Consider the following 57,671-nt stretch of genomic DNA (forward strand, 5'->3'; position numbering starts at 1 on the left):
AAGTAATAATGTCAACCCCTAATTTATCGGCTTGATAGATATTGAACACTTCTCTAGGACTAGCCCAGAGCAATTCTACAGCTTCTTTTGTTTGGCAGATAGCCTTGGCAGAAGCCATTAGTGGCTCTGGATCAACACCTGTATCTGCAACACGTCCTGCAAAAACTGAAACAATGGACGGTGTCTTATCACTTAGAACCTCAACAACTCTCTCAACTTGACTAGTGGTGAAAATGGCAGTAACGTTAACCTTAATGCCCTCAGCTGATAAGTCTTTAATAATTGGAATCGTACTGTCACCTTTTGAATTGGTAATTGGAATTTTGACATAGACATTGTCCCCGAAACTAGCTATTTTTTTAGCTTCACGTTTCATCGTTTCTAAATCATCAGCAAAAACTTCAAAAGAAACTGGGTACTGCGTAATGGCCTCTAAAACATCTTTAGCAAATGTCAGATAATCTGTAACCCCCGCTTTTTTCATCAAACTAGGGTTTGTTGTGAAACCAGTAACGAGACCAGAATTTAAATCGGCAACCATGTCTTCCAAAACAGCGCCATCAGAATAAATTTTAACAGAAAAATCAGTTTTCATTTTTTTCACCTCACTCATGGTTATTAATCGCTTCTTGAGAGCTACTCATTAACGATGGAATAATTAAAACAGCCAGTAAAACACCTACTATTATATAAACGCCAATAGATTGTGCAAATTCGCCCAAACGACCAAGCAAAATGCCTAAAACAGCAAAGTCAAAATCACCAAATGTTGTATTGCTAAACCCTAGATTTCCCAAGACTGGTAGTAACATAGCTGGTAAAAATGCCAAGAACAGACCATTGACAAATGATCCTAAAATGGCACCCTTACGACCCCCAGTAGCATTGCCAAAAATACCGGCTGTCGCACCACAAAAGAAGTGTGGAACCATACCAGGGATGATTAAGACACCACCAATTGCGCCTAAAATAAACATGCCGATAAGACCACCTAAAAAGCTAAAAGCAAAGCCTATAATAACAGCAGTCGGTGCGTATGGGAAAAAGACAGCACAGTCAACAGCTGGCACAGCATTTGGAATAAGTTTAGTACTAACCCCTTCAAACGCTGGAATTAAATCAGCTAAAATCATACGAACCCCGGCATAAACGATAGCAACGCCAACCGCAAACTGAAGACCAGACAAGACGGCAAAAATGAATGGGCTTTTACCACCAGAAATACTTGATACAAAATCACCACCTGCAGCAATGGCAGAGATAAGATAGAAAACAATCATAATAAGGGCTGTAGAGATGGTTGTATTTCTCAAAAAGTTCCACTTTTCAGATACTTGGATATCTTCTGTGCTTTGACTATTCTTACCAACCAAATCACCAATCCATGCCGCTAAATAGTAGCCCAAGCTACCAAAGTGGCCCATGGCAATTTCATCACCATCTGTAACCTTTAAAGTGTAACGTTGCCCAATTGCTGGAGAAATAGCTGACCACGCGCCTAAAATAAAGCCTCCGATAAGAATTAATAAAATGCCTTTAAAATCCAGAGCGCCTAAAACAGCTGATAACAGACAAGCCATAAAGAAACTGTGATGACCTGTCAAGAAAATATATTTAAAGCGTGTTAGACGTGCAATAATTAAATTAAATAATAAGCCAACCACTAAAATAGACATGGTTTCAACACCCAAGATTTGTTGGGCAACTGAAGTGACGGCTTCATTATTTGGCACCACCCCAGTAATATGAAAACCTTTTTCAATCATTTGTGCTAAGGGGTCTAAATTAGCAACAATAACACCCGCTCCAGCAGATAACATGAGATAACCTAAAATTGGACCAAGTGTCCCAGTCATTACCTTATGAGCTGGCGATTTTAAAGCCAAAAGTCCCGCACAGGCAATCAATCCCATCAAAAAAGCAGGCTCACTTAAGATATCTTTTAAAAAATCTAATATTACCATTTCTTATCCTCCCTATTTAGATAACATCTCTTCTAGTACAGGTAATAAGTCCTCTTCTATCCTCTTTTTATTGGTATAACTTCTTACAATACAAACCTTGGCATCTTCAGGAAAAATGTCCTTGAATTCTTTGACGGTGACAAATAAATCCGCATCTCTGCCAACCGCAGCATTTGAGTCACAAGACTCAGCCTCTATATCATAACCGTGCTCTTTAGCAATTTTATCCACTTTCATTTTGAGTAGCAAACTACTACCAATACCATTGCCACAAACTGTAATTATTTTCATCATTCCACCTCTTCATTTAATGAACTCCATTTTAGCAATCGATAAATGTCTTCCTTCGTTTCAGCTGCTATTAATTTTTGAAGTTTTTCCTCATCATCTAAAATCATTACTAATTCTTGCAAGGCTTTTAGATGCGCAGAAGAATCAATTGCGGCCAAAACAAAAATCAGTTGCACCTCCCTTTCATCATCAAAATCATTTTTATCCAAGTTAAAGGAAACAGGCTCTTTCAAATGCAATAAACTCATCCCCAATCGTTTGACCCCTTTTTCTGGGGTTGCATGAGGTACAGCAACATGTGGCGCCAAAACAATGTAAGCCCCTATTGTTTTAACAGACTCTATCATGGCAGTGATATAACTAGCTTCAATGTAGCCTTGTTTTAATAGTGGATCTGCCGCTAGAGTGATGGCTTCCTGCCAATCTTTAACGTTTTCTTTCGTTTGAATCAGGTCAATTGTTAACAAATCAGTCAATGATACTCCCTCCCAACTACTTGTGTCGTGATGACCCAGTGATAAAAAATAAGTGGCTAAATCTTCTCTTAAGGTTTGTTCATCTTCAATGAGACAAGACTTTTTGATCAGCTTAAGTAGTTCTTCACTTTTCGGATAAAAAGATGGTGTTATCGAAAATTCATTGTAAACTGTTTTCTTCAATATTGTTTTTTCAACGGGATTCATAAAAGGTTGAACCACAAAGAGTGGTTTGTCGGTTTCAAAGAAAACTGTTGAAAAAATCACATCATAATCTTGTAACTGCAACGCATTAAGATGAGCTAGTTGGTGAACATCTTTAAACATAAACTCTGGGAACATCATCTGTAATTCTGATCCTAGAATTAAAGAAGAACTTATCCCATTTGGGCAAACCGCTAAAGCGACAATCTTTCGTTGATCATTATTTAATGGATGAATGGTCAAATAACCACCAAAATGCATGGTGAAATAAGCAACTTCATCATCACTAATCGTTTTTCCCAGAGCCTCACTCAGTGGAAAGAGACTCTTTTTGATTAAATAAAACAAGCTCTCATATTCTGACAAAATATGTTCTTTTAAAGGATTGACAATGTGATTATCAAACAACAATCGATAATAGGCTGGGGCAAGATGACAGTATAAATTTTGTCTAAATTGCGCGTCATTAGTAAATACAATTCCAGTTTTCGCTGACACCATGTCGATAATAGCTTCCATGATAACCAGTATCTCAGGCTGAGGAGATTTGACAATATCTCCTTGAGTACATCCCATTAGTCTTGTCGCAATAAAATAACACTCCCTTTTCAAATTAGGAAATTCTGCGACAAATTGTTTAGCCAACTCAAAAACAACAATCTCACTAATTAGTTGTCTTTCTTGTTCAGAATACACCACCTTTCCTTCTAAACGCCCCCAAATAAGGCATAAAATGACATAAGACGTCGCCTCTATCCGCTCATTAATAAACAATAATTGACTTTGATTAGTATAAGTAAGAAAAACTTGCGCTATATGATCAAACTCAAATGGTTTTTGGCAAGCATGAAACAGATAGCGAATAATCCATTTCCCACTGCTGAATTGGAGAAGTTCATTAATCGCCCACTCCAAAACAAAACGCAAGTCTTTTGGACAACCAACTAGAAAGTAGCCGCTTTTTCGCTCATACTCTATGGTGACTTGTTTTTGTCTCAGACTCTTTTTTAATTCTTTTAAATCATTTAATACCGTATTCTTACTGATTCTTAGAACATCTTGAAGATGAAAATTAGAGATATAATCTTCCTTTAGTAACAGATAAAGAACAATCATATAGGGCCGTTCTTCCTGAAAAAGATAGTCTTTAAGATCAGGTGATAGCCTTACAAACAAATCAGTCACAGAAATCTGTGGGCAATTAATCCTATCGTTGACCAGAGAGATGACAGGGGTGTCTAATATCTCTAAAGTGGCATTGATTTTAGCCATATCTGATAAAATACTTTTTCTAGAAACACCCAAGACACCTTCTAAATCTGATAATGGATAGCCATGATACTTGGAAAAAAGAGGTAACTTTTTAACAATGTCATTGGTTAACATGATTAATCTCCTAATTCAATTATAATATAAAGCGCTTTCATTTTTGAGAGAATTGAGTCCAATTTACTGACCCAAAAAGAAAATACCATTGTGCTATAACTTGTTATTATATTGATATGATAAAAATGGAAGGGACACTCAGTCCCTTCCATTTTTATTTCGTCAATTGTTTGATAATACTGTCATGTTCTGGATAATGTGTTATCAGTTCTTGATAACTGAATAGTTCAAAATCCTCAAATTCAAATCCTGGTGAAACCATGCAGGAAACGAGGGAAAAGCCCTCCTCAACAGTTGATCCGAAAATGGTCCCCTTAGAAACACGATACTGTAAGACTTGTCCTTTGGCTACATCAAGCCCTAAAGTAGCTGTTTTATAGTTGCCATCTGGCGTAATCATATGAACTGTTAATGGCTGACCGTCATGATAATACCAGATTTCATCCGCGGTTAAACGATGAAAATGTGATGGGTTTTCTTTTTCCAAGAGAAAGTAGATACTTGTGAAAAGAGAACGTTCCTTCCCCTTGATTTGTATCTTATCTTGTGATTTTTCGACTTCACGAAAATACCCACCTTCAGGATGAGCTGTCATCTCTAGCAGTTTTACCCATTCTACCGCTGATTTTATCATAATATTCTCCTACTATGCTCTTTTTATCATTTTAACATATCAAAAAAATATTGGTCAATCGATAACAGTTGCTAATCTTTTCAAGCAATAAAGGGTTACCAATTTGTGTTGACACAAACTGTTATAACAGATTTTTGTTTTTTTAACTCACTAATTATAGTTGAGTTGTCTTAATTGCTTGTAAAATAAAAGCTTTTCCTTGTGGACGCATAAACAGAGCATCCCCTTCAATAATGAGTTCCTTAGTCACGGTTTTCAAACCAAGTGATTCCAGTTCTTTTGCTAGAAGGTCTAAATCAAAGCCACTATAATTGGCCTCTAGGTCTTGGTAAAAATCAATCATGATGAATTGACCATTGTCGTTCAATGTGACAAATAATTCTTCTAGCAAGTCTTTATAGTCTGGCACATGATGTAGAACCAATGAAATAAGAAGTAAATCATAGGCATCCTTGATGGACTTGTTGGTTTCATCAACCAATTGTGTAGTGATATGGGTATGACCTGCTGCCTCAATTTTTTGTTTTGCCTGATCTAGCATGGCTTGACTGATATCAGTAAGGATTATTTTTTCTGCCAAATCAGCTAACCCAAGTGCAAGATTGCCAGTGCCACCACCATAATCTACTATCGTATCAATCTGATAACCGTCTAACAAGGAGCGAATCACTTTTGTAAAATGTTCTGCCAAAGCGAGTTGCTCTGGGGAATCATAGTGTTTTGCTTTTTCATCAAATTTATTAGCCATTATTTTTCCTTTCAGAGATTGTTAACTAGTTAATCATATCAAAAAGTAAAAAAGAATGCTAGAATTTGATACAGATAATGACTAGTAGAAGGAACACTACTTTTATAGTCTTTCTTTTTTCAAATCAAAACAAAAAGAGAATCTTTCGATTCTCTTTTCTAGTCTTATCGTATTTTTTTAGTTTTAAAGGTAAGCTTCAATAGCTGAGCGATCTGTCTTGCCATCATTTTGGATGACAACTTCTTTAGCACCATCACCATTTGCAATAAGTTTTCCTGATAATAGCAACTTGTCAACCTTACCGCCGTTGATATGGTAAGAAACAACATTTGCCCCATGTGTTTCAATGTTACCTTTAACTTCAAGTGTTTTAATGCTACCACCAGCTAAGACACTAAGCGCATCAGCTGCAAGTGTCATAATTTCACCTTTTACTAAGGTTTGACCTACAGATCCTGATGTTGAGATGTCGCTACCAATAGTGATGTCACCCACTGGCTTACTAAATTGCATCCCAATAGATCCGTCTCCTTTGGTGACAATTTTTTCGAAGTAAGCTTTTTCAATCGTACCATCATATTGGTTGAACCCTCTAGCGCCTGAACCATTAGTAGTAATTGTTTTTTCAGCCCTGAAGTCTTTGACATCACCAAAGTTAACAAAACCGATACCACTTGTTCCGTAGCTAATGACTTCTTCTTTGACAACCCAACGATCAACACTGCCCCAGACGTCAAGAACCATGTCGTTAGTACCATAAGTCACAACAACACCATTTGAAACAACATCCTTAGCATGAGCACCATAAACGATGAAAATACCACCGGTGATAAGATTTGGTTGCCCAGTTGGAATCATACCATTTGAATAAACATCATTAGTTGTTAATTGATCAATCACAACTTTTCCTGAATCATCATTAAAGCCAGAGATGAAAATACCACTACCAAGAGCTGGCGCATTTTTTCTACCAACAGAAACATTAGTCGCTGTTACTTTGATTTCACTACCTTCTTCAGGATTGAAGTTGTAAATGGTTAAAGCCCCTTGATAAACGTTAACACCGTATTTCATTGGTCTTTCTGGGTAAGATCTAGCGTCAGCAGAAACAATATCTAGGTCATCAATCACTACAGAAAGGTTTTTGTTGTACCCACGAGTGATTAACTGAACCATCCCAGTAACGACAAGATTGGTTAATTTAATTTCTCCCAAATCCATTCTTGAAGAATCAATAAAGATTGCTCTTTTTGAGGGTGATGTTTGAATAGCAAGTCCAGAGATAGAGTTATTTTGCGTCAAGGCAATCCCATCACCATTAATGAAACTTAATAAGATATTATCAGAACCAGCTATTAAGCTTTGTCCTGGGTTCAGTTTAATACTGTTAGAGATGCTCATTGAATTCATCAATTTAATCTCTTTTTCATTAGCTGCAATAGCCTGTTTTAGTTCGATTACATTTTTTACTTTCATAGGTTTACCCTCCTGGCTATCATTATAGCACTTATACGCTTAGTGAGTGAGTGATATGCTTACTAGACACTCTACACAAAAAGAGAGGACCTTGCCTCTCTTTTATTGGTTTTTAATTTATTCGGTATCAAAAACAACCGATTTCAAGCGTGACATTGCTTCAATAGAGTAGCGGACACCTTGTGTTCCTGAACCAGAACTTTTTACACCCATGAATGGGAAATTATCTGTTCCACGTTGTGTTTTGTTATTAATGTGAACAGTTCCTACCTCTAATTGCTCTGCAATTGCAAAGGCTTTAGGATAGTTCTTGGTGAAGATTGATGCTTGTAAACCATATTCAGAAGCATTTGATAATTTAATCGCTTCTTCCACAGATTTCACGCGGATAAATGGCATTACAGGTCCAAAAGGTTCCTCCCAAGCAAGTCTCATATCAGTTGTGACATTATCAAAAACGACCGGTGAAATAAGATTGTTTTCACGTTTAATGTCATTTAATGGTTTTGCACCTTTTTCAGTCGCATCATTAATAAGGCCTTCAACATAGTCTGCTGCTTTAGTATCAATAAGTGCTGTAATATCAGCATCTTCTTCTGGTTGACCAACCTTCAAAGCATTGACTTTATCGCGAACGATAGCTGCTAATTCATCAGCAATACTGTCCATTACAAAGACACGCTTAACAGCTGTACAACGTTGACCAGAGTAGCTGTAACCACCAGCAACAATTTGTTTAGCTGCAAGTTCTAAATCAGCATCCTCTAAGACGATAGCTGAATCTTTACCTCCCATTTCCAAAAGAACTGGTCTTAATCCAGCTAATTTGGCAATGTTTTTACCAACTGGTGTTGAACCTGTAAAGCTGATAAAGTCAACAGCCTTATGTTCAACAATATAGTCCCCAATTTCTGATCCTCGACCTGTAATTGTATTAAAGACGCCTGCAGGTAAACCAGCTTCAACAAAAGCTTTTGCTAAAAGCAAACCAGAAATAGAACCTTGTGTTGGTGGTTTGAAGGCAACAACATTTCCTGCAATCAAAGCCGGAGCAATCTTAGAGGCTGCCAAGTTAATTGGGTAGTTAAATGGTGAAATAGCTAGAACTAATCCTTGAGGTTCACGTCTAACAACAGCCAATTTTTTCTTACTGGCTGCTTCAAAACTACCACCTTCTAAAACTTCTCCAGTCAAACGTAAACCTTCTTCGGCAGCAAAATCAATAATTTCTGCCGTACGAACCACTTCACCGATAGATGATTTAAGTCCTTTAGCAATTTCTTTTGATAAGATCTCACCAATTTCTTCTTTATCTCTCATCAAAATGTCTGCCGCTTTGTGAAGATAGGCTGCACGTTCAACATATGAAAGAGCACGCCATTTTGGAAAGGCCTCTTTGGCAGAAGCCATAGCGTAGTCCACTTCTTCTTGGCTCATAGCAGGAACTGTTCCTAGTTCCTTACCTGTTGCCGGTTCAAAAATCTTAATTTCTTTTTCTGATGATTTCCACTCACCATTAACATAATTTTGATATTGTGTCATATTTTCTCCTATAGGTATCATCATTTATTTTAAAAATGTGTTCTTTTTTATTTCCTATTTTAACATACCTTTTTAAAAATTAAAAAGGTCATTTAAATTTTCAGCCATTGTTGGATGAGTAAAAATTTGTTTTTGGAAGTAGGTGTAAGGGATCTGATTATCCATTGCTATGGTAATCAAATTAATAATTTCATGTGCCTCAGCACCATAGATTGTTGCCCCTAGAATTTCCTTTGTCTCTTCATGAACAACAACCTTAAAGACTCCTCTTAAATCGTTATTGACATGAGCTCTTGGCATTTGAGCAACTTTCAGACTATTAACCTTATAAGGTAAGCCTTGTTCTTTTGCCATTTTTTCATCCAGACCAACACGCGCTAATGGGGGATTGGTAAAGGTTGTATTGGGAACATTTGAACGATGAGTAAGCGAGTAGCTTTTATCACCCATCAAATAATCATAAACAATACGAAAATCATCTAAGGAAACATAAGTAAATTGCGGTCCACCATTGACATCACCAACTGCAAAAACATCAGAAACTGTTGTTTGTCGATACTCATCAACGACAATAGCGCCATTAGCTGTCGTTTTAATATCAGTATTTTCAAGCCCCAAGTCTTTTGTATTGGGTATTCTTCCCGTTGCATACATGACAACATCAAAGGCAAAATCTCCCTTGTCTGTCACAATCACTGTCTTATCGTTATCATTTTTTACTCTTGTGATTGTTGAAGATAATTGAAAGGAAATGCCATCTTCTTCCATGTATTCTTGAGCCATCTGAGAAATAAGCTCTTCTTCACGGCTAAAAATACGATCTTGAGGATCAAAAATAGTGACTTTTGTCCCCAGTTGAGTATATAAATTAGCAAACTCCAAACCAATATTACCACCACCAATAATGCCTAAGGTTTTGGGTTGTGTGGTGAGCGTTTGCATTTGGGTTGAATCATAAACATTTTTGCTTTCTAATAAACCTGGTATCGGTAAAACATTTGAGACAACCCCTGTGTTAATCACAATGTTCTTAGCTGTTAGCTGTTTGGTATCCCCCTGACTACTAATTTCAACCACTTTATTGGAGATAAAACGAGCCTTAGCTGTATAAACATCTACCGTTTGCGCTTTTGCTAGCATGTCATAATTCTTTTGACGTAGTCGCTTAGTAACCGCCTCTTTTTCTGACATAACAGCTTTAAAGTCATGTCCCGTTTCTACGCTATGTAACATTGTTTTGGTTGGGATACAGCCAATATTAATACAAGTCCCTCCGTACATCAAAGGGTCTTGTTCGACCATGGCAACGGACTTGCCTTTTGCAGCCATTTTAGCAGCAAGTGTTTTCCCGCCTTTCCCAAAGCCTATGACTAGTAGATCATATTCTTTCATATCACCCTCCTTTTCACAATAAAACAGTTAACTGTTTTATAAAAAAAGTTATCTCTTTTACGCCATATAATATACCAAAAAAGATAACAATTTGCACAGATAAAAATCAGTTGCTTTTTTTAAAATTAGAAGTGATTATCACTAGAAACTATTTTAAAAGTATCTTTATTTTTTTCTGTGCCTCTATTGTATACCCTTTTTCTTAAAATAGGGTTAATAATGCTTACGCCTATTAAAAAGAGGCTAGAATCAACCTTTCTAGCCTCTCTTAAGAAATTTTATCTGCCTGTAAATCCTTGAGTGAATAATGATGTCTGGCCAAATCAGTTTTTCACAGTTCTACTCTATTAAGTAAGAAGAACAACATAACAATCGATTATCTCCATTTTTTCATTAGTCATTAAAGATAGAAGTTCTAAAATCATCTGTTAAGTCATTGTAAGCTTTCATGATGGCAGCTTTTAATTTTTCTCTAGCAAAACCATATTGTCCTACTTTTAGTTTAGCTAAATCTTCATCAATCGCTTTTGTCATTAAGGCTTTCAATGTGTCATAAGAGTTGATGGTATAAGATTGATTGTCAACCATGATTGTAATTGGCTTAATCTTGTCTTTCTTAGCCATTCGTTGCATAAACATCTGAATTCTAAAATCTTCATAGTTTTCATACTGACCATTAAAGATTTTCTTGAAGATAAAGCTATCTGACAATGGTTGTTGCTGTGCTTCGGCTTCTTGTTTTAGTTGATTACTTGCATAAGGAATGAAGCCTTCATCCCAACCCAAAGCTGCTAATAGTTCAAAAGCAGTTCTTCTAAACATCAAGCCACCACTAGTTCCAGAATCATTTTCATAAGCTGCATAAATAGGATAGTAAAGTGGTATGAAATAATAATTATTATGATTATCACGAAGGTAGTCTTTTTTCAACAAAGTACCACTCTGACTAACGAGTTTTTGACGAACCAAATCAGAAATTGAAATCAAGGTCATTTGTTCCCATTCTTGTGTGGTAATCTCTCTAATCACATCTTTACCATGAGTTGCACCAGCTTTAGTATCCGTATCTTTTACTAATTCTATCTTATTAAAGAAGAATTTTTGATCGGCCTTATCTTTTTTAAGAATAATATCTGCCTCAATACCATCTAAGAGGTACGTCACATCAAAAACGCCACTAAGGTAGTCTTTAAAATCGTTTTTCGTTTGGAAACGAGAGATACGATCATTGTGGGCACCATGTTCCAAATCATACATGAAGTTAAAGCCATAGTAATAACTATTTGGACTGGTTACCGATTCAAATAAGCCAAGAGCATAGGACTCTGCTTCTTGTCCATCACGGTAACCATAACCATTTAACACACCATCTTCATCATAAGCATGTGTCATCTCATGACTATAAGTTGACCCACCTTCATGTCCTAAGATATCAACACCATCAAAGTAAATGCGATTTAAGGATTTATTGGCATAGCCAGAATCCTTGTTAGGTGATTGTGGGTAATACCTACCGATTGGACCAAAGAAATCGTCAATGGATGTATCAATGTCACCATAAGGTTCTGCCCAGCGTCGTTTCTCATTGAACAGAGGCGCTATTTTGCCATTAACTGGATCTTTAATATAGTACCCGGCAAATAATTCTGTCAATTTATCCGCATAAACCTTTTGACTGGTTGGTGAAACCACCCTCATAAATAAATCAACAAAGTCTTGCCATCTTCTTGCCTTATCATTAATCAACTGATGCACACGTTCTAGCTCTTCTTGATAACGTGCTTTATCAGTTTCTTTAATACTCATATCAATGTCACGACCATAACCACCCAAAATTAATGAAGATAAGGTCGTCACCGCATAAACATTGTCTTCTTTTAATGCTAACAGAGGAAGGATATAGCTTCTATAGGATTCTTTTATTTGAAGTCGGTCATAAATAGCCACACTTTTCTCAGGTAAAACTCGCGAAGCTTCTTCATGAATATAAGCTTTTGTCGCCGATTTAAACCAGTCATTTGCTGTCATTTCAGGAGCAAAAATCATTCTATTATGGTCTAAGAATGATAAAAGAGATGGTTTATCAATCACTTGCAAGGTGTTTTCATAAAAGGCTTCATTTTTATATAGCAAGAGATTATCATAGCCCATAGAACCAATGGTGACTAACCAATCTAAAGTTTCAATTGGTTTTCCGTAAAAGGATGGTTTGTATAACACTATATCTTTAATGTTATACTCACCAAACTGAATATTATAAAGTCTATTTAAATAAGCTAAACCAAGAAGTAATTTCTCTTTATTGTCTGAGACATATTGCACCAAATACTCTTTTGTTCCCGAATAATCTGCTTCCATCAAACTGGTTGACAGAAGTTTTGCAACAATTTCAGGTAACTCAGCTTTAATTTGGGCAAAAGAATCAGCAAGATACAAGGCTTTAACCTCTTGATTATCCGATAATCCTAGTACCTTTCTAACATTACTATCTGTCAGATTAACCGATGATAATAGCGTTACTAACTGATCACGAAGGCTATTATCGGTTGCCATGAAATGATCTGGTGTATAAAGTAGGTTGTTTAATAAGCTAAATTCAGTTACTTTTGTATCAGCAAATTCGCCTAGAGAAGTTAGCGTAAAGACGTCTTTACTATTGTCTTCATAAAGAACAAATAATTGATTGACAGAGGCAAGGTTTTGAAGGTTAGTAGCAAACTGATTATCCGTCATCGGTGTTACAGACACAATTCGTTTACTGTATAAATGGCTATTCGTATCAATTAAATTACCATATTTAATAATCGTGTGTCTATCGTATAAAGGAAGTAATTTTTTCGTGTTATAGTAGGCGATTTCTCTATCTGCTTGGTAGTGTTTTAATTGGCTATCTTGATAATCATTTGAGGATAGTGTTTGTTCTGAATCAAGAGCACCTATCTCTTTTAACCTGTCGTTAAATTGTTCTTGAGTAATAGTGCCATTTTGCCCATCACCCACGCGTTTATTATTTGAACCGGTAATACCACTTCCTAACATCTCTAAAGACATATTGCTAGTATTATTATCAATTTGAGTCACGCCAAAGTTGAAAGCAAGTAGAGCTGCTTTTTTAGACTGATTACCTGTTTTAATCTCACCAGCAACAACGTTATTAGTGAGACGAGAAGTAGCAAAATATGAATTTGCTCTTGCCACCAGGCCAGCAAGATTGTTATTAGCACGATCTCTTGCTGTAATCGACAAATTAACATAGGAAGAATCAACCGTAGAGCCAGCAAGTGTTGCGACCAAGCCACCTATCTGATGGGTGTTAGAGTTGTTTGGGTCATAAGTCAATTGCCCATCAACAAAAACATGGTTAATATTAGCATTGTTTGCCCACAAGGCTAAACTAGCCGTGTCTGCCTGTGAAGTGATATTAACTTCTTTTAATGAAAGGTTTTCAACTCTAGCACCTTCCAAGCGATTAAATAGTGGTTTTTCCAAACGGTAGATACCATAGTGTTTCCCATCCACGCTTGATAAACTTCCTGTGAAATTACCAGTAACATAGGTTGCTTTATCTGTTGGTGTAGCATATAAATCACTACCAATTCTAAACTGACCTGATGGTTGACTTTCCATAGCTTTTATCAATTGATTAAAATCAGTGTAAATACCATTCCCTGTTGTTATCTTATCTATTTTAATTCGATAACCTTCGGCAACACTGGTATTATCTGGCGCAAAAGTCACCAAATGAGAATGGTTGAGCTCTGCTTCAATCTGATCACCAACTTCTCTGAAGGTTGCTACAGGTAGCAAAGCAGTATCATGGTCAGTCGTCAATTTAACCAAGTAAGACTCAGGAGATAGAGGAACGTCTTCTAATCCTGTCACGCGTTTGAGATGATGATTTTCATCCAGTTGGTATAATTCTGTCTTGGTTACAGAACGATATTCAATTTTCTTAGGAATAAACTCAACGTCTTGTTTTTTCTCTAATACTTCCTCAACATCCCCATCACCGATATCGTAGATTACTGTTGTTTCTATCTGATAAGTGATATAAGGACTTAAATCAGACAATTGAAGCGTTAGATTTGTTAAATCAGATGTTATTTCTTTAATCACTTGACCATCTTTCATAATAGCCAGCTTGATTTGCTTAAATGTTTGATCTGAATCTTGTTTACTATAGGTAATAGCAACGGTTTGGTCATTATCATTAGCAACCACCTGAGCAACAGTAACAATTGGTTTTTCTTTCGTCGGTTGTTCAATTGTTTTTCTTGCAATCTCTTCTCTTTGAGGAGTGATTTCTCCCGTTTCTTCATTAACAAGATAGCTCGTACGATAAGTCACTTGGTATTGGACTTTATTATCAACAATCGTCTCTGTTTCTTCTACTGGTTTAGTGCCCAGTTGAATCACTTGATTGACAGGAGGATTTGTTTGAGTCTGTTGACTCAAGACAGCGCCTTTTTCACCATTTTCTTCAACATAAGTCGTCGTTATTGTCGTAGAACCCGCAACACCTCGTGTTAAAATCTCTGATTGGCCATACTCTAAAGCAGGATTCCCAACATAGCGTGTGACAAAAGGTAGCGCTTCATTAGTTACTTCAACAAGAGTCTTAGCCTCTTCCAAACTAACTTTTGGAGCATCCTTGGGGACCTCAAAAGTTATCGCAGGATCTTCAACTACTGGAGCTGTATCTGGATGTGATTCTTCGATAACTCCCTCTTCTAGACTAACTGTTGGAGCATCATTGGGTATCTCAAAAGTGATTACAGGATCCTCTACAACTGGAGCTGTATCTGGATGTGATTCTTCGATAACTCCCTCTTCTAGACTAACTGTTGGAGCATCCTTGGGTATCTCAAAAGTGATTACAGGATCCTCTACAACTGGAGCTGTATCTGGATGTGATTCTTCGATACTTACCTCTTCCAAACTAACTGTCGGAGCATCTTTGGGGACCTCAAAAGTTATCGCAGGATCTTCGACAACTGGAGCTGTATCTGGATGAGAAACATCTCTTTTTTGATCATTTTCTTTTGACGATTCTTTTGTTACCTCTTGATTTACCTCGGGCTTAGGAGCATCATTTTTTAATTCAATGAAGCCAATATAATGATGATTGGGAATATCAAGCACAATATCTGCTGTTTCAAAGACTTGGCCGGCTTGTATTTCTTGATGATAATGGTTTAAAGCATTAACCTCTATTGAAGAAACTAAATCTGATGCAGACAGACCAAATACTCCTGTTATCAAAATCAGATAAGGAAGACTGGCCTTGCTCAGCTTTTTATTTTTCTTTATAGTTATTCCAACAAGAACAAGAGAGACACCTCCTAAAACCCCTAAAGTAAGGGCAGAATTGTCGTTAGTTTTAGGCAGGGTCGCTTCTTTATCAGGTGAATAAACCAAGTAAATAGTCGTTTCCTCAGCAATATTATCCCTTGGATTCCCTTTTTGAATCAGGGAAAGCTCATCAGGTGATAATTCCGAGTCTAAAACATAGTCATAAGTCACTTTGGCTTGTTGTTGCTCAGCCAACACCGGTGTCGCACCCAAAAAAGAGGCACCAATAACGACAGAGCCTATACCAACACTTAATTTTCTAATCGCATAATTAAAAACCTTTTGATACAAGGCGTTTGTTTTTTTCATTATGAATTTTCCAATCTAAAATATCTTATCATTATTGTCTGGCTTTATCCCTTAAAGCCAATACCAAATACTTATATTTTACAAAAAATTACCCTAAAATAAAAGAATATTTTACCTAAAAAACCAAAAAATATTAGTCATCATTCTTAGCTCTACTGGCTGATGAGATAGCAGATAGTTGTTATTTCTTTTTGATGGTGATATGATGAAGAAAAAAACAGGAAAGGACAAAATAAATGAAACATTATGATTTTCTCATTATCGGCTTTGGTCAAGCAGGTAGACCTCTAGCCAGTCAAATGGTCGCCAAAGGCAAAACTGCTGCTATTGTCGAACAAGACCCAATGATGTATGGAGGAACCTGTATCAACATTGGCTGTGTGCCCACTAAAACCATGATTGCCGACGCTCACAAAAAGCTTGATTTCAAAGATGTCATGGATAGGAGAAATAAAGTCACTGCTATCCTTCGTAACGGTAGTGCCAACAGTGTTAAAAATTCTGGGATGGATTTATACCTTGCTAAAGCACACTTCGTTTCCAATAAAGTGGTGGAACTGGTTTCTGATCAAGAAACCCTTCAAGTGACTGCCGACGTGATTGTGATCAATACCGGTGCCAAATCCAGAGTCCTTGACATTCCAGGACTGCTAGACACCAAAAATGTGGTGGATAGTACTGGTCTACAAGAACTAAAAGAGCAACCTAAAACCTTAGGAATTATCGGTGGAGGAAATATCGGTCTTGAAATGACTCATCTCTTTACTCAGATGGGAACTAAGGTAACCATTTTTGAACATGGTCCTAAAATTTTAGGACGAATGGATGACGAATTTTCACAACTGGCCCAAACTTATATGGAAGAAGATGGTGTGACCTTTAAGTTTAATGCCGGTGTTGAAGCTGTCAAAAACCAAGGCGACCAAGTCATCTTAACAGCAGACGGCAAGGACTACCTTTTTGATGTAGTCATGTATGCTGCAGGGCGCGTGCCAAATACCGATGGTCTTGGACTTGAAAACACTGATATTAAATTGACTGAACGCGGCGGCATTAAGGTTGATGACTATTGTCAAACGACCGTTCCTAATGTTTATGCTCTTGGAGATGTTCGCGGGGACTTCCAGTTCACCTATATTTCTTATGACGATTACCGCATCGTTTATAGTCATCTCATGGGGGACAATCAATTTAGCCTCTCTAAACGTCAAAACATTCCAACAGCCACCTTTATCAACCCAACCTTAGCAAGTATCGGATTGACTGAAACAATGGCAAAAGAACAGGGCTTACCTTATAAAGCCAACAGTCTCAAGGTTGAAAATACCTTAAGGGCCTATATTACGAATGACTTTAGAGGATTAATGAAAGTGGTTGTAAACAAAGAAACAGACACCATTCTTGGTGCCACTATTTTTAGTGAAGCAGCGCACGAAATCATCAATCTGCTCAAAATGGCAATGGACCATAATATTCCTTACACTTATATTAAAGACCAAATCTTTACACATCCAACCATGGCTGAAAATCTTAATAATGTCTTTAATTTCTAATCAAAAAGAGGCTGGTACTTCTGTGTACCATGCCTCTCTTTTATTAGTTACTAAGATGCAATTCTTGCCACTCATTCTATGTGGTAGTGGTGAAAATTGTAATGATTTTTTCTCTCTTTTTTAGGCAAAGCTTTCAGTCCTTGCCAGAAGTTCCAGTTTTTGCTCAATAGCATGCTGGCATGCTAAAAGACTATTTTTTTCAAAAATAACAGCTGGTAACGGAAGCTTTTCACCAGAATTAGTTTCAAAGGTTAAAATCATCTGAAAAGAACTAACCACTGTTAATAAACCAACTAAAACCAACAAAATGCCTAGGAATAATTGATGGAAAAGGAGGATTTGAGCCAAGCCAACCCCCATTAATAACAATCCCCAAATCAAAGATTCAAAGTCTGTTTTTGATGAGGAGTCAATCCGCTCAATATCTTTTAGAAGAACCAATGCTTTTTTGGAACCTATTGGAATCATACGATAGATTAAATCGGGATAAGACATTCTAATTTCATCTCCCTCCAAAAAAAGCGAGGATTTCAGATAAAAAGTCAGGTATGAGGTGATAAAGAAATGGTTCATGTCAATTCTCCTTACTTCCACGGTGATTTATACAACATCTTTTAGTCTACAAATTAATAGTGACATGCTTTGAGGCAAAGCCTTTCAAAAATAGTCTCATACCTACAAAGCTACAATTTAGCAAAATGCTGGTTACATTATAACATTTATTACTGCTGTCTTCTACACTATTCACAAAAAAGTAAACATATTTTAAAAAACCAACCAAAAATTTGGTTGGTTTTATTAAAAATAACAACAAAATGAAACAATTAAAGTGATTTTGCTAGTTCTTTTTTCATCATCCAGTCTTTTCCATCAACAATTCTAGCAATCATCATGGCAAGACCGGTATCTCCAGTCACGTTTAAAGCAGTTGCTGGAGCATCCGTCACTGTTCCTAGCAAGACCATGATTGGAATGGCCTGTGCTGGGAAACCAAAGGCAGAAATGATGAAAATTTCAGCCACATAACCACCGCCAGGAATCCCACCAACAACAAGTGATGCAATCACTGATATTAAAACTGCCATAAAAATGTTTTGCGGTGTGAAAAAGTCAATCTTAAACAGTGATGATAGAACCACAATTTTTACAATCTGAATCAAACACGCGCCATCCTTATGAAGCGTCGCTCCAAGAGGAATCACAAGATCAGCAATCTCATCAGAAATCCCCAATTTTTTAGCGTGATCTAAATTAACAGGTATTGAGGCCGCAGAAGAACTTGTTCCGAGGGCTGTTAGTAGTACAGGGATACAAGTGCTCCACCATTTTTTCACACCTGAAAAACCTGCCGACAGATAGGCTGCCAAGGTTTGTGAAACGATAAAATAAATAACGAGAACAACCAAGTATAAGCCCACTGCTTTTGAGAGCGAACCAACCACTTCACTACCGTTATTTCCAATCAAGATAGCAAAATAAGCCCCCAATCCTAACGGTGCTAGCTTCATAATGATGCCAATCACCTTAACAATCACCTCAGTCAATGTCTCCATTAACGTCACAACGGGCTTGCCTTTTTCACCCACTTGGATGAGCCCAATCGCAAAAATAATCGTAAAAACAATGAGCGCCATCAGATGATTTCTTGAAAAAAGCTCAGGGAAATCATTAACCGTAAACATCCCAAGAATGTTGAGATTACTATCACTCGTATCAACCGACTCATTTAAGGCAATGTTCACCCCCGAAGCCGGATTAACCAAAAAGGTCGATACCACCATAAATAAACTGGAAACAATCCCTGTCACAAAGGTTAGTAAGAAAAAATTCCCCATGATTTTAGCCAATTTTGACAAGTTTTGCATCTTTGCAATCGCAGAAGACAGCGAAAAAAAGATTAAAGGCACCACACTACAATAAAGCAGATTTAAAAAAGTATCCGCAATAGGCTGTAGACTAGAAGCTCCAGGCCCCCAAACAAAGCCAAGTAAACCACCTAAAATCATTGACGCTAAAAGAATCAATGATGACCGATAAGAATTAATTACTCTTTTCATTCCAACCTCATTTTCTATCACTATCAAAACCCACAGAAAATACTAACTAGCTTTCGACAAAATGATTTTTTACTGAGTTTCTATCCTACCCTAATCTCATTTATTTGTAAATCATTTAGTTTAAAAATTGGGGTGCAAAAAGACGATAGAAAACTATCGTCTTTGGGAGGTGGAAATCATTCATACAAAATGGTATTTCATATGTAGTTGATCATTCATAATAAATAGGTAGACTGTTTTTCCATCATGTAAACTGGATCAAGGGGCTTCCCTTCTTTTTTATTAAACAGTAGATAACGTAATTGTTGCACAAGAACTTGAGAATCAACCGCTAAAAGTCTGAGATAGACTTCCTTCGTTTTTTTATTTCTGAGCTGAAAAACTAAAAACTCTTCGGCCACATAGCGTGAAAAAAGCGTTCGACTTTTTTCGATGCGAATGTCATAGACATCCTCCCAAGCAATCGCTGTTTCTTTATTAAAGAAAGTCGTGTTGAAGCGAATCTCTTGATCGCTCACTCTAAAAGCTGGTTGATGCGATAAGATTTTAGTTAAAACAGTGATGATGAATAACATGGGAAGAACTGTTAGTAAAAAAGCAAAAAGTCCATAAAAAAGATGCTCTAGTCCGGTTCGTTCTAACTGAAACCAAATATAAGACACAAAAATACCTGCTAGCATAAAAGCTAACAATTGAATAATCATTAAGATGTTTTGACGTTTATCCCGTTGAACCTCTAGTAGTATTTTCTCAGCCATCTCTGCTCCTTTGTTTACTGTACTTACATCTTAAGCGTATCATATTTGAAAGTGATTTGTAAACCGTTGTATACGTATAAGCAAAAAAGCAATCTATCCTAAGACAAATTGCTTTTTTGTAAAGAACTTATTCAATGTTGGTTAAATCATTTTTATCAATAATTATTCCATCACCAATATCTATTCCAACATTAGTAAACGTTTTTTTAGCAACATTTGCAATGGTTTGTGTTGTTACCATATCAAATGCGCCTCCTATCACCCCACCAACAACTGGAACCATTTTCCCTATGTTGATTACTCCCTTTGTACCAAACTTGGTAAGCAACCTAAAACCGACTATTTGGTTGATTTTTGTTAGCATCTTCCCTGGAATTTTTTTGACAAAGCTAGCCAACATCTTATTCCCAATAACTATTCCTGTTTTCTTAGAGAGATCAGCAAGTGAACTTCCAACCAATGTGGTATAAACAATTGTTTGTACTTGGTCACTTTTCAAATTGTAGCCTCTTATTTTTGCAATAGCGGCTATCATCCTCAATTGGAAATAAATAACTGTCGTAATGTTAGCAGGTAAAGTAATCGGCATAGTTGGTAGTCCACCAAATCCTGTTACAAAACCTGAAACAGTAGCTTTTTTAACTTGGAAATCAACTAATTTTTTGATAGCAGTTTCCTTATCGTATTTTGATAAATAATCATCAACTAAATCATCAATATTTTTCTGCCCTGGCAAACCATTCAAAGTGGCATCATAAGACCAATCCAAAATTTGCAACATTTTTTCTTGAGTTAATTCATTAACTTGTATATCAGTATTAACTGATTTTTTTCTCATACCAGACGTTTTATCCATAGTAATCTCCATAATAAATATTTTTTTATTTATTATATCATGAATATTTTTGAAAAGTCATCATATAATGAAAAATTAACTAAAATCATTTCTTTCCGTCTAAATAATCTGCAATGGCTGCAACGTCTTTGTCGCCACGTCCGGAAAGATTGACGATAAGGATTTGGTCTTTGCCCATTTTTGGTGCTCGTTTGATGGCTTCTGCTAACGCGTGTGAGCTCTCAATGGCAGGGATGATGCCTTCGGTTTTCGACAACAAGAGTAGTGCTTGAACGGCCTCTTCATCAGTGATTGGCACATAATCCACTCGTCCGGAAAAATTAAGGTAAGCATGTTCTGGGCCAACACCTGGGTAGTCTAGTCCAGCTGAAATCGAGTAAACGGGAGCAATCTTGCCGTCTTCTTGGAAGAGCGCATAGGTCTTCATCCCATCGACAACACCAACGGTTCCCTTGGTCATGGTTGCTGCATGTTTATCTGTTTCAACGCCTTGACCTGCGGCTTCTGCGCCAATCAAAGCAACCTCTTCATCAGCGATATATTCTGAAAAAGCACCGATAGCGTTTGAGCCTCCACCGATACAAGCAATCACCGCATCCGGCAAGCGTCCTTCCTTGTCCAAGATCTGCTTTCTTGACTCAAGACTGATGATTTTTTGAAATTCGTGAACCATGGTTGGATAAGGATGTGGCCCCACAGCTGAGCCCAAGACATAAAAAGCTCCCAAGTCTGCCATCCACGCACCAAAGGCTGCATCAACCGCTTCTTTCAAGGTCTGAGTGCCTTCAGTGACCGCATGCACCGTCGCTCCCATCATCTCCATCCGAAAAACGTTGAGGCGTTGACGCTTGATATCCTCAGCCCCCATATAAACATCACAAGCCATTCCAAATTTAGCTGCAGCAGCTGCTGTTGCCACTCCATGTTGCCCTGCCCCAGTTTCAGCAATGACACGGGTTTTCCCCATGCGTTTCGCCAAAAGAATCTGCCCCAAAACATTATTGAGTTTATGCGACCCCAAATGATTCAAATCCTCACGTTTGAGGTAAATCTTAGCTCCACCAAGCGCTTGACTCAATGACTCGGCATAATAAAGCGGCGTCTCACGCCCTGAATAGTCTTTAAGATAGTAGGCTAGTTCCTTTTGAAAATCCTCATCATCCTTGTAGGTTTCAAAAGCAGTTTCCAACTCATCCAGCAATACTTGAATGGGTTCTGGGACAAAACTCCCGCCAAACTCACCAAAAAATCCTTTTTCTTCTTGTTTACTCATCTTTCTTCCTCCTAAATTGTTCTTCAAACACAAAAACCCCCGCACAGAAAAAAACTCTGTGCGAGGGCGTCATTTCAAATAGCGCGGTGCCACCTCAATTGATGATAGCAAAAAGCCATCATATCTCAATCCTCTCAAACAAGAGGACGCACGATAAGGGGTGCCCACCGAATTGACATGTGTTACAATTCCATTTATCATCAGTCCAATGTTCACAAACACCAGCTACCCGTTCACAATCACCACGAGCTCCCTGAAAACTACCATTTGCTACTTTTCTGATTATGACTACTATACAGGAAAATGAGAGAGAAGTCAAATGGGGGAGAATCTAACTTATGTATCTTCTTCATCACTCATAAATTGACTATTTTCTTCTCTAAAACTATCAAATGTTTTTGAAAACAAATCATCTGTATCCTTAGAATTAAATAAATTTTGAAAGTTAGTATATCTATTTGATTGTAATGCATTCCAATCATTTCCTAGTGGTATGTGCTTTTTCAACTCTGTTGCTTTGTTTTTAAAAATAATTTTTTTCTTTGTTGGATCTTCATCCGAAGTTTCAAAATCCTTTATAGTAGCATAATGAGTGATTTCTTTAACAGGAGATGTTTGATAAACTGCTATATAGTTTACAAAAGGAATTCTATCTTTATCAATCCTTACCCAATACCAAGAATCCTCTCCAAGAAAAACTTCATTGAAACCGTGTTTTTTTGCACGAACGATAATAGTATCTTGATATTCAATTTCAGTACTAATTTTTTCTATTTCAGTTATTTCATTTTCAATACTTTCCTTCTCATTATCAGATAACTCAAGAATATCATTTATAAACTCTGAGCTCAGTTTGCTTTTTACTTGTATTCCAGTTTCTCTAAGAAATTCTATCTTCAATTCTTGTCTTAATTCACCCTTTTTCTTAATTCCTTTGATTATTTTCCCATGTTCTTCACTCCAATCCCTCTTCATATCATCTGATACTATAACTACATTGCTAATTTTTTTTCCTTTAACATACTCAATTACATCTAACCAAAGCATAGCATCCCCATAAGAACCGTCAAATTCTAATGCACCAAATTTTCTAATATTGTCTTTATTTTTATCTTTATATCCAGGAGGAATTTCATTATTAAACCTTTCAGGAATAATGCTTTTATATCTAGCAATATCTTCTTCTGTATACTCTTCTCCTACTAATCCTTCTTTTGTTAGAATACTATTTAATTTTTCTAAACGTCCTTTTATACTTTCTTCATAAACTTTAGAACGATATTTCTCTCTATCATGGCTTCTTTTTTGTACAGAATTCAATAATTTCTTATTCAATTTTTTTAAATCTTCTTTAACTTCTTCAAAAATATTTTCTAAAATTAAGTCAATTTTTTTATTAGCTCCATCATTTCCTTTATAATTGATATTTCCATTTAAAGAGTTGATATCTATACCTTTAATTCTTCCAAATATTTTTTTCTTTAAATATTCTTGGAATTCCTTAGACTCTATATTAAAGACTTCTTCAATTTCTTCTATTTGATCAAACAAAGAATTAATATCATTCAAAACTTCTTTGGTTTGTGATATATGCTTGTTAATATTTTCAATACTTTCAATATATACTATAAATGGTATATATACATTATCTATAACTTTTTTAACAGCATTAAAATATTTATCAGAATTACTTACAGATTGTATGGCATAGGATAAATAATTAGAATCAAAAACATATAAAGTATTCTCATCCTCATTAAAATCTAAATTATATAGCGATCCAAAATAGTTTTTCATATGTCCACTCCTTATTATTTATAAATTGTATTTAGTAATAAATTACAAATTTCTCAACAAATATCCTTCTATTACTACATCTAAAACCTCTCTAACCTTGACGTGACCAGGAAGATTTTTCTTAGCACTTTCTCTCAATCTAGATACTTATTCTCTGGTAAATAATGATAGTAGGATAGATTGTGATTCATGATTTTCTATAGATTTTTTTAGTTTAATTATACCATTCCTTAAAATCTTTTTGCAACATATGTAACAAAATACTTTATAGCACTATTAGATTAATACATTTTAAACCAATCCAACAATTCTTTTATATATCATATGTTGTATCTACACTTCACAACAGCTGAAACACATATCTACTTCTTGAAAACATGTGTAAAATAACATATGCTATAATAAAATAGCTGAGTAATATAAAGAAAATAAAACTGTTTAAAAGTTACTTTGAAATATTTCAAAAATCAAACGCTTGGGAACAACGTAAGTTGGGGAAGATAGCGACATATCGCAATGGTTTAGGTTATGAAGAAAATCAATCTGAAAGAGGTAAATATGAACTAATTAATTTAAATTCAATTTCTATTGATGGAGGTTTAAAACCTTCTGGAAGATATATAGATAATGCGACAGAAACACTTAATAAAGATGATTTAGTAATGGTTCTTAGTGACGTAGGACATGGAGATTTGCTTGGAAGAGTGGCTATAATACCTGAAAATAATAGATTTGTGTTAAATCAGCGTGTAGCTTTACTTAGAAGAAAAGAACAAATCGATGTTGATTATCTATTTTCTTATATCAATTCTAATCAACAATACTTTAAAAAACAAGGTGCAGGTTCATCTCAGTTAAACATATCAAGAAGTAGTGTAGAAAATTTCACAGTATTGTTTCCTAAAATTGAAGAACAACAAGCCATCGGTTCTTCATTATCTTCCCTTGATACCCTCATCACCCTTCATCAGCGTAAGCCTTTTTTTTCTTAACTCAAACCAGATAGATAACGCATAACCAAATCATTATCTTGATTTTCAAGTTCTGTTATGACGTGCATATAAACCTTTTGGGTTGTGGTAATAGAAGAATGCCCTAACCGCCTTGATACACTTGCAATAGATACTCCAGCATACATTAGAAGCGAGGCATGAGTATGTCTCAAACCATGTATTGAAATAACTGGAGCTCCAACATTCTTACAATGCTTCTCTAACCATTTATTTGGTGTTGAATTACAAACTGGACCATTTATAAAAATAGGCATATCTTCTGGTATGTCTTTTATTAATTGTTGAAATTGCATACTCAATTGCCAATCAATCTGCACTTTACGTATAGAAGATTTGTTTTTAGTTGGTAGGAAACCTCCCTCACCCTTATAATCCCATGTTTTAGTAACAGAGATATTTTGTTTTACAAAATTAAAATCAGTTGGTGTTAAACCAAGAGCTTCTGAAAATCGTAATCCCGTTTTTGCAATAAGTAAAATTAGCCAATCCCAACTTATTTTCTGTTCTAGATTCAAATCTGCTAAGACACTATGTAAATCAAATTGATTTAAAAACTTAACCTTCTTCACTCTAGGCGCTTTACCTTTAAAAATAACTTTTCGCGTTGGATCCCTATCAACCAATCCTTCATCTACAGCATCCAGAACCGATCCTTTAATTTGATGATGAAAATCAATAACTGTTTGCCTTTCATGAGTATATGCATAATGATTTAATATTTGCTGATAAACTGTACGATCTAATTCATATAATTTTAGATTGGGTACAATTGCCTTTAGGTGTCTATAATTATTTCTGTATTTTTCAAGTGTAACAGGACGAACAGCCCCCTCCTTAAATAACTTTGTCCATTGTTTAAAATATTCATGCAATAATGTTTCTCTTGTAATTTTATTCATATAACCATTTCTTTCTATGGCTTACGCTGATGAAGGGTGATGAGGTGGTCAAGGGATTGGAAAAAAGAACCAATCTTTTCTTGTTCCTCTTGTGAGGGGATACAAATTGAATGTTTTCTTATTAAATCAGAATTCAAATTTACCTGACTTCCTGGCTGTCCATATTTTGCCCACATTGGTCTAAACATTTCTAACCATTGAAACATGAATTCCCTATCGAATTTTGGGGTTATAAAGATTAAGAATCCATCGTGTACCCCAGTTTTCACATAGTTGATAACAGGCTTGCCAACAGTTGCTGCAATACTCAATAATAAATGTGGTTCATTTAATACACGAGTTTTTTCTTGTCCTAACTTTGAAATTTTCTGTTCTAAATGATAGATTCTTCCATTTTGTTCTGTAACATCTGAAATTCGTAACCAGCCAATTTCAGAATCATTATTAAACCATTTGGGGTCTTGTATCGGTCTTGGACTTGCCCCTCGCACAATTTCTGCTAGATGCCCCAACTTACGTTGTTCCCAAGCGCTATCAAAAGAGACCAAGAAACATCTTGATCTCTTTTGATTATTTATACTTATTTTTAGTTTCTATCATCCACTGAGGTAAAATTTTATTCAATTCCATGTTCAGTAACAATTTCTTTCCAGAAAACTGATTAGTAGCTTTATCAGGATTTAGGGTTACTAGAATATCCGAAATATAAGGAATCTCTTCAGATTTACTACTATCAAACTCTTTCAAGGACTTTTGAAGTAAAAGACTATCAATTCCCCATTCATCTGCAAAATTCTGAATTACCTTAAACTGTCTTTCCGACTGCCATTTCTTAAAAGACTCATCAAAATCAAGCGATGCTGGAATATGTCCTGTCCTAAGTTCCTCGTTGATAAACGTTCTCAAAGCTTCTGCCAATTCATTTTCACCCATATTACTCAATTCTTGAATTTGTTCCAAGATTAAGACAAGATTGCCATCATTAATAACCATCTTGCTTCCTTTAGTTTGTGTTTTTTGTCCAATCAAGGTAAATAGACTTTGAGCATTGATAATTTGAGAACCTTGTAATTTTGTTCGCCCTACTAATTTTCTTATAGGACCTGGCTCAGGACCTGGCTCAGGTGGAAATAAATTCTTATAGGCCCCTACATACTGTAACCATGTATGCTCAGTAATACCAAATGCATCTTCATTCCAAGCATATTCATAATACTGCTCAACACGATTTAATTGTTTTGCAGTCTCTTTAAAAGCCAGCTTAAAGTTTTCTTTTCCTTCTTCATTAGACTTGAGCTGTATCCAGTCTGTTGGTTGTGGTAATGTTGTTATAAGCTCATCAATACATGTTCTTAAGATTCTTACTGCATCGGGATATTTTTCAACAAGCACTCGACTACTTTGACCACCACTTCCATATAATTTCAATGCTTCATTAACAGTTTCTTCTGTTATTCGAGGATATTGAAAATTAATAATGGTGCCAAATTCTTTGGCACTTCCAAATACACGATTAGTACGTGAATAAGCTTGAATCAGTCCTTGTAATTCTAAACTTCTGTCCACATAAAGTGTATTCAATCGCTTAGCATCATAACCCGTCAATAACTGATCTGCTACGATAATAATATCAATATTCTTTGGATTTCTACCACTGCCTCCTCGTTTAAAACGATCAGTCACATCCTCAAAATAAGCATTTTCCCCTTTCTTCTTATCTCCAGGTAAAAATGCAATTCCTGTAATCTCTGCATAATCGGAAAACATATCTTCTATCACTGCTATAGGTACATTTTCTGGATCATTTTCATTTCCAAAACTAAATGTCATTGCAATATTTGGCTTATGTTCATCCGATTTATATTTTTCAGAAATCTGCTTTTTGAACTCATTGTAGTAATCTATAACACGTTTTTTATAAGCAACGGTCAACATAGCATTAAACTCAAAATTTTGTGATTGTTCTTGCAATCCAGAAAGAATCTCTTCTACTACTCTAGGAATATGAGTGACATCTTGATAAATCAATATCTTTTCTTTAACAGCATTTTTTTCAACCTCTAATTCGGTCCACTGCTGAACTTGACGTTCAATCGCTTTTTTCCCACGTTCAGGTTCTTTTACAATCAGAGTATCAATCAATTTTTCACGCAAATCTTCATAACTTACAAACTCACCTGTATTGATATAATCCACATGAAAACCCAACACATTTCCATCCTCAATCGCTTCATCAATTGTATATTGATGAAGAAGAGGACCAAATAATTTTTCAGTAGTGTTAATGACCTCACTACGCTCGTTAATTTTTCCTTTAACCTTATTCTCATCAAAAAGAGGGGTACCTGTAAAACCAAAAAATAAACCATTTTTAAAGAAATATTCTTTGATTGTACCCATCATATCACCCATGGTAGTACGATGAGCTTCGTCAATAATAAAAAGAATTTTTTTATCCGCTAAACTCTTATCTTGTGCAGCAATTAAATCATTTACCAAATAACTTAATTTAAAAGTCGTTGTGACTACAATACCACTCTTTACTGACATCAGTTGTTTTCGTAATTGATAGGTACTTTTAGTATCATCCACATTCACCGATTCATAGGTAGCATAAGCCTTAAAGGCTTTAGAAGTTTGCTCATCCAAATCTTTTCTATCAAGTAAAAAAACAACTTTATCAAATTCTGTCCTTGTTGATAAGAATTGAGCAGTCTTGAAACTAGTAATGGTCTTTCCAGATCCAGTTGTATGCCAGACAAATCCACCATGAGGCACTTTATCAGGATTATCCCAACCAAACGCTGCTTTTTCAACTGCCTGCAAAGCATATACTTGATATGGACGCATCAACATATGACGACGATTTTCTTCATTCACTGGATCCTCATCTATTATTAAATAATCTCCAACCATTTGATGAGCCATTGGTACCATAAGAAAATGTTCAATCACATCACGATAATCCGTTAGAACACGCTGTCCCAGATATTTTCCATCTTCTTTACTCTTTTGAGTCACTGACCAATGAAAGACAAAGGAGGGATTAAAATCATTGATAGATTTTGGTGTTGCAAAATAGCGTGTTTCAATGTCTGAAGTGACAACCATCATTTGTGAAAAAGCCATAAAGTTATTAGTATAATCACCAGCACGATAATAGCGTGTAAATTGTACTATTGCTTCATCCATTGTAATGTCACTTCGTTTTTGTTCAATATTAATGAGTGGTAAACCATTAATTAATAAAACAAGGTCAAAACGGAACTTACCACTTTCCGACCATACTTCACGAGCAACCTGATAACTAGAATCTCCACCACTCACCTGAGCTTTTTTAAGTATTGTAAGAGTAATCTGTTGACGAGTCACATTTGGGTTGGCATCACGATAAATACCATCAATCTTACCAATTGAACCTTCCATAGATAGAATTTTTGCTGCTTCATAACTATTTGTAATCTGATTGACTTTTGACATAACTTGAGAAAATTCTGAATCTGTTAGAGGAATACCCTCCAAAATATCAGCATTAATTCGGTTCAATTCCTGACGCCAATTATTAACCAAATCTTGAACAGTAACTTTTTGTAGATTACCATTAAGATTATCCGGTGCTTGCCATCTATATTTTGTCAATTCAGCCACAAAATTTTCTTGAAACTGCTTTTCGGAGGCATTTTTATCTCGCATTCACTATTATTTCCTTTCTAAGTCATTCTTACTTGCTTTATACTCACGCTAAAATTAAACGAAGAGTTCATTCAAGTAAGCTTTTTTCATATTTTTTAATTTATCTAATTTACGCTGATGAAGGGTGATGAGGTGGTCAAGGGATTGGAAAAAAGAACCAATCTTTTCTTGTTCCTCTTGTGAGGGGATACAAATTGAATGTTTTCTTATTAAATCAGAATTCAAATTTACCTGACTTCCTGGCTGTCCATATTTTGCCCACATTGGTCTAAACATTTCTAACCATTGAAACATGAATTCCCTATCGAATTTTGGGGTTATAAAGATTAAGAATCCATCGTGTACCCCAGTTTTCACATAGTTGATAACAGGCTTGCCAACAGTTGCTGCAATACTCAATAATAAATGTGGTTCATTTAATACACGAGTTTTTTCTTGTCCTAACTTTGAAATTTTCTGTTCTAAATGATAGATTCTTCCATTTTGTTCTGTAACATCTGAAATTCGTAACCAGCCAATTTCAGAATCATTATTAAACCATTTGGGGTCTTGTATCGGTCTTGGACTTGCCCCTCGCACAATTTCTGCTAGATGCCCCAACTTACGTTGTTCCCAAGCGTCAGTAAAACCTGAAAAACGACGTTTTGGCTCACGCTCTCCTTCAGCAGGGAATAATTCTGACAAATGAGCCTTTTTTATATTTTTTAGCTTATCAAGCTTACGCTGATGAAGGGTGATGAGCTGATCAAGGGATTGGAAGAAAGATCCAATGCTTAATTCTTCGCTTTCATCATAAGGAAAGTATAAAGAATAGTTTCTCAGTTGAGGTGCAGTAAGTTGAGGGACACCTGTTGACTCCACTATCGATTTATATTTATTTATTGAGTTTTCAAGAAAGTTCACATTATGATTTGATGTAATAGCCAACAAACGAACAATAGGTGTGAAATTAGTCTTTCTTGCAAGCGCAAGACCAATATCCCCCCTTCCAGTTACTGTTACTGCAGGAGCCTCTACTCTATAATAATCATTATAGTATCCAATGATGCCTTCATTTGTTAAAGCATTAGCATAAACTGGATACTTTCCTATTCTTATTAATTTTGATTTATCTACATCCCCTCCAGCAATTATAGTACCTATCTCCCCCAACTTACGTTGTTCCCAAGCGTCAGCGTTTTTAAACTCTTTAAAACGTCTTTTGGGGATATTATTTTTTGCTTCCATCATTTAATCACCACCAAATCTTTCATAAGAGATTTTAATTCTGTTTCGAGTAAAGCAATCTCTCCATCTATATCAGCTATAGTATCTGAGTAGCGTTGATGAAGCTGTTCAATAATAGCGATTTCTCCTTTAAGTGGTGTTTCAACTAAAACCAAAGCTTTTTCAACAACTTTACCAAACCACTTTTTATATAAGAGTTGATCTATTTCATCATCTGTTAATTGTTCGATGCGATTAGATACTAATTCTTTCAGCTCTTGCTCTTTGATTTTGATTAACTTGTTGACTGCAGTTCTATTTTTAATGTCATCGTCTACTTTTTTAAGAAGAACATATTCACTTGTTTCTTTACTAGAGTTCTTAAGTGACTCTTTAAGAAGTTTTCTGTCAAAACTATCTTGTGCTTCTCCTTCATCATTCTTCTTAATGGAATCAAAGAGAGCATTATATTCTTCACTATCTTCCACTTTTGCTTCTTCGATTAATTCACTCAGCTCACTGTCAATTTCTAACAGTCTCAGTTTTAATTCTTCAATTTCAGACTGTTCACTTGCAAAAAGTTCACTTGCAATAAGACTATTTGGGATAATAACACCCTTCCAACCATCTTGTACCTTATCCTTGTTTTTACCTTTTACAACCATGTTCGGTTCACGTGTACGCCCAGCTGTATAATAACCCAATTGTTCAATTAATTCAGCATCATGTGTCAAGGTTTCCGTCCATATTTCTGCAATAATTTGATAACCTTCATAAATATCTATTTGATCAAATGTTTCAAGTCGTTTCTTGATATCATCTAACATATCTTCTCTTAGCATGCGTGTATTGGTATTTTCATTGAGCTGATGCAGACGTTCCCAATATTCTTCAATATAGTCCGAAATAACTTCTCTAATCTTATCAGAAACCTTTCTCACACCCGAATGTGAAAGTATGTCACTAGATAATTCTTCAATAGATTTTGTCAACTCCAAATAACCATGCCTTTTTTCAATAAAAGCATTAGAAAGAACATCATTAACCGTTTTATTTAAAACTTTCAATTCTTTAATATTTTGTTCTGGAATTCCTCCATACAGATGAGCATCTACATCGTGTGGAATTTCTTCATCAATGGTTTCAACATAACGTGGAATGTTCATATTATAATCATTTTGCATTAACTCTTGACGAGTTGCTAGATGACTATAACCTTTTTCTTCCACTCTTTGTTGATAGACATCTACAATTTTTGCAATATCTTTTTCCTGAAGAGCATTCTGTTTACCAGACTTGATAAAACTTTTAGAGGCATCAATAAAAAGAATCGGGTCATTTAACTCTCTATTCTTCTTCAAGATAATAATACAAACTGGTATTCCTGTATTTGTGAAAAGATTACTTGGTAAACCAATCACTGCATCAATTTGATTTTTTTCTAACAATCGCTTACGAATTTCACCCTCCGTTGCTCCACGGAAAAGCACTCCGTGAGGCAAAACAATAGCCATTGTTCCAGTTATTCCCAAATGATACAAACCATGAAGAAGAAACGCATAATCTCCTTTTGAATCTGGTGGCAATACCCCAGCAATTTCAAAACGAGGATCACTTGGCTTTAGTCCTGAACGATTCCAATTTTTTATAGAATAAGGTGGATTCATAACTACTGCATCAAACTGAACCCCTTCGTTTGGTTTTTCTGGATCTTCTGGCCAATCATACGAAAGTGTATCCCCATTTTTGATTGTCATTTTTTCTGGACGAATACCATGCAATAACAAGTTCATTCTCGTCAAATTGTAAGTAGCCGTATTTTTTTCTTGGCCATAATAATTTAATCTTTTCTGGTTTTCATCAGACAAATGTTTTTTTACCGTTAACAAAAGTGAGCCTGAACCAACTGTTGGGTCATATATTGATGTAATTTCTTCATTAGTCGCAACTATTTGTGCCATCACTTCACTAACTTGCCTTGGGGTATAGAACTCTCCAGCTTTTTTACCAGATTCCATTGCAAACTGACCAATCAAATATTCGTAAGCATCTCCAAGTATGTCACCATCTTGTAAAGCAACCATGTCCAAATCTTCAAACAAACGAATGAGTGCTTGTATATTTTTACTGCGTTCATTTAGGTTACTTCCTAATGCGGTATCTGAAAGGTCTAGAGTAGAATTTGCAAAAATTCCTTTAAAATCATCTGAATCCTTGGTTACTGCTATGTTACGTTCAAATTGATTAAGACTATCGGCAACCTTTTGTACTTCAAAATGGCCCTCGTTCATATCTTTTATCCAAGTTTGATAAAGATGTTTCGGACTCACATAATAACCCACAACATCCTGTATCATCTTTTCAAGTTCTTCACCATAGTTTGCATGTGATTCCACATAAGCATCATACCAATTATCCTCATTTGTTAATCCTGCAGTCATCGCAAATATTTTAAGTGTTTGATCACTTAAAAATTTATAGAACATTAGCCCCAACATATAATCCTTATAACGACTAGCATCCATCGAACCACGTAATTCATTAGCGCCATTCCACAGTCTTGATTTTATCTCTTCCGATGTAATCATATTAACCTCATTTCACTTCTACAAAAAATACAATAAACATATTGACAGAACAGATGTCCAAATGTTTTCAATAATAATTATAGCACAAGAACATCTTATAAAATACAACAAAAAGCATAATACCTTATCAATTAAATCTTAAGGATTCTTGGAATTTTCCCCAGATGACACTAAATGTTAGAAAAAACTTCCATTGATCTTTTCTGACGTTTATTTTTATAGATTAACTTACCTTATTTGTAAATGCCAACAGCTCTTTTTATCTTGTATAATCTCTCATATGTCAATTTAAATCTTTTTCCTATTATTTTATTCGTTTCCCACACAAAAACACTTCTCTCATCTTTTTCACTAAACAAGAGAAGTGTTTTTCTTATTTTTCAATTGAGTCTTTCTCACTAGCTTCCCGTCAATAGCATCTCTCACTGGATGCCTTAATACACCAACGCCCCATAACCGATACCCAAGAAGAATAGCAAAACGAGAAAGTTCCTATCTCATTTTTTCAAGGAGTCGTTTTTCACACTTTTGCATATCAGTTTTTCCTTGCTTTTTCTTTTGAAAAGGGTTACAATGAGTTTGTATTAGACAAAAGTCATTTTTAAACATTTGTTTATAGGAGGTGATGGTTATTCTTAATGAGAAAGAACAAGCAGTACTAGAGCTCATCCGTCAACATCCTTTTTACGCTCAGCAGGAGATTGCCGAGCAAATAGGATTATCACGTTCAGCTGTTGCCAATATGATTTCGGACTTGATTAGGCGCAATTATCTCTTGGGTAGGGCATACATTATCAATGATGAGGTGCCTGTTGTCTGTATTGGCGGTATGAATGTCGACCGCAAATTTTACGCCAAGCAAGAGTTGATTTTGAAGACGTCAAATCCCGTCAGCAGTTCGGTTTCCATCGGAGGTGTTGGTCGAAATATCGCTGAAAACTTAGGGCGTCTGGGGGAAAATGTTGTCATGCTTTCTAGAGCAGGCGACGATCAAGATTGGGACTTAATCAAATCTGCTTCAGAGTCCTACATGAATCTACGTCAGGTTGATGTCTGTCCAGAAGAGGCGACAAGCTCCTACACAGCTATCATTGATATCGATGGAGACATGAGTATGGCTTTAGCCAACATGGCTATCTGCGACGGTATGACTGTGTCATGGTTAGAGCAATACGAAAACCTCTTGTCTAGAAGTAAGGCCTTGGTGGTTGACCTCAATCTCCCTCAGGAGAGTCTCGCCTATCTCATCAAATTAGCAAGAGAAAGAGACTTGGCCCTAGCTATCATCCCCGTTTCAGCACCCAAGATGACCAATCTTCCCAAAGATTTAACCGGTGTTGAATGGTTGATTGTCAATCAAGATGAGAGCGAAATCTTTTTTGATAAACCCTTGGGATCTAGTGAAAATCTAGAAGACTTGGCAAGGCTTTGGTTACAAACGGGGCTCAAGCAAGTTTTAATCACAAGAGGAGCCAAATCAATGCTCTATGCTAATCAGGATGGGAAGCGACAAGTCATGACCCCTAAAATGGTCCAACAAATGGTAGATGCTACAGGCGCAGGCGACTCCCTATCAGCCGGTATTCTGTTTGGTTGGCTCAATGAGTTTAGTACTCAAGAAACCCTTGAATTTGGTCTGACCAATGCCTACCACACCATTCAATCACAAGACACAGTTAGAAAAAATTTATCGCGTCAATCATTTTTACAAGAAAGAAAGGAACTTTTTACCCATGAATCTTAATGCCTACTTAGAATTTTCACCAGAGGTTGAAGCCGCAAAAGCCGCTGGAAAACCCATTGTTGCCTTGGAGTCTACCATCATTTCTCACGGCATGCCTTATCCGCAAAACGTAGAAATGGCTAAAACGGTCGAACAAATTATTCGAGACAACGGAGCTGTCCCTGCAACCATCGCCATTATGGATGGTAAGTACAAGATTGGTTTGTCAGAAGCCGATTTAGAACGCTTAGCGACAGAAAAAAATGTCGCCAAGGTGTCACGACGTGACTTAGCTGAAATCATCGCTACCAAACGTATTGGGGCAACAACTGTTGCAACAACAATGATTGGTGCAGCCTTTGCTGGGATTAAATTCTTTGTCACAGGCGGTATTGGTGGCGTGCATCGTGGCTATGAAGAAACCATGGATGTATCTGCCGACTTGGAAGAATTAGCACAAACGTCAGTGACTGTTATTTGTGCGGGTGCCAAATCCATCCTTGACCTGCCAAGAACATTAGAATATTTAGAAACTAAAGGTGTCCCAGTAGTCGGCTATAAGACAGATGTCCTTCCAGCCTTCTTCACAGGAACAAGCCCATATAAACTCAATACCACAGCCGACTCAGTGGAGACGATTGCTGCCATTGTTAAGACGAGTGATGACCTCGGTCTTAAAGGAGGCGTACTAGTCGCCAATCCTATTCCAAAAGAACACGAATTAGACGCCGACTATATCGACAGCATTATTGAAAATGCTGTTGCAGAAGCCGAAGCAAAAGGGATTGTTGGTAAAGATATCACACCATTCTTGTTGAGTAAGATTGTTGAATTAACAGATGGCAAAAGCCTCAAAGCAAATATCCAATTGGTCTACAATAATGCTAAAGTCGGTGCACAAATCGCAACAAGCTATAATAGCTTGTAATAGAAAAACTATAAAAAACGGACAGCCAAGAGCTATCCGTTTTATTTTTGAAAACTTTTCAATATAATTGTAAGAATATTGTAAGAGAACATTTTGCAACAAGTTTGTAAATATTTTATTTCTTCTGTTATAAGCTACTTTTAACTTTCGATTGTCAATACTTCATCAATAATTATAACAATTCTTGTTCATCAACAAAATGGGTATGTTTTACTTTCCATTGTTCAAGTTTAATGGCAACCCAAAAAGAGTAAATTCCAAAGGTAATAATGATGAGTACAAACCATTTTAACCATTGGACAAATAAATCGATAGCTGTACCACTAAAATAAAGGCGTCTACCTTCAATAACGGTATGGCTGACTTTCCGTATAACAATTGCCCATGATGTCCCAATACCAGCTGTTAGAGCTGTTATCAACCATGCTAAAATACCGTAGAGGATATAATCTACTATCCCTCCATCAAAATAACTTGAATAGGTTACACTAAACTAGACAATCTTATAAAGTGTTCTATGCTGAAAAATAAGAGAAAATCTGATTGTTTTTAAAGCAACTAAACGACTTAAAAATAAAAGTACATTTTATGTTAAACAAAAAAAACAGGATCATTATTGAACCTGTTTTTTTCTGTTGATAATCTAAGGAAAAAATCAATAATTAGTTACCTATTACATTTTCAATGAGTTCTTATTCATCACCTAAAATCGACAAGTACATATCCAATCGCTCATTAACATATTTAGCGAACAAATTTTCCATTTCAGAGAGACTACCTTTTGAATGGTAATCATCAAAGGCTTGATAATAAGCTAAGCGATCCGTAAATTTAATATCAATTGGTGGATAGCCTGCTTTCATCAATTCTAAGTTGACCAATAAACGACCTGTCCGACCGTTGCCATCAATAAATGGATGAATGCTTTCAAATTCAATATGAAAACGTGCCATTTTAGTCATCATATTTTCTTGATTCGCAAGATAAGATTCTAATAGCTGTTCCATTTTAGGACGAATCAAAAAGGGTTGAACAGGTACATTAGCAGCCCCCATAATACGAACAGGAACTTTCCGATAGATACCTCTATCCTCTTTTTTATCAGATAAAACCAGGTGATGGATATCTTTAATAACTTGCTCTGTTAGTGATTGATTTTCTGATACTAGAGCTTGAACATATTGGAAAGCCTCTCGGTGACCAATGGCTTCCATATGATCTTTTAGAGGTTTTTGATCAATGGTTAGCCCTCTCAAAACCATATCTGTTTCACGAAGAGTCAGTGTGTTACCTTCAATGGCGTTAGAGTTATAAGTGTATTCAACGGTAAATTCTTCATTTAAGCGTTCTAATTCTCCCCTTGTTAAGGGTCTCAAAGTGGCCAGTTTAACCATTTTTTCCTCAATCAAGGGAAGAAGGCTTTCTGCCTTTTTATAACGGCCATCTGCAGGTTTTTTGCTATCAACAGGAATTTTCCAAGCACGTCCCTCTCGAATGACTCCAGGAATTTTTCCCTCCTTGCACAAGGTACGAATACGTCTATCTGAAATTCCCCAAAGTTCGGCAGCTTGTCTGACAGTCATGTATGCCATATAGTAATCCTCACTTTCTACTCCATTATACCACAGTACGGAACAATAGGTGATTTATCGGAATAAAACTTCTGATTTATCGGAATAATAGAAAGAAAAAGATTAGCAGGAGCTTGTACTGACCCCCAAAAGTTGGAGATTATATTTTAATAAAGGATTGTGTTTCTGTATTGTACCGGACTCAGTCCTTTTAATTTTGTCTTGATTCATTTGTTATTGTAATAGTCAATATAGTTTGAAGTAGCCTCTAATAACTCTTCTAGTTAGTGAAATTCTTTTTCATAACCATAAAACATCTCGGATTTTAAGATGCCAATAAACAAACAGCTATACCTTTCAATGAATGGTTATCAATCCAATTCTTTTGGTATTCCAAATATACTATAATACTAATCTATATCTTCTTTTTTTATTTTATTTTTATATTTTGTCTAATATATTATAATTTTTTCTATTATATCACTTTTTTTATTTTCTACTTTAACTAACTTTCCTTTATTATTTAAAATCTATTTTTCTAATTCTTTAGGTTTTCCTAAAAATAATTCTTTTTTATTTTTTTGAAATTTCATTAACAATTTTAACAAAAAAATTCTCACCGCTTTGAATATTAAAAGTGAGAAAACCAAATTGGTTTTCTCCCAATCACTAGACCCCCACTACAGTTGACAAAGAGCCTGAATTTGGTGTGAAAAATGGTGTGAATATTGCTTAAAATCATCAAAAAAACACCCCATGGTGTGAACCATGAAGTGTTGTAAATGTTGTAATATCGCTGATATTAACGTTTTGAGAATTGTGATGCTTTACGAGCTTTCTTAAGACCTGGTTTCTTACGTTCAACCATACGTGCGTCACGAGTAAGAAGACCTGCGCGTTTCAATGAATCGCGGAAATCTGGATCTACTTGTAACAATGCACGCGCGATACCATGACGGATCGCTCCTGATTGTCCAGCATAACCACCACCAACAACGTTAACGAAAACGTCGTATGAACCAACAGTTGAAGTCACTGCAAATGGTTGGTTGATGATTAAACGAAGGTCAGCATGTGGGATGTATTCTTCAACATCTTTTTTATTAACAGTAATTTTTCCAGTACCTGGAACCAAACGAACGCGTGCAACAGCGTTTTTACGGCGTCCTGTACCTGCATATTGTGCTTGTGCCATTATTTAATGCTCCTTTCTCTTAGATAAGTCCTGAGATATCAAGTACTTCAGGTTGTTGTGCAGCATGTGTGTGCTCAGCTCCTACAAATACTTTCAATTTCATCCCTTGCGCACGTCCAAGAGTGTTGTGCGGAAGCATACCTTTGACAGATTTCTCAATCAAGCGAACAGCATTTTTAGAACGCAATTCACCAGCAGAGATTTGTTTCAATCCACCTGGATACATTGAGTGAGTGTAGTAAATTTTATCAGTTGCTTTTTTACCAGTTAATTTCACTTTTTCAGCATTGATAACGATAACAAAGTCACCTGTATCAGTATGTGGTGTAAATGTTGGTTTGTTTTTACCGCGAAGTACGCTTGCGACTACTGCAGAAAGACGTCCAAGAGGCACATCAGTTGCGTCAACAACGTACCATTTACGGTCAACTTCACCTGGCTTAGCCATGTATGTTGTTTTGTTCATGATTTCTCCTATACAAATCGTTTATGTTTACAATGTGGATGTTCCGGTCCACGGGTTATTTCAAAAGCTTTCCGGGGCTTACGAAATGGGGTAAACAATACCGCTTATAATCATATCAAAAAAAGAGGGGTAAAGTCAAGTACTTTAGCCCTTCTTTTCCTTTTTATTTTTAATTTCTCTCATTCTTCCCAAAACAAATCGTCAAGGGTTTTATCAAGCGCCTTACAAATCTCAATACAAAGCTTAATCGTGGGATTATAGCCCCCTTTTTCGATAGCAACAATGGTTTGCCTTGACACACCAACCAGATCAGCCAAGGCTTGTTGCGACAAGTCTTTAGCAACCCGTGCTGATTTTAGTTTTAAATTCTTCATGCTTTATTCTCTCTATCATTCAAATACAGGCGATACAAAATACTACTTCCCATAACTACTTGTGCAAGACCTAGTATTATTAAAGAAGCATTATTCTCACTCAAAAAGCGTAAGACATTTCCGTTTACCTGCACCGTCTCCCAAATCGTATAGATAAGAGTTATTATCCCAAAGAAAAAGAGTAAACCACCAACAAGATAGCCATTTTTACCAAAGCGTTTATCAACAAAAATGGAAGCATCGTGTATTGTCGCATAAACAACCTGAACGGTAATCCCAACTAATAGGGCTAGTAACATCAAATCCTTGCCAGCATGAGCAACTACTGTTAAGCGAATAACCCAAAGTAAAACCATAAGAGTCAAAACCATAGTCCAAAAGCCAAGTTGATAACTTCTAAACAAAATTTGTTCTTGTCGTTCATCCATTTTTGTTATCTTTTTATCTTTCAACATTTTATTTCCTTTTCTCATCAACGATTTATTTCTAATAAACTAAGATTTTCCTTCAAACACCTAACGATTCGTTTTTTCCTTTTTTTCTTTAATGATTTTTACCAAGGTTGTTATCCCGATACTAAAAAAGAAGAGAAAATTTAAAATTTTAGGAATTTCCCAAAGACTTCTTAAAACAGAGTAAAGATGTAAAAGTGAGAGAAATAAAGAAGAAATAGCAAAATAAACTTGATTTTTATCATTAAGATCAAAATAAGCATCCTGCCAAATACTATAATTGGAATAGACAATAACTCCTAGCGAAAACGGCAGAAAGAGTAATTCAACAGAGAGTCTCAACCCAGTAAATGTTGAAAGAACAATAATAGCAAGTAAAATGGCCATTACAGTTAAAAAACTCAACTTATAGGCCTTGTATTGTTCAAGTATTTGACGTTCATCATAACGTTTAAAGGCTTTGGTATATTTCAAATAAGCCCCAAAGAAACATAACAAAACAATGATTATTAGCATTCCAGCCATACTTTCAACCTCCTAAACTTATTTCTATTATATGATATAACAATCATTATGTCAAATATAGTATACATTTTTATTGCAATGATCACATTAAAAAGACTAGGTTAAACCTAGTCTCTAAAACTGATATCATTAGTTTTTATCTCAGCAATTCAGCCTTAGCGTCTCACAGATTGTCCCATTCTAAAGTAGGTATGGCGTCTGCCACGTACCGCAATACTTAAAGCAAGGATGTTTTCTGGGATTGGCATACGACCATAGCCGGCATCACCAATATGGTGGATATCACTACCCACGCGCTTGTTGCTGAGAGCAAATTCACGAATGGTCGCTTCATCAGCACTTTCTTGGCTGGTACCAATGGTACTCATGATAAGACCATCCATTGCTTTGATACGATCAACGATTGGTGCCAACTCATGCTCTCTCACACCAGGCACCGTACCAACACTAGGCACTAAAACACCATCAGCGCCAGCTGTGATAAAGTCAGACAAAACATCACCATCTACAACGGCCTCTCCAACACCGGCACCGTGCATTTTACCAGCAAAAATTAGGCCGTTAAAGGACTCTCTAGCTATACTAATCGCTTCTTTAATCGCCTGTAAGGAGACTCCGGTAGAAGGATTGCCAGTCAACAAAAGAAAATCAACGCCTAACTCTTGGGCTTTGTTAAAGGTCTCTTTGGTCGCTAAACGCCCTTTGGGAAGACTGATTTTCTCATCAACGACAGTCACATTCTCATCAACAGGCTCAAGGTTAATCCCAATAGGACGCCCAGTCAAGCGCTTAAGTTCAGCAATGGGATTTGGCGTGTCGTAAAAACCATTGATGTATTGGGTGAAGACATCAAACTCATTGAGCACGAGCAGATCAGCGCCAAAACTCGCCATCATCTCGGCATTAGTCACCCCATCAATCAAGGGCGCAGCCGTCACGATAGTCTCCCCCAAAATAGTGCGTCCCTCACTGCTTTTAATGGCCTGTTTGAAGTCGTCTTTCGTCATCTTTTCAAAATCACTCGCATAACACGAAATTAGTCGTTTCATAACACTTCCTCTTACTCTCTAATAACGGATTATTATTTTTATTTTTTGGTCCATCCTTATCAACACACATCGTTTGTTTACAAGCGATGACGGTAAACCTCATACATGAGAATGGCAGCTGCCACACTGGCATTGAGGCTTTGCACGTGTCCACCCATGGGAATAGTTATCATCTCATCTACCTGTTTTTTGAGATTAGCAGAGATGCCTTTACCTTCATTGCCGATAATCAAGGCAAGCTTTCCTGAAGTGTTCCACTTGGTTGATGGCGTGCCATCCATATCAGTACCAAAAATCCAGAAACCTGCTTCTTTTAGCTTATCAACTGTCTGATTAAGATTAGTCACCCGCGTAATCGGGAGGTGTTCAATCGCACCTGTAGAGGTTTTCGCCACAACAGGTGTCACCCCAACCGCACGATGTTTAGGGATAATCACACCACAAACTTGAGTAGCATCAGCCGTTCTTAAAATAGAACCAAAATTATGAGGATCATTTAAACCATCCAAAATAAGGATGAGAGGATTCTCCTCCTGACTAGCTTTAGCCAAAATGTCTTCTAATTCAGAATAGGCATAAGCAGACACCCTCAAAACAAACCCCTGATGAACAGCTCCTTGCGTCATCTCAGATAAAGCTTTTTTAGACGTCCAAGAAATAGACACCTTTTTTTCAGTAGCTAGAGCCTTAATTTTATCAACATTTTTGCCACGCAAATCATCCTGCACATAGAGCTTATTGCCTGTATTTGCCTGTAAACTTTCAATAACGGCGTGAACACCGTAGACCATATCATTATTTTCCATACCTCCATTATAACAAAAAAAGACAAGTTTCCTTGTCTTTTTTATGATTCTTCGACAACTTTAAAACACCAAGCGATTAATTCTTCCAGACGCTCAACTTGTTCGGTCATATGAAGATAGCCAATCACTGCTTCAAAGCCAGTTGACATCCGGTAAGTGACCACATCTGTGTTTTTAGCCTTAGTATTACTCGTTGCATTACGGCCACGGCGATAGATGTCTTCTTCTTTTTCCGTCAACATCTTTTCTTCAATCATTTTATTGATTAGCATGGCCTGTGCCTTGGCTGACACGTAGTGTGTCGCCATCCGGTGCAGTTGATTGGGCTTGGTTTGCCCTGTCATGATGAGATGTCTACGCACATACATCGAATAGACCGCATCCCCCTCAAAAGCAAGAGCGATCCCGTTAATCAGGTTAACATCAAGCACGCGTCCACCTCACACCCTCTTTGGTATCTAATAATTTAATCCCTTTTTTGGCTAAATCATCTCTAATACGATCAGCTGTAGCAAAATCTCGGTTCTCTCTAGCTTGTTGGCGTTTTTCAATGAGTTGTTCAATCGCTTCATCAAGAATGTCTTCTTCGTCATCAAAGAAAATACCAAAAACAGCTAACAAGTCAGAAAAAACAGTCTTAACAGCTTGATTGTAGTTACCTGAATTAATCCATTTAGCCAATTCAAAGATAACGGTAATCCCATTAGCAGCGTTAAAATCATCATCCATAGCTGTAGTAAACTGGCTGACAAAGTCATTTAAACGGTTCTCATCCACAGTCTCTTTGAAGGATTGTGAATAAGCATTTTTAAGGTATTTGAGGTTGACGTCTGCATCATGAATCGCTTTTTCGGTAAAATTAATCGGTTTACGATAGTGCTGTGTTGCTAAAAAGAAGCGAAGCACTTGACCATCAACTGTTTTTAGCATGTCATGAACAGTAACAAAATTACCTAAAGACTTAGACATTTTTTCGTTATCAACATTGACAAAACCGTTATGCATCCAATAATTGGCAAAAGTTTGACCAGTTTTAGCCTCAGATTGAGCGATTTCATTAGTGTGGTGAGGAAACTCAAGGTCAGCACCGCCAGCATGAATATCAATCGTATCACCAAGTAGCTCAGTTGACATAACAGAACACTCAATATGCCAGCCAGGACGACCATCTCCCCATGGGCTATCCCAAGAGATTTCACCTTCTTTGGCTGATTTCCAAAGGGCAAAATCAAGAGGATTTTCTTTAAGCGCCATCTCATCATCCACACGGCCACTCGCACCAACTTCCAAATCCGCTAAGGTTTTATTGGCTAATTTACCATAATTCTTAAACTTAGACACCCGGAAATAAACATCTCCAGAAGCCTCATAAGCATAATCTTTCTCCAATAAGACGGTAATAAAATTAATAATATTTGGAATATAGTCCATTACACGCGGATGATTGGTGGCAGGTTTGACAAACAGTTTACCAGTGTCTTCTTTAAAAGCTGCGATAAAAGTATCTGCCACTTCTTTTGGACTCATCTCCAACTCAATCCCAGCCTTGATGATTTTATCATCAACATCGGTAAAGTTTGAAATGTAGTTCACTTGATAACCACGATACTCAAAGTAACGACGAATGGTATCAAAAGCAACGGTACTTCTAGCATTGCCGATATGAATATAATTATAAACAGTCGGCCCACAGACATACATCCTCACTGTATTTTCTTCAATCGGTTCAAAGTCACGAAGACTTCTTGTCATCGTGTCATAAATTTTAATCATTCTTTCCCCTTACTTTTTGTTGGCTTTGCTGGAATCCCAACCACAGTGATCCCCGCTGGTACATCTTTTAAAACCACAGCCGATGCACCGACTTTCGCATATTCTCCAATTTCAATGGGCCCAATCAGTTGAGAATGGGCAGAAATTAAAGCGCCTCGTCTCACCGTAGGATGCCTTTTGCCACATTCTTTCCCCGTACCACCAAGAGTTACCCCGTGGTAAAGAAGGACACCTGTTTCAACGATTGCCGTCTCTCCTATCACTAGGCCATTACCGTGATCAATGAAGACACCAGGGGCAATTTGGGCTCCCGGATGAATCTCAATTTGTGTTAAAAAGCGCCAAAATTGGCTATGCATTCTTGCTATTAACTTAAAGCCATGTTCCCACAAGAAATGGGATACTTGGTGAGCAGCAAGTGCCTTAACCCCTGGATAAGTCAGTAAAATTTCAAGGGTACTTCTTGCTGCTGGATCATTTTTTTTAACAATAGCAATGGTTTCTTTCCACCAACCCATATAACTCCTTTATCGTCTCTTTAAGGTAACTGTTCCCAAGAGAGCATCTCCATCTCCTCATCAAAAGGATTAATCACAATCCCTTTTGAGGGTAGTATCTCATTTTCTCCTGATTGTGGGTGTCTTAATTCGTTCAGTTGCCAAGCTAACATAGTGCCTTTAGCTTCTCTAAACCGTTGACCAAACTTCTCATGATTATACCAACGAGCAAAACTTTCCAAGTTGGAAAAAACTGGAATATAGATGTCACCATCAGGATTTGTCATGGTTGGAAATAGTCTCTTTTTATCATCTTTTTTGGTCAAAGAAAATGATGGGATGAGATAGTATTTTTCCAATTTCTCTGCTTTTTGATTTGCTTCATTCATTAACCGATTCAAAATAGTCGTGAAATAATTAATAAATGTGACTAATTCAGCACTTTTAAAAGTAGTACTATTACCGGAATCTCCGGTTCTTTTCAGATTAAAGACAAGACCATAAAGTTTATTGACAAGCGCTCCTTCTAAAACTTCTAGACTTGAGCGAAGAACCCAATGTTGACTTTGAGCACTTTCTTGAATAGCTTTAAAGGCTTCTAAATCGTTTTCATCAGTGAATACCGGTGTCACTTTTTTGCCATCAACCTCAATAGCATAAGGTACTTCACTCGCCCAAACAGGGCTTTGGTGGAGGCTATTCACAAAAGCAATGCTATCTAAAAAATTATCCGGTGCGTTGATAAAAGCGCGCAAGCGTTTATCAATTTCTGCCATAATGTTATTATTTGTCTTGTTTGTCATGTTTTTCTTCTTTACGTTCTTTTTTCTCAGGTCTTGGTGGTCTTGGCAAAAGTGCCTTCATTGACGCATCAACACGTCCCTTGTCATCCACTTTAATGACTTTGACAGAAACCGTATCCCCTATAGCCACTAAATCTTCAACCTTGTTAGTTCTTGCCCAAGCCATTTCTGAAATATGAACAAGGGCGTCAGTCTTATCAAAAAGGTTAACAAAGGCACCGAATTTTTCAATGCGAACGACTTTAGCTTCATAGACATCACCAACTTTTGCTTCACGCACTAGGTTAGTAATAATTTCTTTGGTACGATTAATTGCTTCTTGATCGCTCGAGTAGATAGAAACCATACCTTCTTCGTCGATATCAATCTTAACGCCTGTTTCAGCGATAATCTTATCGATGGTTTCACCGCCCTTACCGATAACAATTTTAATTTTATCGACATCAATTTGAATGGTATCAATTTTTGGTGCGGTAGGTGCCAATTCTGGACGAGGTCCAGAAATAGTGTCATGAATGACATCAAGAATTTCAAAACGTGCTTTTTTCGCTTGTGCTAATGCTTCTTCTAAGATTTGAGGAGTGATTCCTGCTATCTTGATATCCATTTGAAGAGCCGTAATACCTTCTCTTGTACCAGCCACTTTAAAGTCCATGTCGCCAAAGTGATCTTCTAAACCTTGAATATCGGTTAAAATAGTGTAGTTATTACCATCAGAAATCAATCCCATGGCAATTCCTGCTACTGGCGCTTTAATTGGTACACCACCAGCCATAAGAGCAAGTGTCCCCGCACAGATCGACGCTTGAGAGCTAGAACCATTTGATTCTAAGACTTCTGCCACCAAACGAATGGCATAAGGGAAATCCTCATAACTTGGTAGAACTTGCTCAAGAGCACGTTCCCCTAGCGCCCCATGGCCAATCTCACGACGACCAGGTGCTCCGTAACGGCCTGTTTCACCAACAGAGTATTGTGGGAAATTATAGTGATGCATGAAGCGTTTTTTGTACACCTCATCAAGACCATCAACCAATTGTGTTTCACCAAGTGGTGCCAAAGTTAAAACAGACAAGGCTTGTGTTTGCCCACGTGTAAATAAACCTGAACCATGAACTTGTGGTAAGAAATCAATTTCAGCATCTAGTTGGCGAATCTCATCAACACGACGACCATCAGGACGAATTTTATCTTCTGTGATCAAGCGACGCACTTCTGCGTGTTCCATCTGCTCTAAAATCTCAGCCACATCACGCATAATGGTTGCAAGATTCTCATCATCAGCATATTTTTCTTCGTAAACAGCTTTAACTTCTTCTTTGACGGCTTCTGTTGCTGCCTCACGCGCTAATTTTTCTTCAACTTGTACAGCTTTTTGTAATTGTGTATTGTATTGAGCAATAATTTCTGCTTGCAAGTCTTTATCGACTTGGAGAAGTTCAACCTCTGCTTTTTCCTTACCAACTTGGGCAACAATCTCTTCTTGGAAGGCAATCAATTCTTTAATAGCATCATGACCAAGTAGAAGAGCTTCCAACATGATATCTTCGGTTAATTCTTTGGCACCAGACTCAACCATGTTAATGGCATGTTTAGTTCCTGCCACAATGAGGTCTAATGAAGAAGCCTCTTGTTCTTCTTGTGTTGGGTTAATAATGTATTTACCATCTACATAAGCCACTTGAACCCCTGCAATCGGACCATCAAATGGAATATCAGAAACGGATAACGAGAGTGATGACCCAAACATAGCAGCCATCGGTGCAGATGCATTAGCATCGTATGAAAGTACTGTGTTAATCACTTGCACTTCATTTCTAAAACCTTCTGCAAACATTGGACGAATCGGACGGTCAATCAAACGTGCGGTTAGAGTTGCATTGGTACTTGGACGGCCTTCACGTTTATTGAATCCGCCTGGGTATTTCCCAGCAGCATACATTTTTTCTTCATAATTGACTTGAAGTGGGAAAAAATCACCTGTTGCCATTTTTTTAGACATGGTTGCTGCCGTTAAGACAGTTGTATCACCATAACGAACTACAACTGCGCCATTCGCTTGTTTTGCCACTTGACCAGTTTCAACGACTAAAGGTCGTCCAGCAAAAGTAGTTTTAAACACTTGTTTTGACATACAAAACTCCTTGAATCTATTTTTATTTGATACATCATTTGCTACAAAAATCAACCTATTTCCCTAGAAATAACCTCATTTTTGTATCAATCATGTATCCCTTTTATTTTACCACAAATGAGATAAAATAAAAAACGTCTTTAGCACACTTTCTCACTGTTTTTACCTTTAAAATAAGAAAAAAGCTCCCAGAAGGAACTTTTTCTTTTGATAGTCTTGATTAACGACGAAGACCTAATGAACCAATTAATTCACGGTAACGGTTAACGTCAGTGCGACGCAAGTATGCTAGTAAGTTACGACGGTGACCGATTTTTTTCATCAATCCACGGTATGTAGCATTGTCTTTTTTATGAATTTTAATATGTTCATTTAAGTGGTTGATTTCCCATGTTAAAACTGCCACTTGAACTTCAACGCTACCTGTGTCGCCTTCATGACGAGCATATTGTGCGATAATTTCATTTTTTTTCTCTTTTGAAATTGCCATTATTTTTTCTCCTTTTTATCCTTTATCCGAGTCATAGGTTTTGGCAGACCTAAAACCAAGAAAAAGTTAGTATGTCCTTAGGACATCATTCATTGTATCAAAAGAGGCTCCCTTTTGTCAAATAGTCCCCCTTTATTTCTTCTTTTTTTTATGATATAGTTAGACATGAAATTAGATTTAGAAATCGAGGAAGACTCATGTCTGTTCAAGAAAAATTAATTCGTGCCAGCCATTTGATAGATATGAATGACATCATCAGAGAAGGCAACCCAACGCTTCGTGCGAAAGCAAAAGAAGTGACCTTGCCACTGTCTGATGAAGACATTAAACTTGGCGAAAAAATGATGCAATTTTTAAAAAATTCTCAAGATCCAGTGATGGGTGAAAAAATGCAACTGCGTGCTGGGGTTGGACTAGCTGCACCTCAAATTGATATTTCAAAACGTATCATCGCTGTGTTAGTCCCAAATCCTGAAGACCCAGAAGGCAATCCACCAAAAGAAGCCTATGCTTTGGAGGAAGTGATGTATAACCCTAAAATCTTGTCTCATTCTGTCCAAGATGCCGCTCTAGCTGAAGGGGAGGGCTGTTTATCTGTTGATCGAACAGTAGAAGGGTACGTTGTTCGACACGCTCGTGTAACCATTGAATACTATGATAAAAACAATGAAAAACACAAATTAAAATTAAAAGGCTATAACGCTATTGTTGTCCAACATGAAATTGACCATATTAATGGTGTGCTTTTCTATGACCGTATCAACCCTAAAAATCCATTCGAAAGAAAAGATGGGATGCTCTTACTAGACTAAGCAATCACTTAAAAACCACAGGTTTGTTAAACAAGCCTGTGGTTTTTCTTATGATTAAGCAATTGTTTTTTGAATGGCCTGCATTTGCGCATAACGACCTTTGTTAGCCATTAATTCTGTATGAGTTCCTTGCTCAACGATTTCGCCATTATCTAAAACCAAAATCTGATCGGCATCTTGAATCGTTGACAAGCGATGGGCAATGATAAAAGTGGTTCTTCCTTCTTTTAAAACGGCCATGGCTTTTTGAATCATCTCTTCTGTTTCTGTGTCAATATGAGAAGTGGCCTCATCCAAGATTAAAATCTTTGGATCAACAATCAAGGTTCTTGCAAAAGCGATTAACTGACGTTCACCACTAGAAAACGCAGACCCTTTTTCAACGACTTTTTCGTGGATGCCATTTTTTAACCGAGCAACCATATCGCTAGCACCAACACGCTTAAGAGCTGTCATAATCTCTTCATCAGAAAAATCAGGATTATTCATAGTGACATTACTAGCAATAGTGCCGGTGAAAATATAAGGATCTTGTAAAACAATCCCCATGTGGCTTCTGAGGCTCTCTCTTGAAAAATATCTGGTATCTTGATGATCAATAACAATCCGTCCTTCTTGTGGATCATAAAAACGATACAATAAATTCATGATGGACGATTTTCCTGAACCCGTATGACCAACCAAGGCCACTGTCTGCCCTGCTTTGGCATGAATAACAATATTTTTTAAGACTTTTTTACCCTCTTCATATGAAAATGACACATTTTCAAACCGAACATCTCCCACAGGAATGTGTAGTTCTTCATCCGAGTCGTCTTCTAAAGGTTCGTTCAACAATTCAAATAAACGTCGCCCTGTTGTTAGTGAGCGTTTTATATTTGGTAATGTTCTTACTAGGTTTCCCATCATATCAAACAAGATTGAAACATAATTGATGTAAATAAATAATCTCCCCGCCGTGATTAAAGGATTATCAGACAAAAACTGATAACCAACAATCGTCAGAGTGGCAGCAATCACAAAATTTTTCAATAATTCCATCAAGTTCCAAGAAAGAGAACTATCAATCAAAATACTCTTGTATTCTGCTTGACGCATTTTCTCTGATAACTGTTCAAAATCTGCCATTATGCGATTCTCTTGATGATAAAGTTGAATAATCGTAGAACCATTCATTGTTTCATTGACTTGCGTGTTGATATCACTTCTAGCTTCATAAAAAGTGGCAATCGGTTTTTCTGTAATGCGGTTGTAGAATAATTGCCAGTAATAAAACAAAGGAATCAACAGTAGTAAAAAGAGACCTAAGCGCCAATCTAAAAGAAAGACAATGCCATAAATAATCGTGATTCTCAAAGAGGCACGGATAAAATTGGATAAGAGATTAGCATAAAATTGGGTTCTAATGGTTTCGGTGTCGTTGACAATTCGAGTCGCAATTTTCCCAGCTGGTTTATCATCAAAATAAGAGATGGGAAGACGCTGCATTACACGATAAGCTCTCTCGCGCAAATAGGCTGCTGTTTTGTTAGCAGCATGCATTAAAAGACGTGTTGACACATAATAACCAATGCTATAAAACACCATCAAACTAACAAATAAGGCTAAGTATCTTAATAAAACGACATCATCAAGTGCCTTGCCGTTGGTTAAATCACTCAAAGGCCCATCAATAACTCTACGAATAATTAGCGGAGAAACTTGCTGCAAAAGAGAGGACATCAAAAGTAAAGCCATTCCCAAACCGAAGAATTTCTTAACTGCTTTTAATTCTTTTAATAACGATAAAATAATAGACAAAATTGTTCCTCCTTCATTTGTTGGCGTAGCTATTAGCCACAAGACCAAATTTTAGCAATCACATTTACTGATTTGCCAACACTACCGCACGTTTCTCTTGATTTAATGCTAAACGATCAGATAGGCTTTGGTTTGAACCATTCGGATAAACAAACAAATCATGTTCAAACACTAGTTCTTCTGGATTTTAGGATAAAATTTCTATCTTTTTCTAATCCATCAGTGATTGTTTTTTCTATTTATTACTTCTTGGTTAAAAAAGGGTTCTAATTTTTCATTGCCAAATCTTGGAGCAGACATATCCATTGCCATGGTCGTCATAAAAAATTCCAGTGGACCGTAGGTCTTCTGACCAGTAAACGTCCTAATGGCAAAAAGAGCAAACCTTCTGAAAAAATCTGGTAAATGAACGATCTTGATTTTTTTATGGTAAGCCTTTAATGCTAGTTCTGCAATTTCATTTTGCGAAAGTAGCTCAGGGCCACCGACATCCAACTCTTTTTCATCATTCATGATAGAATCAACAATGACAACGGCTAAATCTTTTCCATGAATCGGATTGAGTTTTAATGTGCCATCCCCAAATAAATAGACCTTCCCACTTTTTGCCATGTTTAGAAATTCTACCATATCTGAGAAAAATCCATTTGGCCTGATAATACAGTAATCTAAGCCAGAAGCCTTTAGATAATCCCCTAATTTTTCTTTTGCTTCACAGATTTTTAAATGTCTTAGTTTTTCACCCTTTAAAACAGAAACATAGATAACCTTTTTGACACCACTTTTTTTAGCTTCATTAATCAGGTTTGCATTTGCCTGATAGTCAACGTCCATATAGGTTAATCCGTCTTTTTGACGCGTAATACCAACTGTACTGATGACAACATCGACATTCTCGCAAATGCCTTTTAGTTCCTCAGGTTTTGTTACTTGCGCTTCGATTATTTCAAGGTTTGGCGCAGTCAGGCTCACTTTATTTTTATTTCTGACAACTATTTTAGTCGGATAACCTCTTTTTATCAGTTCCTGCATTACAAATTTTCCCAGATATCCTGTTGCTCCCGCTAAAAGTACTTTTTCTTTAGTCATCGTTGTATCCCTCCTTAGTGGCACATAAAACAGGCGTTTATACCGGACTTAATCTTCCTTCGTTTGTTGGCGTAAGTATTGCTCATAATACCAACCTTTATTAGCAATTAAATCGACAGGTTTTCCTGCCTCAACAATTCGTCCTTCTTCTAAGACGATGACCCAATCAGCATGATTAACTGCTGATAGGCGGTGGGTTACAATGATAGTCGTTTTCCCTTGTCGTTCTTTTTGAATATTATTAATAATCGCTTGTTCGGTTTTAGCATCAACAGCCGACAAGGAATCATCTAGGATGAGAATCTCAGGGTTTTTCAAGAAAGCTCTAGCAATCGAAATCCGTTGTTTTTGACCCCCAGAAATTGAGACACCTTTCTCACCAATTTCGGTATCTAATCCGTTTAACATTCGTGTTAAATCATCTGTAAAGGCAGCCGTCTCAATAGCTTTCATAATATCTTCATGACTGGCATTTTCCTTACCTACAGCAATGTTGTCACCCACAGATTTTGAAAATAAAATGTGTTCTTGCGGCACATAACTCACAGCTGTTTCGATTGATTTTTTTTGATAGTCAGCAATTGGTATCTGATTAATGGTGAACCTTCCCTGCCCCACAGGATATTGTCTTAACAATTGACGTACAAATGTGGTTTTACCGGACCCTGTTTTACCAACAATACCAAGAGTTTCTCCAGATTTAATGTTTAAACTAATATCTGAGAGACTCTGGTTTGAACCATTAGGGTAAGTAAAGGAATAATGATCAAACACTATTTCTTCTGGTTTTTTCAAGATAACTTGACCATCTTTTTCTAATTCATCACCAGTTACTAACAATTCATTAATTTTTTCAAAAGACGTTTTACCCACTTGATAGGTTAAAATAAATTCTGCCAACATCCAGAACGGTTCCACCAAAGATGAGGCATAGAGTTGAAGAGCAATAATTTGACCCAAGGTTAAAGTGCCATTTTGAATACCATTTGCTCCCATCAAAAGAATAATCACCGTTGAAATTCCTAAAAAGAAGAAAAATAAGGGACCATATGCTGATTGATAGCGTCTAACATAATCGTCTTGTTTGGCTAGTTTTTGAGTGCTGGCTTGAAATTTTTTGAATAAATCTTCTTTTTTACTATAGGCTCGAATCACTCGAATGCCTTCAATGACTTCTAGAACCTCATCGCTAAGGCTGGCAATGGCATTACGATTTCTTTCAACTAAAACATCTTGTTTTTTTCCAAGAAAGTAAATACTAACACCCAATAGCAATAAAGGGATAATGGCCCAAAGACTCACTGACCACGAAATAAAAAACATGACAGGAATAACAAAAAGAACCGTTCCCCCAGCATAAAAAACAACCATGAGACCAAAACCAACTAATTCCTTGAGACCTTCTGAATCAGTAGTAAAGCGCGTCATAACATCGCCAGAGCGAAACTTATCGAAAAAAGGTGTCCTCATCTCCAACAATTTTTGAAAAGCCTGTTTTTGAAGATTCAGGCGAAATTCAACAGACGATTGAAACAAATAACGTGCCCAAATGTAGGCTGTGACATAGGAGATAATAGTAACAAAGACTAAAAACAAGGCATTCTTCACTAATAATTGCGAGGTTAGTTGCCCCTTTGTCATAATATCGACAACTTGCTCAATGATTTTAGTTGGAATGACCAGACTCACATCGTAAATAATCAGAGCAATGACAATCAACAAGTAACGCCACTTATTTTTCATAATATAGTGATAAATTAGTTGAAACATTGTGCTTTCCTCTTTCTTTTGACCCTAGCTTTTTAGACATCCTTTAAATATCGCAACAAAAACACGATAGTTACTTAAGAATAACCCGAAAAAGCTTATAAAAATACAAAAAGACCCATAGTAGAACAACTCCTACCATGAGCCTTTGATAGTGCGTTAAAAAAACACTACATTTTCAGGTCAGAAAGGAGTTTATTATTATCTAATATCATATCAATCCATAATTTGTTCATGTTTCTAAACCCCTTTCCTTAAATTCGTTATTAATAGTAACATAAATATACAAAGATGTAAACCATTTTATTTTTTTTAAACAAAATATGCCACTTCTAAAACAGTTTCACCTCTTATTAGTCAACTTTTAATAGAGAAATATCAACCTTAATGTCTGTACGTAACAGTTTTTTCACGCTGCAATAGTCATCAATGTAAGCTAAGATAGCATCTGTTTCCTCTTGAGCATAGGGATAATTAATGGCTATGGTCAAGTTGAAATGATCATTCTCATAAGAGACATCAGTTTCAATTGGTACCTCAATTTGTTGGTGATGTTTTTTAAAATAGCCTTGCACACACATAGCAATGCATGACCCTAAAGCAATAAGGACAAGACTCAGTGGTGTTTCACCTTGCTGTTTTACACTAAACAATTCAACAGACTCACCATAACCTTGTGATTTAACATGAAAAAGACGGTCACCAATAATTTTTGTTTGATACATATTAAACTCCTTTAACAAATGGTCAGAAAACTAAACAGGAGAAGACTATATCTTCTCCTGTTAAAGATTTATTAAGCCACGATAGCTTTAGCGACTTCCTCAACGGTCATACGTGAGAAATAAGCTGTTGTATCAATGGTTTTCAATTTTTCAAGAACTGCTGGGTATTCATAAGGAACACCAACCAACAACTCTTCAATATCACTAACATCTTTAATTCCAAAGAAGTCTCCATAGATTTTAATTGATTTAATGATTGATTTATCAACATTAGCATAGGTTGTAATTTTACCGGCTGGATAACGTACATTACGAGAAATGGTATATTCTGGTGCTTTACCATAAGTCCAATCCCATGTCCCAAAAGTTTCTTCTGCTGATTTTTTAATATGAGCCAATTCTTCATCAGACAAGACGTATTCCGTCATCCCAGGATTTGTTTTTTTCATTTGCTCTAATAAAGCTTCTTTAAACTCAGTAACAGTGATTTTTTTAGGCAGTTCACTTAAAATATTAGTCACTCGAGCACGCACAGATTTGATCCCTTTTGATTCAATTTTATCCTTACTTACCTTAAGGGCACTTGCTAAGACAGATAAATCAACATCAAATAGTAAGGCACCGTGGTGCATCATACGTCCCTTGTAGTATGCTTGAGCGTTCCCACCGAATTTTTTACCATTAATTTCTAGGTCATTACGGCCCGTAAATTCTGCTTTAACACCCATCTCTGCTAAAGTTTCAATCACTGGAGCTGAGAATTTTTTAAAATCAAAGGCTCCTTCTTCACCAGATTTTGATGAAATGATGGTATAGTTTAGATTATTTAAATCATGATAAACAGCACCACCACCTGAAAGACGACGAACCACTTTAATCCCATGTTCATCAGTGTATTCTTTATTAATCTCTTCAATCGCATTTTGGTGTCTACCAATAATAATAGCTGGTTCATTGATCCAGAGAATAAAAATTTCATCCTCATCCATCAATTCTCTAAAAGCATAAGCTTCTAAAGCGATATTAAAAGCTGGATCATTACTATTGTTCACAATATATTTCATTGTTTGCTCCTTACTTTTTATAACAGCATTAAGAAAAGACAAATCTTAAAGTCGTTAAGATTTATCTTTTATCTATTATTATTTACGTCTTGGTGGGTTATGAATCGCTTCGCCAAGCACATCCATGAAGGCTTCATACATTACTTCTGAGAAAGTAGGATGTCCATGGATAGAAAGTGCTACTTCATCAACAGTTAATTCAGATTCCATGATATTTGATGCTTCATTGATCATTTCAGCTGCAGATGGTCCAACAATATGAACCCCTAAGATTTCATGATATTTAGCATCAGCAATCACTTTAACAAAACCATGGTCTTCATTTGAAGCGATTGCACGACCATTTCCAGTAAAGCTGTTTCTACCAATTAAGATGTCACCGTACTGTTCACGTGCTTGCTCTTCAGTCAAACCACAGATTGCTACTTCAGGATGTGTGTATACAGCTGCTGGTGTGTAAGCAAGGTTAGCTTTACGAGTGTTACCACGCATAGCATTTTCAGCAGCCACTTCACCCATACGGTAAGCAGCATGTGCCAACATTTTTTGACCATTCACATCACCTGGTGCATAGATACCTGGAATAGATGTTTCTTGGTATTCATTCACTTTAATACGGCCTCTATCTAACTCAAGGTTAAGATCTTCAAGTCCATTTAATTGTGGTACACGTCCAATTGAAAGAAGGGCTTTATCAACAACAACTTCTTGGCCACTTACTTTAAGGGTCAATTGATTATTAGCTTCAACAATTTCTTCCAATGATACTGACGTCATGAATTTCATACCTTTCTTAGAAAGGATTTTTTGTAATTCAAGAGAAATTTCACGATCCATAGCAGGAATGATACGGTCAGCCATTTCAACAACAGTGACTTCTGTTCCATATGATGCAAAGACTAATCCAAGCTCAACTCCGACAACACCACCACCAATAACGGCTAATGATTTTGGAATTTCACGAAGATCAAGAATATCATCAGATGTTAACACATGTTTAGAATCAATTCCTGGGATATTGATACGAGAAACTTTTGAACCTGTTGCAAGAATAATATTGCGGCCTTTAATGGTTTGTCCACCAATGACAACAGTCTTGTCTGGGTTAACTTTACCTAAACCATTAAACATAGTCACCTTGTTAGCTTTCAATAAGCCACCAACACCACTTGTTAATTTCTTAACCACTGAGTTTTTAAAATCAACAGTCTTATCCATATCAATGGTGTAGTTTGTTGATGCTAGGTTAATACCACGACCAGCTGCAATTTTCAAACCTTCTAAGATTTCAGCATTTTTAAGGTATGTTTTTGTTGGGATACATCCTTTATTTAAGCAGGTACCACCGAATTCAGATTTTTCAACAATAGCGATTTTACCACCAAGTTGAGCACCACGAATAGCGGCGTAGTAACCAGCAGGACCACCACCAACAACTACAATATCATACTCATCATCTGCAAGTGCTGCTTTTGGCGCTTGAGCCACTTCTTGAGCAGGTGCTTGTGGCACTTCTAAACCAGCAGCTTGAAGTTCTTCAGTTGCTTCTTTAACAGTTGCTGTTCCAGCATCAACCGTTTCACCAGCTTCACCCAAGTAAGCAATAACTTCTGTGACAGGAACAGTTGCACCATCGCCGTGAACAATCTTGATTAAAACACCAGAATCTTCCGCTTCAATTTCCATATTTGTTTTATCAGACATGATTTCTAGAAGGATATCACCTTCTTTGACTTCATCACCTTCTTGTTTTTTCCACTCGAGGATTTCACCTTCTTGCATATCAACACCGAGTTTGGGCATGATAACTTCAATTGCCATTATTATCTCCTTTTTATTTCAAATCATTAATAGTGAGTTGTGATTACTTTTTAAGACGCGTTAATGTCATCAAATCAATAATTCAAATGGGTTCTCAATCAGTTTCTTAAGATCAACCATGAATTTAGCACCGTTCATTCCATCAACAAGACGGTGGTCAATTGTTAAGCTCAAGGCCATAATTGGACGAACAACGACTTCACCATCAACCACTACAGGGGTTGGAACGGTTGCAGAAATTCCTAAGATTGCTGAGTTTGGTTGATTGATAATTGGGTTAAATGATTTAGTGCCAAACATTCCAAGGTTAGTAATTGAGAATGTAGACCCTGACATTTCA

General features: G+C 36.6%; 46 protein-coding genes and 3 pseudogenes (2 of these 49 only partly in view). 5 read left to right on the plus strand and 44 right to left on the minus strand.

Annotated elements, in window-relative coordinates:
- From JHK62_RS03970 to JHK62_RS04015, 10 genes are all read right to left on the minus strand, one after another.
- Positions 1–595, minus strand: the 5' portion of a protein-coding gene (locus tag JHK62_RS03970) for a transaldolase (protein WP_199575393.1). The gene continues 119 nt to the left of window position 1, outside the view; the window shows 595 of its 714 coding nt (coding positions 1–595); it begins with the start codon at positions 593–595; its stop codon lies off the left edge, out of view.
- 10 nt (positions 596–605) lie between these two features.
- Entirely contained in the window at positions 606–1,964 is a 1,359-nt protein-coding gene (gene ulaA / locus JHK62_RS03975) for a PTS ascorbate transporter subunit IIC (RefSeq protein ID WP_199575394.1), read from the minus strand.
- A gap of 12 nt (positions 1,965–1,976) precedes the next feature.
- Positions 1,977–2,258: a PTS sugar transporter subunit IIB gene (locus tag JHK62_RS03980; protein WP_199575395.1), complete on the minus strand. Its 282-nt coding sequence runs from the start codon at positions 2,256–2,258 to the stop codon at positions 1,977–1,979.
- Entirely contained in the window at positions 2,255–4,321 is a 2,067-nt protein-coding gene (locus JHK62_RS03985; protein WP_199575396.1) for a BglG family transcription antiterminator, read from the minus strand. Before JHK62_RS03985 ends, JHK62_RS03980 begins: the two co-directional genes overlap by 4 nt.
- Before the next feature lie 154 nt (positions 4,322–4,475).
- Entirely contained in the window at positions 4,476–4,955 is a 480-nt protein-coding gene (locus JHK62_RS03990; RefSeq protein ID WP_199575397.1) for a cupin domain-containing protein, read from the minus strand.
- Between the two features lie 154 nt (positions 4,956–5,109).
- Positions 5,110–5,703: a class I SAM-dependent methyltransferase gene (locus JHK62_RS03995; RefSeq protein ID WP_199575398.1), complete on the minus strand. Its 594-nt coding sequence runs from the start codon at positions 5,701–5,703 to the stop codon at positions 5,110–5,112.
- A 183-nt stretch (positions 5,704–5,886) separates the two neighbouring features.
- Positions 5,887–7,179 carry a hypothetical protein gene (locus tag JHK62_RS04000; protein ID WP_199575399.1) on the minus strand — a complete coding sequence of 431 codons (1,293 nt, stop codon included), beginning with the start codon at positions 7,177–7,179 and terminating at the stop codon, positions 5,887–5,889.
- A gap of 117 nt (positions 7,180–7,296) precedes the next feature.
- Positions 7,297–8,721, minus strand: coding sequence for an NADP-dependent glyceraldehyde-3-phosphate dehydrogenase (locus JHK62_RS04005; RefSeq protein ID WP_199575400.1), 1,425 nt, complete (start codon positions 8,719–8,721; stop codon positions 7,297–7,299).
- A 72-nt stretch (positions 8,722–8,793) separates the two neighbouring features.
- Complete coding sequence (locus JHK62_RS04010; protein WP_199575401.1) at positions 8,794–10,113, minus strand: FAD-containing oxidoreductase; 1,320 nt, start codon at positions 10,111–10,113, stop codon at positions 8,794–8,796.
- 393 nt (positions 10,114–10,506) lie between these two features.
- Entirely contained in the window at positions 10,507–15,774 is a 5,268-nt protein-coding gene (locus JHK62_RS04015; protein ID WP_199575402.1) for a ZmpA/ZmpB/ZmpC family metallo-endopeptidase, read from the minus strand.
- Between the two features lie 236 nt (positions 15,775–16,010).
- Here JHK62_RS04015 and JHK62_RS04020 point away from each other — a divergent pair, with 236 nt between their 5' ends.
- Positions 16,011–17,327, plus strand: a complete 1,317-nt coding sequence (locus tag JHK62_RS04020) for an FAD-containing oxidoreductase (RefSeq protein ID WP_199575403.1) — start codon at positions 16,011–16,013, stop codon at positions 17,325–17,327.
- Between the two features lie 120 nt (positions 17,328–17,447).
- Here the strand turns inward: JHK62_RS04020 and JHK62_RS04025 are convergent, their stop codons facing one another.
- The 6 genes from JHK62_RS04025 to JHK62_RS04050 form a co-directional block, all read right to left on the minus strand.
- Positions 17,448–17,822: a hypothetical protein gene (locus JHK62_RS04025; RefSeq protein ID WP_199575404.1), complete on the minus strand. Its 375-nt coding sequence runs from the start codon at positions 17,820–17,822 to the stop codon at positions 17,448–17,450.
- Positions 17,823–18,151: 329 nt separating this feature from the next.
- Positions 18,152–19,384, minus strand: coding sequence for a dicarboxylate/amino acid:cation symporter (locus tag JHK62_RS04030; RefSeq protein WP_199575405.1), 1,233 nt, complete (start codon positions 19,382–19,384; stop codon positions 18,152–18,154).
- Positions 19,385–19,599: 215 nt separating this feature from the next.
- A complete protein-coding gene (locus JHK62_RS04035) occupies positions 19,600–20,142 on the minus strand; it encodes an STM3941 family protein (protein WP_199575406.1) in 543 nt (180 codons plus the stop codon).
- A 127-nt stretch (positions 20,143–20,269) separates the two neighbouring features.
- Complete coding sequence (locus tag JHK62_RS04040; protein ID WP_425507446.1) at positions 20,270–21,034, minus strand: EcsC family protein; 765 nt, start codon at positions 21,032–21,034, stop codon at positions 20,270–20,272.
- Positions 21,035–21,083: 49 nt separating this feature from the next.
- On the minus strand, positions 21,084–22,271 hold the full coding sequence (gene trpB / locus JHK62_RS04045) for a tryptophan synthase subunit beta (RefSeq protein WP_199575464.1): 1,188 nt from the start codon (positions 22,269–22,271) through the stop codon (positions 21,084–21,086).
- Positions 22,272–22,607: 336 nt separating this feature from the next.
- Positions 22,608–24,068 carry a PIN-like domain-containing protein gene (locus tag JHK62_RS04050; protein ID WP_199575408.1) on the minus strand — a complete coding sequence of 487 codons (1,461 nt, stop codon included), beginning with the start codon at positions 24,066–24,068 and terminating at the stop codon, positions 22,608–22,610.
- A 455-nt stretch (positions 24,069–24,523) separates the two neighbouring features.
- Here JHK62_RS04050 and JHK62_RS04055 point away from each other — a divergent pair, with 455 nt between their 5' ends.
- The gene (locus JHK62_RS04055) at positions 24,524–25,060 is read left to right on the plus strand and encodes a restriction endonuclease subunit S (protein WP_343044346.1); all 537 of its coding nucleotides are present in this window, start codon (positions 24,524–24,526) and stop codon (positions 25,058–25,060) included.
- Here the strand turns inward: JHK62_RS04055 and JHK62_RS04060 are convergent.
- From JHK62_RS04060 to JHK62_RS04080, 5 genes and pseudogenes are all read right to left on the minus strand, one after another.
- Positions 25,057–25,980 (minus strand): site-specific integrase, encoded by a 924-nt coding sequence (locus JHK62_RS04060; RefSeq protein ID WP_199575409.1) that lies wholly within the window; start codon positions 25,978–25,980, stop codon positions 25,057–25,059. The two genes, JHK62_RS04055 and JHK62_RS04060, sit on opposite strands and share 4 nt — an antisense overlap.
- Before the next feature lie 20 nt (positions 25,981–26,000).
- Positions 26,001–26,558 (minus strand): annotated as a pseudogene (locus JHK62_RS04065) (restriction endonuclease subunit S); the annotation flags it as partial.
- On the minus strand, positions 26,551–29,673 hold the full coding sequence (locus tag JHK62_RS04070) for a type I restriction endonuclease subunit R, EcoR124 family (RefSeq protein WP_199575410.1): 3,123 nt from the start codon (positions 29,671–29,673) through the stop codon (positions 26,551–26,553). The gene JHK62_RS04070 and the pseudogene JHK62_RS04065, both read right to left, overlap by 8 nt.
- Positions 29,674–29,727: 54 nt before the next feature.
- Positions 29,728–30,903, minus strand: a complete 1,176-nt coding sequence (locus JHK62_RS04075) for a restriction endonuclease subunit S (protein ID WP_246447889.1) — start codon at positions 30,901–30,903, stop codon at positions 29,728–29,730.
- A complete protein-coding gene (locus JHK62_RS04080) occupies positions 30,900–33,467 on the minus strand; it encodes a type I restriction-modification system subunit M (RefSeq protein ID WP_199575411.1) in 2,568 nt (855 codons plus the stop codon). The genes JHK62_RS04075 and JHK62_RS04080 overlap by 4 nt, the downstream gene beginning before the upstream one ends.
- Positions 33,468–34,092: 625 nt before the next feature.
- On the opposite strand from JHK62_RS04080, the gene JHK62_RS04085 reads away from it, so the two are divergent.
- Both JHK62_RS04085 and JHK62_RS04090 read left to right on the plus strand, forming a co-directional pair.
- Positions 34,093–35,211: a carbohydrate kinase gene (locus tag JHK62_RS04085; RefSeq protein ID WP_213087401.1), complete on the plus strand. Its 1,119-nt coding sequence runs from the start codon at positions 34,093–34,095 to the stop codon at positions 35,209–35,211.
- Positions 35,201–36,118: a pseudouridine-5'-phosphate glycosidase gene (locus JHK62_RS04090; protein ID WP_199575413.1), complete on the plus strand. Its 918-nt coding sequence runs from the start codon at positions 35,201–35,203 to the stop codon at positions 36,116–36,118. The genes JHK62_RS04085 and JHK62_RS04090 overlap by 11 nt, the downstream gene beginning before the upstream one ends.
- A 172-nt stretch (positions 36,119–36,290) precedes the next feature.
- Here the strand turns inward: JHK62_RS04090 and JHK62_RS04095 are convergent, their stop codons facing one another.
- From JHK62_RS04095 to rpsO, 16 genes and pseudogenes are all read right to left on the minus strand, one after another.
- On the minus strand, positions 36,291–36,575 hold the full coding sequence (locus JHK62_RS04095; RefSeq protein WP_199575470.1) for a DUF898 family protein: 285 nt from the start codon (positions 36,573–36,575) through the stop codon (positions 36,291–36,293).
- Positions 36,576–36,810: 235 nt separating this feature from the next.
- On the minus strand, positions 36,811–37,710 hold the full coding sequence (locus tag JHK62_RS04100; protein ID WP_199575414.1) for a Fic family protein: 900 nt from the start codon (positions 37,708–37,710) through the stop codon (positions 36,811–36,813).
- A gap of 206 nt (positions 37,711–37,916) precedes the next feature.
- Positions 37,917–38,030 (minus strand): annotated as a pseudogene (locus tag JHK62_RS04105) (IS3 family transposase); the annotation flags it as partial.
- A gap of 461 nt (positions 38,031–38,491) precedes the next feature.
- Positions 38,492–38,884: a 30S ribosomal protein S9 gene (gene rpsI, locus JHK62_RS04110; RefSeq protein ID WP_199568160.1), complete on the minus strand. Its 393-nt coding sequence runs from the start codon at positions 38,882–38,884 to the stop codon at positions 38,492–38,494.
- Between the two features lie 19 nt (positions 38,885–38,903).
- Positions 38,904–39,350 (minus strand): 50S ribosomal protein L13, encoded by a 447-nt coding sequence (gene rplM, locus JHK62_RS04115; RefSeq protein WP_018370165.1) that lies wholly within the window; start codon positions 39,348–39,350, stop codon positions 38,904–38,906.
- A gap of 179 nt (positions 39,351–39,529) precedes the next feature.
- Entirely contained in the window at positions 39,530–39,724 is a 195-nt protein-coding gene (locus JHK62_RS04120; protein ID WP_199568161.1) for a helix-turn-helix transcriptional regulator, read from the minus strand.
- Positions 39,721–40,179, minus strand: a complete 459-nt coding sequence (locus JHK62_RS04125) for a hypothetical protein (RefSeq protein WP_199575415.1) — start codon at positions 40,177–40,179, stop codon at positions 39,721–39,723. The genes JHK62_RS04120 and JHK62_RS04125 overlap by 4 nt, the downstream gene beginning before the upstream one ends.
- A gap of 60 nt (positions 40,180–40,239) precedes the next feature.
- On the minus strand, positions 40,240–40,701 hold the full coding sequence (locus tag JHK62_RS04130; RefSeq protein ID WP_199575416.1) for a hypothetical protein: 462 nt from the start codon (positions 40,699–40,701) through the stop codon (positions 40,240–40,242).
- Positions 40,702–40,856: 155 nt separating this feature from the next.
- On the minus strand, positions 40,857–41,750 hold the full coding sequence (locus JHK62_RS04135; RefSeq protein ID WP_199575417.1) for a DUF7916 family protein: 894 nt from the start codon (positions 41,748–41,750) through the stop codon (positions 40,857–40,859).
- Positions 41,751–41,827: 77 nt separating this feature from the next.
- Positions 41,828–42,556: a 23S rRNA (guanosine(2251)-2'-O)-methyltransferase RlmB gene (gene rlmB, locus JHK62_RS04140; RefSeq protein ID WP_199575418.1), complete on the minus strand. Its 729-nt coding sequence runs from the start codon at positions 42,554–42,556 to the stop codon at positions 41,828–41,830.
- 41 nt (positions 42,557–42,597) lie between these two features.
- On the minus strand, positions 42,598–42,987 hold the full coding sequence (locus JHK62_RS04145; RefSeq protein ID WP_199575419.1) for a ribonuclease III domain-containing protein: 390 nt from the start codon (positions 42,985–42,987) through the stop codon (positions 42,598–42,600).
- Entirely contained in the window at positions 42,980–44,329 is a 1,350-nt protein-coding gene (cysS, locus tag JHK62_RS04150) for a cysteine--tRNA ligase (RefSeq protein ID WP_199575420.1), read from the minus strand. The genes JHK62_RS04145 and cysS overlap by 8 nt, the downstream gene beginning before the upstream one ends.
- Positions 44,326–44,847 (minus strand): serine O-acetyltransferase, encoded by a 522-nt coding sequence (gene cysE, locus JHK62_RS04155; RefSeq protein ID WP_199575421.1) that lies wholly within the window; start codon positions 44,845–44,847, stop codon positions 44,326–44,328. Before cysE ends, cysS begins: the two co-directional genes overlap by 4 nt.
- Before the next feature lie 20 nt (positions 44,848–44,867).
- Positions 44,868–45,629 (minus strand): SseB family protein, encoded by a 762-nt coding sequence (locus JHK62_RS04160; protein WP_199575422.1) that lies wholly within the window; start codon positions 45,627–45,629, stop codon positions 44,868–44,870.
- A complete protein-coding gene (pnp, locus tag JHK62_RS04165; RefSeq protein ID WP_199575423.1) occupies positions 45,610–47,763 on the minus strand; it encodes a polyribonucleotide nucleotidyltransferase in 2,154 nt (717 codons plus the stop codon). The genes JHK62_RS04160 and pnp overlap by 20 nt, the downstream gene beginning before the upstream one ends.
- A 220-nt stretch (positions 47,764–47,983) precedes the next feature.
- Positions 47,984–48,253, minus strand: coding sequence for a 30S ribosomal protein S15 (gene rpsO, locus JHK62_RS04170; protein ID WP_199575424.1), 270 nt, complete (start codon positions 48,251–48,253; stop codon positions 47,984–47,986).
- A 197-nt stretch (positions 48,254–48,450) separates the two neighbouring features.
- Here rpsO and def point away from each other — a divergent pair, with 197 nt between their 5' ends.
- Positions 48,451–49,065 carry a peptide deformylase gene (gene def / locus JHK62_RS04175; protein WP_199575425.1) on the plus strand — a complete coding sequence of 205 codons (615 nt, stop codon included), beginning with the start codon at positions 48,451–48,453 and terminating at the stop codon, positions 49,063–49,065.
- 54 nt (positions 49,066–49,119) lie between these two features.
- Here def and JHK62_RS04180 read toward each other — a convergent pair whose 3' ends face one another.
- The 7 genes and pseudogenes from JHK62_RS04180 to JHK62_RS04210 all read right to left on the minus strand — a co-directional run.
- Entirely contained in the window at positions 49,120–50,865 is a 1,746-nt protein-coding gene (locus tag JHK62_RS04180) for an ABC transporter ATP-binding protein (protein ID WP_199575426.1), read from the minus strand.
- A 219-nt stretch (positions 50,866–51,084) separates the two neighbouring features.
- Positions 51,085–51,954: an SDR family oxidoreductase gene (locus JHK62_RS04185; RefSeq protein ID WP_199575427.1), complete on the minus strand. Its 870-nt coding sequence runs from the start codon at positions 51,952–51,954 to the stop codon at positions 51,085–51,087.
- Positions 51,955–52,002: 48 nt separating this feature from the next.
- The gene (locus JHK62_RS04190) at positions 52,003–53,724 is read right to left on the minus strand and encodes an ABC transporter ATP-binding protein (RefSeq protein ID WP_199575428.1); all 1,722 of its coding nucleotides are present in this window, start codon (positions 53,722–53,724) and stop codon (positions 52,003–52,005) included.
- Positions 53,725–54,074: 350 nt separating this feature from the next.
- A complete protein-coding gene (locus JHK62_RS04195; protein ID WP_199575429.1) occupies positions 54,075–54,446 on the minus strand; it encodes an OsmC family protein in 372 nt (123 codons plus the stop codon).
- A 71-nt stretch (positions 54,447–54,517) separates the two neighbouring features.
- The gene (lplA, locus tag JHK62_RS04200) at positions 54,518–55,510 is read right to left on the minus strand and encodes a lipoate--protein ligase (protein ID WP_199575430.1); all 993 of its coding nucleotides are present in this window, start codon (positions 55,508–55,510) and stop codon (positions 54,518–54,520) included.
- A 78-nt stretch (positions 55,511–55,588) separates the two neighbouring features.
- Positions 55,589–57,331 carry a dihydrolipoyl dehydrogenase gene (lpdA, locus tag JHK62_RS04205; RefSeq protein ID WP_199575431.1) on the minus strand — a complete coding sequence of 581 codons (1,743 nt, stop codon included), beginning with the start codon at positions 57,329–57,331 and terminating at the stop codon, positions 55,589–55,591.
- Between the two features lie 69 nt (positions 57,332–57,400).
- Positions 57,401–57,671 (minus strand): annotated as a pseudogene (locus JHK62_RS04210) (dihydrolipoamide acetyltransferase) (its annotated part continues 785 nt past the right edge of the window); the annotation flags it as partial.

This window comes from Streptococcus pacificus (assembly GCF_016481305.1).
Lineage (GTDB): Bacteria > Bacillota > Bacilli > Lactobacillales > Streptococcaceae > Streptococcus > Streptococcus pacificus.

Coding starts and splice junctions, on each gene's coding strand:
- lpdA (WP_199575431.1), bottom strand. CDS start 57,331: ATGGCAATTGAAGTTATCATGCCCAAACTCGGTGTTGATATGCAAGAA.
- JHK62_RS04160 (WP_199575422.1), bottom strand. CDS start 45,629: ATGACAAACAAGACAAATAATAACATTATGGCAGAAATTGATAAACGC.
- rlmB (WP_199575418.1), bottom strand. CDS start 42,556: ATGGAAAATAATGATATGGTCTACGGTGTTCACGCCGTTATTGAAAGT.
- JHK62_RS04020 (WP_199575403.1), top strand. CDS start 16,011: ATGAAACATTATGATTTTCTCATTATCGGCTTTGGTCAAGCAGGTAGA.
- JHK62_RS04070 (WP_199575410.1), bottom strand. CDS start 29,673: ATGCGAGATAAAAATGCCTCCGAAAAGCAGTTTCAAGAAAATTTTGTG.
- pnp (WP_199575423.1), bottom strand. CDS start 47,763: ATGTCAAAACAAGTGTTTAAAACTACTTTTGCTGGACGACCTTTAGTC.
- JHK62_RS04010 (WP_199575401.1), bottom strand. CDS start 10,113: ATGAAAGAATATGATCTACTAGTCATAGGCTTTGGGAAAGGCGGGAAA.
- cysS (WP_199575420.1), bottom strand. CDS start 44,329: ATGATTAAAATTTATGACACGATGACAAGAAGTCTTCGTGACTTTGAA.
- JHK62_RS04130 (WP_199575416.1), bottom strand. CDS start 40,701: ATGGCTGGAATGCTAATAATCATTGTTTTGTTATGTTTCTTTGGGGCT.
- JHK62_RS04125 (WP_199575415.1), bottom strand. CDS start 40,179: ATGTTGAAAGATAAAAAGATAACAAAAATGGATGAACGACAAGAACAA.
- JHK62_RS04075 (WP_246447889.1), bottom strand. CDS start 30,903: ATGATGGAAGCAAAAAATAATATCCCCAAAAGACGTTTTAAAGAGTTT.
- trpB (WP_199575464.1), bottom strand. CDS start 22,271: ATGAGTAAACAAGAAGAAAAAGGATTTTTTGGTGAGTTTGGCGGGAGT.
- JHK62_RS03985 (WP_199575396.1), bottom strand. CDS start 4,321: ATGTTAACCAATGACATTGTTAAAAAGTTACCTCTTTTTTCCAAGTAT.
- lplA (WP_199575430.1), bottom strand. CDS start 55,510: ATGAAATATATTGTGAACAATAGTAATGATCCAGCTTTTAATATCGCT.
- JHK62_RS04025 (WP_199575404.1), bottom strand. CDS start 17,822: ATGTCTTATCCCGATTTAATCTATCGTATGATTCCAATAGGTTCCAAA.
- JHK62_RS04120 (WP_199568161.1), bottom strand. CDS start 39,724: ATGAAGAATTTAAAACTAAAATCAGCACGGGTTGCTAAAGACTTGTCG.
- cysE (WP_199575421.1), bottom strand. CDS start 44,847: ATGGGTTGGTGGAAAGAAACCATTGCTATTGTTAAAAAAAATGATCCA.
- JHK62_RS04085 (WP_213087401.1), top strand. CDS start 34,093: ATGGTTATTCTTAATGAGAAAGAACAAGCAGTACTAGAGCTCATCCGT.
- JHK62_RS04100 (WP_199575414.1), bottom strand. CDS start 37,710: ATGGCATACATGACTGTCAGACAAGCTGCCGAACTTTGGGGAATTTCA.
- JHK62_RS04195 (WP_199575429.1), bottom strand. CDS start 54,446: ATGTATCAAACAAAAATTATTGGTGACCGTCTTTTTCATGTTAAATCA.
- JHK62_RS04080 (WP_199575411.1), bottom strand. CDS start 33,467: ATGATTACATCGGAAGAGATAAAATCAAGACTGTGGAATGGCGCTAAT.
- ulaA (WP_199575394.1), bottom strand. CDS start 1,964: ATGGTAATATTAGATTTTTTAAAAGATATCTTAAGTGAGCCTGCTTTT.
- JHK62_RS03990 (WP_199575397.1), bottom strand. CDS start 4,955: ATGATAAAATCAGCGGTAGAATGGGTAAAACTGCTAGAGATGACAGCT.
- JHK62_RS04000 (WP_199575399.1), bottom strand. CDS start 7,179: ATGAAAGTAAAAAATGTAATCGAACTAAAACAGGCTATTGCAGCTAAT.
- rpsI (WP_199568160.1), bottom strand. CDS start 38,884: ATGGCACAAGCACAATATGCAGGTACAGGACGCCGTAAAAACGCTGTT.
- JHK62_RS04005 (WP_199575400.1), bottom strand. CDS start 8,721: ATGACACAATATCAAAATTATGTTAATGGTGAGTGGAAATCATCAGAA.
- JHK62_RS04030 (WP_199575405.1), bottom strand. CDS start 19,384: ATGAAAAGAGTAATTAATTCTTATCGGTCATCATTGATTCTTTTAGCG.
- JHK62_RS04090 (WP_199575413.1), top strand. CDS start 35,201: ATGAATCTTAATGCCTACTTAGAATTTTCACCAGAGGTTGAAGCCGCA.
- rplM (WP_018370165.1), bottom strand. CDS start 39,350: ATGAACAAAACAACATACATGGCTAAGCCAGGTGAAGTTGACCGTAAA.
- rpsO (WP_199575424.1), bottom strand. CDS start 48,253: ATGGCAATTTCAAAAGAGAAAAAAAATGAAATTATCGCACAATATGCT.
- JHK62_RS04190 (WP_199575428.1), bottom strand. CDS start 53,724: ATGTTTCAACTAATTTATCACTATATTATGAAAAATAAGTGGCGTTAC.
- JHK62_RS04185 (WP_199575427.1), bottom strand. CDS start 51,954: ATGACTAAAGAAAAAGTACTTTTAGCGGGAGCAACAGGATATCTGGGA.
- JHK62_RS04015 (WP_199575402.1), bottom strand. CDS start 15,774: ATGAAAAAAACAAACGCCTTGTATCAAAAGGTTTTTAATTATGCGATT.
- def (WP_199575425.1), top strand. CDS start 48,451: ATGTCTGTTCAAGAAAAATTAATTCGTGCCAGCCATTTGATAGATATG.
- JHK62_RS03980 (WP_199575395.1), bottom strand. CDS start 2,258: ATGATGAAAATAATTACAGTTTGTGGCAATGGTATTGGTAGTAGTTTG.
- JHK62_RS04060 (WP_199575409.1), bottom strand. CDS start 25,980: ATGAATAAAATTACAAGAGAAACATTATTGCATGAATATTTTAAACAA.
- JHK62_RS04050 (WP_199575408.1), bottom strand. CDS start 24,068: ATGAAAAACTATTTTGGATCGCTATATAATTTAGATTTTAATGAGGAT.
- JHK62_RS04035 (WP_199575406.1), bottom strand. CDS start 20,142: ATGGCTGAGAAAATACTACTAGAGGTTCAACGGGATAAACGTCAAAAC.
- JHK62_RS03995 (WP_199575398.1), bottom strand. CDS start 5,703: ATGGCTAATAAATTTGATGAAAAAGCAAAACACTATGATTCCCCAGAG.
- JHK62_RS04135 (WP_199575417.1), bottom strand. CDS start 41,750: ATGAAACGACTAATTTCGTGTTATGCGAGTGATTTTGAAAAGATGACG.